At 69.1% G+C, this 56465-nt stretch carries 54 protein-coding genes (2 of these 54 only partly in view); 12 read left to right on the top strand and 42 right to left on the bottom strand.

The annotated features are described in order from the left end of the window. The 14 genes from V4U86_RS19790 to V4U86_RS19725 all read right to left on the bottom strand — a co-directional run. Positions 1–439, bottom strand: the 5' portion of a protein-coding gene (locus V4U86_RS19790; protein WP_395307635.1) for an SDR family oxidoreductase. It extends 425 nt beyond the left edge of the window; only the first 439 of its 864 coding nucleotides appear in the window; it begins with the start codon at positions 437–439; the stop codon falls past the left edge of the window. Positions 440–658: 219 nt separating this feature from the next. Further along, on the bottom strand, positions 659–898 hold the full coding sequence (locus V4U86_RS19785) for a CsbD family protein (RefSeq protein WP_395307634.1): 240 nt from the start codon (positions 896–898) through the stop codon (positions 659–661). A gap of 93 nt (positions 899–991) precedes the next feature. After that, a complete protein-coding gene (locus V4U86_RS19780; RefSeq protein WP_395307633.1) occupies positions 992–2920 on the bottom strand; it encodes a potassium transporter Kup in 1929 nt (642 codons plus the stop codon). 56 nt (positions 2921–2976) lie between these two features. After that, on the bottom strand, positions 2977–4068 hold the full coding sequence (locus tag V4U86_RS19775) for a sulfate/molybdate ABC transporter ATP-binding protein (protein ID WP_395307632.1): 1092 nt from the start codon (positions 4066–4068) through the stop codon (positions 2977–2979). Next, positions 4065–4877: an ABC transporter permease gene (locus V4U86_RS19770; RefSeq protein WP_395307631.1), complete on the bottom strand. Its 813-nt coding sequence runs from the start codon at positions 4875–4877 to the stop codon at positions 4065–4067. Before V4U86_RS19770 ends, V4U86_RS19775 begins: the two co-directional genes overlap by 4 nt. Next, a complete protein-coding gene (modA, locus tag V4U86_RS19765; protein ID WP_395307630.1) occupies positions 4874–5668 on the bottom strand; it encodes a molybdate ABC transporter substrate-binding protein in 795 nt (264 codons plus the stop codon). Before modA ends, V4U86_RS19770 begins: the two co-directional genes overlap by 4 nt. Continuing rightward, the gene (locus V4U86_RS19760; protein WP_395307629.1) at positions 5665–6069 is read right to left on the bottom strand and encodes a TOBE domain-containing protein; all 405 of its coding nucleotides are present in this window, start codon (positions 6067–6069) and stop codon (positions 5665–5667) included. The genes modA and V4U86_RS19760 overlap by 4 nt, the downstream gene beginning before the upstream one ends. 144 nt (positions 6070–6213) lie before the next feature. Continuing rightward, positions 6214–6951 (bottom strand): TetR/AcrR family transcriptional regulator, encoded by a 738-nt coding sequence (locus V4U86_RS19755; protein ID WP_395307628.1) that lies wholly within the window; start codon positions 6949–6951, stop codon positions 6214–6216. A 17-nt stretch (positions 6952–6968) separates the two neighbouring features. Then, positions 6969–8462: a sodium:solute symporter family transporter gene (locus tag V4U86_RS19750; RefSeq protein ID WP_395307627.1), complete on the bottom strand. Its 1494-nt coding sequence runs from the start codon at positions 8460–8462 to the stop codon at positions 6969–6971. A 79-nt stretch (positions 8463–8541) separates the two neighbouring features. Then, entirely contained in the window at positions 8542–9567 is a 1026-nt protein-coding gene (locus V4U86_RS19745) for an isopenicillin N synthase family dioxygenase (protein ID WP_395307626.1), read from the bottom strand. A gap of 2 nt (positions 9568–9569) precedes the next feature. Then, the gene (gene atzF, locus V4U86_RS19740) at positions 9570–12092 is read right to left on the bottom strand and encodes an allophanate hydrolase (RefSeq protein WP_395307625.1); all 2523 of its coding nucleotides are present in this window, start codon (positions 12090–12092) and stop codon (positions 9570–9572) included. Next, on the bottom strand, positions 12089–15706 hold the full coding sequence (gene uca, locus V4U86_RS19735) for an urea carboxylase (RefSeq protein ID WP_395307624.1): 3618 nt from the start codon (positions 15704–15706) through the stop codon (positions 12089–12091). Before uca ends, atzF begins: the two co-directional genes overlap by 4 nt. Beyond that, positions 15703–16353: an urea amidolyase associated protein UAAP2 gene (locus tag V4U86_RS19730; RefSeq protein WP_395307623.1), complete on the bottom strand. Its 651-nt coding sequence runs from the start codon at positions 16351–16353 to the stop codon at positions 15703–15705. The genes uca and V4U86_RS19730 overlap by 4 nt, the downstream gene beginning before the upstream one ends. Continuing rightward, positions 16350–17213, bottom strand: coding sequence for an urea amidolyase associated protein UAAP1 (locus tag V4U86_RS19725; RefSeq protein ID WP_395307622.1), 864 nt, complete (start codon positions 17211–17213; stop codon positions 16350–16352). The genes V4U86_RS19730 and V4U86_RS19725 overlap by 4 nt, the downstream gene beginning before the upstream one ends. A 213-nt stretch (positions 17214–17426) precedes the next feature. Between V4U86_RS19725 and V4U86_RS19720 the strand changes: the two genes are divergently transcribed. From V4U86_RS19720 to V4U86_RS19710, 3 genes are all read left to right on the top strand, one after another. Continuing rightward, a complete protein-coding gene (locus tag V4U86_RS19720; protein ID WP_395307621.1) occupies positions 17427–17990 on the top strand; it encodes a hypothetical protein in 564 nt (187 codons plus the stop codon). A 15-nt stretch (positions 17991–18005) separates the two neighbouring features. Next, positions 18006–18299: a hypothetical protein gene (locus V4U86_RS19715; protein WP_395307620.1), complete on the top strand. Its 294-nt coding sequence runs from the start codon at positions 18006–18008 to the stop codon at positions 18297–18299. A 67-nt stretch (positions 18300–18366) separates the two neighbouring features. Then, on the top strand, positions 18367–19017 hold the full coding sequence (locus V4U86_RS19710; RefSeq protein ID WP_395307619.1) for a hypothetical protein: 651 nt from the start codon (positions 18367–18369) through the stop codon (positions 19015–19017). Between the two features lie 3 nt (positions 19018–19020). Here V4U86_RS19710 and V4U86_RS19705 read toward each other — a convergent pair whose 3' ends face one another. After that, a complete protein-coding gene (locus V4U86_RS19705) occupies positions 19021–19476 on the bottom strand; it encodes a GreA/GreB family elongation factor (protein WP_395307618.1) in 456 nt (151 codons plus the stop codon). A gap of 153 nt (positions 19477–19629) precedes the next feature. Next, complete coding sequence (locus V4U86_RS19700) at positions 19630–21171, bottom strand: PucR family transcriptional regulator (RefSeq protein WP_395307617.1); 1542 nt, start codon at positions 21169–21171, stop codon at positions 19630–19632. 237 nt (positions 21172–21408) lie between these two features. On the opposite strand from V4U86_RS19700, the gene mbtM reads away from it, so the two are divergent. After that, positions 21409–22995, top strand: coding sequence for a long-chain-fatty acid--ACP ligase MbtM (gene mbtM / locus V4U86_RS19695; RefSeq protein WP_395307616.1), 1587 nt, complete (start codon positions 21409–21411; stop codon positions 22993–22995). Between the two features lie 347 nt (positions 22996–23342). Here the strand turns inward: mbtM and V4U86_RS19690 are convergent, their stop codons facing one another. Together V4U86_RS19690 and V4U86_RS19685 are read right to left on the bottom strand one after the other, a co-directional pair. Then, positions 23343–24557, bottom strand: a complete 1215-nt coding sequence (locus tag V4U86_RS19690) for an IS110 family transposase (protein ID WP_395307615.1) — start codon at positions 24555–24557, stop codon at positions 23343–23345. Between the two features lie 127 nt (positions 24558–24684). Then, positions 24685–25011, bottom strand: coding sequence for a DUF732 domain-containing protein (locus tag V4U86_RS19685; protein WP_395307614.1), 327 nt, complete (start codon positions 25009–25011; stop codon positions 24685–24687). A 92-nt stretch (positions 25012–25103) separates the two neighbouring features. Here V4U86_RS19685 and V4U86_RS19680 point away from each other — a divergent pair, with 92 nt between their 5' ends. Next, positions 25104–26711, top strand: a complete 1608-nt coding sequence (locus V4U86_RS19680) for a CocE/NonD family hydrolase (RefSeq protein WP_395307613.1) — start codon at positions 25104–25106, stop codon at positions 26709–26711. A 12-nt stretch (positions 26712–26723) separates the two neighbouring features. Here the strand turns inward: V4U86_RS19680 and V4U86_RS19675 are convergent, their stop codons facing one another. Then, positions 26724–27692 (bottom strand): NADPH:quinone oxidoreductase family protein, encoded by a 969-nt coding sequence (locus V4U86_RS19675; RefSeq protein WP_395307612.1) that lies wholly within the window; start codon positions 27690–27692, stop codon positions 26724–26726. Positions 27693–27718: 26 nt separating this feature from the next. On the opposite strand from V4U86_RS19675, the gene V4U86_RS19670 reads away from it, so the two are divergent. After that, positions 27719–28798 carry an NAD(P)-dependent alcohol dehydrogenase gene (locus V4U86_RS19670; RefSeq protein ID WP_395312122.1) on the top strand — a complete coding sequence of 360 codons (1080 nt, stop codon included), beginning with the start codon at positions 27719–27721 and terminating at the stop codon, positions 28796–28798. A 40-nt stretch (positions 28799–28838) separates the two neighbouring features. Beyond that, entirely contained in the window at positions 28839–29762 is a 924-nt protein-coding gene (locus V4U86_RS19665; RefSeq protein ID WP_395307611.1) for an alpha/beta fold hydrolase, read from the top strand. Here the strand turns inward: V4U86_RS19665 and V4U86_RS19660 are convergent. Further along, the gene (locus tag V4U86_RS19660) at positions 29752–31086 is read right to left on the bottom strand and encodes a flavin monoamine oxidase family protein (protein ID WP_395307610.1); all 1335 of its coding nucleotides are present in this window, start codon (positions 31084–31086) and stop codon (positions 29752–29754) included. The two genes, V4U86_RS19665 and V4U86_RS19660, sit on opposite strands and share 11 nt — an antisense overlap. A 93-nt stretch (positions 31087–31179) precedes the next feature. Between V4U86_RS19660 and V4U86_RS19655 the strand changes: the two genes are divergently transcribed. Further along, complete coding sequence (locus V4U86_RS19655) at positions 31180–32163, top strand: TIGR03617 family F420-dependent LLM class oxidoreductase (protein WP_395307609.1); 984 nt, start codon at positions 31180–31182, stop codon at positions 32161–32163. 47 nt (positions 32164–32210) lie between these two features. Next, positions 32211–33737, top strand: coding sequence for a flavin-containing monooxygenase (locus V4U86_RS19650; protein ID WP_395307608.1), 1527 nt, complete (start codon positions 32211–32213; stop codon positions 33735–33737). Positions 33738–33775: 38 nt separating this feature from the next. Here V4U86_RS19650 and V4U86_RS19645 read toward each other — a convergent pair whose 3' ends face one another. Continuing rightward, the gene (locus V4U86_RS19645; protein WP_395307607.1) at positions 33776–34531 is read right to left on the bottom strand and encodes a helix-turn-helix domain-containing protein; all 756 of its coding nucleotides are present in this window, start codon (positions 34529–34531) and stop codon (positions 33776–33778) included. On the opposite strand from V4U86_RS19645, the gene V4U86_RS19640 reads away from it, so the two are divergent. After that, positions 34530–34937 (top strand): DUF4345 domain-containing protein, encoded by a 408-nt coding sequence (locus tag V4U86_RS19640; protein ID WP_395307606.1) that lies wholly within the window; start codon positions 34530–34532, stop codon positions 34935–34937. The genes V4U86_RS19645 and V4U86_RS19640 overlap by 2 nt on opposite strands. Before the next feature lie 45 nt (positions 34938–34982). Here the strand turns inward: V4U86_RS19640 and V4U86_RS19635 are convergent, their stop codons facing one another. After that, positions 34983–36098 carry a hypothetical protein gene (locus V4U86_RS19635; RefSeq protein WP_395307605.1) on the bottom strand — a complete coding sequence of 372 codons (1116 nt, stop codon included), beginning with the start codon at positions 36096–36098 and terminating at the stop codon, positions 34983–34985. Next, a complete protein-coding gene (locus V4U86_RS19630) occupies positions 36098–37222 on the bottom strand; it encodes a phosphotransferase family protein (RefSeq protein ID WP_395307604.1) in 1125 nt (374 codons plus the stop codon). Before V4U86_RS19630 ends, V4U86_RS19635 begins: the two co-directional genes overlap by 1 nt. A 43-nt stretch (positions 37223–37265) precedes the next feature. Between V4U86_RS19630 and V4U86_RS19625 the strand changes: the two genes are divergently transcribed. Continuing rightward, on the top strand, positions 37266–37886 hold the full coding sequence (locus V4U86_RS19625) for a TetR/AcrR family transcriptional regulator (protein ID WP_395307603.1): 621 nt from the start codon (positions 37266–37268) through the stop codon (positions 37884–37886). 27 nt (positions 37887–37913) lie between these two features. Here the strand turns inward: V4U86_RS19625 and V4U86_RS19620 are convergent, their stop codons facing one another. The 18 genes from V4U86_RS19620 to V4U86_RS19535 form a co-directional block, all read right to left on the bottom strand. Further along, positions 37914–38690, bottom strand: a complete 777-nt coding sequence (locus V4U86_RS19620; RefSeq protein ID WP_395307602.1) for an enoyl-CoA hydratase — start codon at positions 38688–38690, stop codon at positions 37914–37916. 9 nt (positions 38691–38699) lie between these two features. Further along, positions 38700–40262 carry an NADH-quinone oxidoreductase subunit NuoN gene (gene nuoN, locus V4U86_RS19615; protein WP_395307601.1) on the bottom strand — a complete coding sequence of 521 codons (1563 nt, stop codon included), beginning with the start codon at positions 40260–40262 and terminating at the stop codon, positions 38700–38702. Beyond that, entirely contained in the window at positions 40259–41797 is a 1539-nt protein-coding gene (locus V4U86_RS19610) for an NADH-quinone oxidoreductase subunit M (protein WP_395312121.1), read from the bottom strand. Before V4U86_RS19610 ends, nuoN begins: the two co-directional genes overlap by 4 nt. A 38-nt stretch (positions 41798–41835) precedes the next feature. Further along, positions 41836–43749, bottom strand: a complete 1914-nt coding sequence (gene nuoL, locus V4U86_RS19605) for an NADH-quinone oxidoreductase subunit L (RefSeq protein ID WP_395307600.1) — start codon at positions 43747–43749, stop codon at positions 41836–41838. 31 nt (positions 43750–43780) lie between these two features. Beyond that, a complete protein-coding gene (gene nuoK / locus V4U86_RS19600; protein WP_395307599.1) occupies positions 43781–44080 on the bottom strand; it encodes an NADH-quinone oxidoreductase subunit NuoK in 300 nt (99 codons plus the stop codon). Continuing rightward, positions 44077–44838: an NADH-quinone oxidoreductase subunit J gene (locus V4U86_RS19595; protein WP_395307598.1), complete on the bottom strand. Its 762-nt coding sequence runs from the start codon at positions 44836–44838 to the stop codon at positions 44077–44079. The genes nuoK and V4U86_RS19595 overlap by 4 nt, the downstream gene beginning before the upstream one ends. Further along, complete coding sequence (nuoI, locus tag V4U86_RS19590) at positions 44835–45374, bottom strand: NADH-quinone oxidoreductase subunit NuoI (RefSeq protein ID WP_395307597.1); 540 nt, start codon at positions 45372–45374, stop codon at positions 44835–44837. The genes V4U86_RS19595 and nuoI overlap by 4 nt, the downstream gene beginning before the upstream one ends. Next, on the bottom strand, positions 45367–46629 hold the full coding sequence (nuoH, locus tag V4U86_RS19585) for an NADH-quinone oxidoreductase subunit NuoH (protein WP_395307596.1): 1263 nt from the start codon (positions 46627–46629) through the stop codon (positions 45367–45369). Before nuoH ends, nuoI begins: the two co-directional genes overlap by 8 nt. After that, positions 46626–48995, bottom strand: coding sequence for an NADH-quinone oxidoreductase subunit G (locus tag V4U86_RS19580; RefSeq protein ID WP_395307595.1), 2370 nt, complete (start codon positions 48993–48995; stop codon positions 46626–46628). The genes nuoH and V4U86_RS19580 overlap by 4 nt, the downstream gene beginning before the upstream one ends. Beyond that, the gene (gene nuoF, locus V4U86_RS19575) at positions 48992–50296 is read right to left on the bottom strand and encodes an NADH-quinone oxidoreductase subunit NuoF (protein ID WP_395307594.1); all 1305 of its coding nucleotides are present in this window, start codon (positions 50294–50296) and stop codon (positions 48992–48994) included. Before nuoF ends, V4U86_RS19580 begins: the two co-directional genes overlap by 4 nt. After that, on the bottom strand, positions 50293–50994 hold the full coding sequence (gene nuoE, locus V4U86_RS19570; RefSeq protein WP_395307593.1) for an NADH-quinone oxidoreductase subunit NuoE: 702 nt from the start codon (positions 50992–50994) through the stop codon (positions 50293–50295). Before nuoE ends, nuoF begins: the two co-directional genes overlap by 4 nt. Positions 50995–51001: 7 nt before the next feature. After that, complete coding sequence (nuoD, locus tag V4U86_RS19565; protein WP_395307592.1) at positions 51002–52303, bottom strand: NADH dehydrogenase (quinone) subunit D; 1302 nt, start codon at positions 52301–52303, stop codon at positions 51002–51004. Next, complete coding sequence (locus V4U86_RS19560; RefSeq protein ID WP_395307591.1) at positions 52303–52965, bottom strand: NADH-quinone oxidoreductase subunit C; 663 nt, start codon at positions 52963–52965, stop codon at positions 52303–52305. The genes nuoD and V4U86_RS19560 overlap by 1 nt, the downstream gene beginning before the upstream one ends. Before the next feature lie 22 nt (positions 52966–52987). Continuing rightward, on the bottom strand, positions 52988–53545 hold the full coding sequence (locus V4U86_RS19555) for a NuoB/complex I 20 kDa subunit family protein (RefSeq protein ID WP_087020801.1): 558 nt from the start codon (positions 53543–53545) through the stop codon (positions 52988–52990). Then, a complete protein-coding gene (locus V4U86_RS19550) occupies positions 53536–53910 on the bottom strand; it encodes an NADH-quinone oxidoreductase subunit A (RefSeq protein ID WP_395307590.1) in 375 nt (124 codons plus the stop codon). Before V4U86_RS19550 ends, V4U86_RS19555 begins: the two co-directional genes overlap by 10 nt. 183 nt (positions 53911–54093) lie before the next feature. After that, positions 54094–54492, bottom strand: a complete 399-nt coding sequence (locus V4U86_RS19545; RefSeq protein WP_395307589.1) for a hypothetical protein — start codon at positions 54490–54492, stop codon at positions 54094–54096. Between the two features lie 10 nt (positions 54493–54502). Further along, positions 54503–55015, bottom strand: coding sequence for a YceI family protein (locus V4U86_RS19540; RefSeq protein WP_395307588.1), 513 nt, complete (start codon positions 55013–55015; stop codon positions 54503–54505). Between the two features lie 12 nt (positions 55016–55027). After that, positions 55028–55399, bottom strand: a complete 372-nt coding sequence (locus V4U86_RS19535) for a nuclear transport factor 2 family protein (protein ID WP_395307587.1) — start codon at positions 55397–55399, stop codon at positions 55028–55030. A gap of 53 nt (positions 55400–55452) precedes the next feature. Between V4U86_RS19535 and V4U86_RS19530 the strand changes: the two genes are divergently transcribed. Continuing rightward, positions 55453–56082, top strand: coding sequence for a class I SAM-dependent methyltransferase (locus V4U86_RS19530; RefSeq protein ID WP_395307586.1), 630 nt, complete (start codon positions 55453–55455; stop codon positions 56080–56082). 52 nt (positions 56083–56134) lie between these two features. Here V4U86_RS19530 and V4U86_RS19525 read toward each other — a convergent pair whose 3' ends face one another. Beyond that, positions 56135–56465, bottom strand: partial view of a DUF6285 domain-containing protein gene (locus V4U86_RS19525; protein WP_395307585.1) — the 3' portion only. The gene runs 8 nt beyond the window's last position; only the last 331 of its 339 coding nucleotides appear in the window; its start codon lies beyond the right edge, outside the window — the gene reads right to left on this strand; it ends in the stop codon at positions 56135–56137.

Below are 56465 nucleotides of genomic sequence, written 5' to 3'. Positions count from 1 at the left end.
GGCGCCACTGTTCGGCGGTTAGGTCGGCGAAGTCATCGACCGGGGACTGGTAGGCCACGTTGTTGACCAGGATGTCGAGGCCGCCCAGCGCCTCGACGGTGTCGGCGACCACCTGCCGGCAATGACCCGGGTCGGCGAGATCGCCGGGCAGCGCGACGCCCCGGCGGTCCTCGGCCTCGATCAGCCCGACGGTGTGCGCGGCGTCATCGGTCTCGTCGAGGTAGGCGATCGCCACATCGGCGCCCTCCTTGGCGAAGGCCACCGCCACCGCCCGGCCGATGCCCGAGTCGCCGCCGGTGATCAGCGCACGTTTGCCGGCCAGCAGGTCGCGGCCGACGTAGTCGGACATCTCGTCGCGGGGGCGAGGGTCCATCTGGTCGGTGTGCCCCGGGTAGGGGATGGTGCCGTGCGGCGCGGGATCGGATGCAGTGCTGGCCATGTGCCGTCGCATACCCGCGCCGGGTCGGGGGCAATCGCACGGAAATATCGGAACGGCCCCGGGAGCACACACCGGGGCCGTTCCGTGGGGATGGAGCTTTCCCGCTCCGTAAGCTCTGGGAGATTCGCGTGCTGCGGGTGAGACGCGCTCGAACGAATCGGTGTCGCACTCGACTGTGGGTCCCGCCGGGCAGGCGGGACCCACAGTGCGGAGTTGGTGCTACTTGGCGTTTTCGGCGGACTCCTGGCGGGCCTCGGCGGCGTTGGCGGCCGCGCGGGCGGACTCGGCCTCGGCTTCCTTCTTTGCCACGTTGCGTTCGGCTTCGGCCTTGTCCTGCTGGGCCTTGCCCTCTTCCTTCAGGGAGTCGTTGTCGGTGACGATGCCGGCGACTTCCTTGACCTTGCCCTTGACGTCCTCGACCACACCGCTCACGGCATTCTCGGGTCCACTGTCAGCCATCATGGTTCCTCTCGGTCGATATTGATCGCTGGCAGGCAATTACCCACAAGATCAATCGGTCAGACTCGGAGTGACATAGATCACACTTGGTCGTCAGAGCTCCATTCGGGAGCCGACCAGGATCGTCCGGTCCTGCGGCAGGTTGAAGTATCCGGCGGCATCAGCGGTCAGGAAGGACGTCGCGACGAACAGCCTCTTCCGCCACGCCACCATCTCGGTGTGCTCGCCGGGCACGAGCTCCAGGTGAGACAGGAAAAACGATGCCCGGTCCAGGTCGATGCCGCCCTCGGTGACTTCGCCGGGCAGCATGCTCAGCGCCGCCGGGACGTCGGGCCGTTCCATATAACCGGCGTTGACGAGCACGTGCACGATCCCGTCGTCGCGGTAGCCGAGCGCGTCCACGCGGATGCGTTGTTCATCGGCGAGGCGGGGCACCGGCAGCGTCTCCACCGACACCACGATCACGTGTTCGTGCAACACATGGTTGTGCTCGACATTGGCGCGCAGGGCAAGCGGGGTGGTGTCATCGTGGCGGTTGAGGAAGATCGCGGTCCCCGGCACCCGGGTCGGTGCCGGCTGCCGGGTGGCCAGCTCGTGGACGAATGGCCGCAGCGGGCCCTCCAGCTCGCGCCGGGCGGCGGTCACCAGGTGGCGGCCCCGCTGCCAGGTGGTCATCACGGTGAACATGAAGACGGCGATCGCCAACGGCAGCCAGGCGCCATGCACCAGCTTGGTGAGGTTCGCGGCGAGGAACATCAGGTCGACCGCCAGCAGCACACCGCCACCGCCGAGAAGCAGCCACAGCGGCCACTTCCATTGCTGGCGTGCGTAATACATAAACAGCAGCGTGGTGATGGTGATCGTGCCGCTGACGGCCATGCCGAATGCGTACGCCAGCGCCGCGGACGTTTCGAAAGCGAAGACCAGCGTGAGCACCGCCACCATCAGGACCCAGTTGATCCACGGGACGTAAATCTGCCCGATGGCCCGGGCCGAGGTGTGGGTGATCCGCAGCCGCGGCAGGTAACCCAGTTGAACGGCCTGGGACACCACCGAGAACGCCCCGGTGATCACCGCCTGGGACGCGATCACCGTCGCCGCCGTGGCCAGCAACACCAGTGGCAGCCGGGCCCACTGCGGGGCGAGCAGGAAAAACGGTGCGGTGTAGGCATTGTCGTCGAGCAGGAGCAGGGCGCCCTGGCCCAGATAGCTGAGCGTGCAGGCCGGTAGTACCAGCCCCAGCCAACCGACCACGATGGCCCGGCGGCCGAAATGGCCCATATCGGCGTAGAGCGCTTCGGCGCCGGTGACCGCCAGCACGATGGCAGCCAGCGCGAAGAACGCGATGTGGAAGTGCCCGGCCATGAACGTGATCGCATGGGTGGGGGACAGCGCGGCGAGGATGCCCGGATTCGCGGCGATCCCGCCGACACCGCACGCACCGATCGCGACGAACCACACGATCATCACCGGCCCGAAGAACCGGCCGACGACCGCCGTGCCCTGACGCTGCACGCTGAACAGCGCCACGATGATCACGGCGGTGATCGGCACCACCCAGTCCTTGAGATCCGGCTCCAAGGTCTTGAGTCCCTCGACGGCCGACAGCACCGAGATCGCCGGGGTGATCATGGAATCGCCGAAGAACAGCGCCGCACCGAAGAGTCCGAGGAAGCCCAGCATGATGGCTGTCCGGTGGCCGCGGGTCGCGGCTCCGCGGCGCAGCAGGGTGATCAACGCCATGATGCCGCCCTCGCCGTGGTTGTCGGCGCGCATCACCAGGGTGACGTAGGTGAAGGTGACGATCAGCATCACCGACCAGAAGATCAGCGAGACGACGCCGTACAGGTTGGCCTCGGTGAGTGGCACCGGGTGCGGGTCGGCGGGGTTGAAGACCGTCTGCAGCGTGTAGATCGGGCTGGTGCCGATATCGCCGAACACCACGCCGAGGGCGCCGACGACGATCGCCAGGCGCAGCGGGCGAACGGGGTGCGGTGCCTCCACCGGTTTGTCTTCGAGCATGCCCACAATCATGGGGTGCCGCCGCCGGTCACCGGCGGTTTCGCGGAGATCGGTTGCTACACCGGGGTGCCCAGCGCCGGGTGCAGAGCCACCTCCTGGGTCTTCACCACGAAGAAGACGGTCTGGCCGATCTGCAAGTCGAGATCGGCCAGCGCCGCGGCGGTGATATCGGCGGCCAGGCCCGCCGAACCGTCGGGATGCTCGGCTCCGCGTACCCGGACCGTGCTGCCGTGCATGTCGATCTCGGCGATCCGCACGGCCAAGATATTTCGGGGGCTGGCGTGCGGGGGCGTGAGATGCACCGCGACCGCGGCGGGCCGGAACAACGCCACCGCCCCGTCGCCGGGTGCCGCCGCCGAGACGCCGGAAAGCTCAATGCCCCAGGATGTCCGGAGCCTGCCGGGCGCGCTGAGAACTCCCGGTACCAGATTGACCCCGGCGACCCGGGCGGCGAAGTCACTGCGAGGAGCAGTCAGCACCTCGCGCACCGGCCCGCTTTCCACCACCCGGCCGCCGTCGATGACCACCACCTGGTCGGCCACGGCCAGCGCGTCGAGCAGGTCGTGGGTGACGATGACCGCGGTGCGGCCCGCTTCGCGGAGAACCTCACGCATCAGGCGGCGCATCGCCGGGGCGGCGGTGACATCGAGGGCGGCCAGCGGCTCATCGAGCAGCAGCAGCCGCGGTTCGGCGGCCAGGGCCCGGGCCAGGGCGACCCGCTGCGCCTGCCCGCCGGAAAGCTGGGCGGGTTTGCGGTCGGCCAGATCGCCGGCGTCGACCGCGTCGAGCCAATGCCGCGCCGACTCCTGGGCCGCCCGCCGCGACATTCCCCGGCACCGCGGGGCGTATCCGACATTGGCAAGAACGGTCATGTGTGGGAACAGCATTGCCTGTTGTGAGAGCATCGACACCCCCCGCGCGTGGGTGGGTAGGAAGGTGCCGGTCGTGGTGTCGGTGAGCACGGTGCCACCCACGGCGATGCGGCCGGCGTCGGGCCGCAGCAGGCCCGCGATCAGCTGCAGCAGCGTGGACTTACCGGCGCCGTTGGGGCCCAGCACGGCGAGCACCTCCCCGTGCCCGAGCGTCACCTCCAGCTCGACACCGCGCTGCTCCAGCCGGGTCTGTACCGTGAGGCCCCCGGGGTTCACAGCGGGCCCGCCAAACGTCTTCCGGCCGAAGCGATCACGATGCACGCGGCGACCACGATCAGCAGCAGTGAGAGTGCGACCGCGGAGTCGGCGTCGGTTTCGCGTTGCAGGTAGATCTCCAGCGGCAGCGTCCTGGTGACACCCTGCAGGGACCCTGCGAAGGTCAGCGTCGCGCCGAACTCGCCGAGCGAGCGGGCGAACGCCAGGACCGCCCCGGAGATCAGGCCGGGCAGCACCAGCGGCAGCGTCACGGTGCGCAGCACGGTGCCGGGTTTCGCGCCGAGGGTGGCGGCGATGTGGTCATAGCCGGTACCCGCCGACCGCAGCGCGCCTTCGAGACTGACCACCAGGAATGGCAGCGAGACGAAGGACTGGGCGAGCACGACGGCCGTGGTGGAGAAGGCGATCCGGACACCGGACAGTTCCAGATACTGGCCGAGCAGTCCCTGCCGGCCGAACGTGTAGAGCAGCGCGATGCCACCGACCACCGGCGGTAGCACCAGCGGCAGCAGCACCAGCGCCCGTAGCGCGCGCAACCCGGGAAACCGGGCGCGAGCCAGCACGAGCGCCATCGGCACCCCGAGTGCCACGCACACCAGCGTGCTGGCGGTGGCGGTCTGCACACTCAACATCAGTGCCGCGCGCGATGATTCGGAGGTGATGAGCGGGATGAAGTTGGGCCAGTCGATCTTGAGGAGGATCGCGACCAGCGGCACGAACACGAAGAGTGCCCCGACCGCGGCAGGCAGATAGATCCAGACCGGCAAGCCGGGCCGGACCACCCCGCTGTCACGGCGTGCTGCCCTCACGGTGCGGCGAAACCTGCTGCGGTGAGGACGTCTCGGCCCGCTGGGCCCGTCACGAGCTCGACGAATGCCTGTCCCGCTTGCGGGTTGGCTGCTTCGGTGAGCGTGGCGATCGGATACGTGTTGACCGCGCCGGCGGCCTCCGGGAACGCAACCGCCGTGACCTTGTCCCCGGCTGCCGCCGCGTCGGTGACGTAGACCAGCCCGGCGTCGGCCTGCCCGGAGGTCACCTTTCCGAGCACATCGGTGACGGCGGATTCCTCGCTCACCGGCGAGAGTTCGATCCCGGTGGCCTGCTCGATCTTCTCGGTGGCCGACCCGCACGGCACCTGGGGGGCGCACACCACCAGCTGGGTACCGGGTTTGGCGAGATCGGCGAAAGAGCCGATGCCCTTGGGGTTTCCGGGTGGGGTGACGATGGTGAGGGTGTTGGTGGCGAAGTCGGCGGGGGAGCCTGCGACGACGCCGGCGTCCACGGCCTTGGTCATGTTGGTGGTGTCGGCGGAGGCGAACACGTCGGCCGGTGCGCCCTGGGTCAGCTGGGCGACCAGATCCGACGAACCGGCGAAGTTGAACGTGACCTTCGTTCCGGGATGGTCGGTCTCGAACCTGCTGCCCAGTTCGGTGAAGGTCTTCTTCAGCGAGGCGGCCGCGAACACGGTGACGTCCCCGGTGACGGCTGCGGACTCGGATGTCGCCGACGGGCTGCTCGACGGCTCCGGCGTCGGGGACGAGCATCCCGCGACCAGTGCTGCGAGGCCGAGGACGGCGGCCAGGCCGGTGATCGGTTTCATGACGTCCCTCCCGGGGTTTCGACGATGACGTTGGTGGCCTTGACCACCGCGACGGCCAGCGAACCCGGCTCCAGGCCGAGCTGGCGCACCGAGGCCGTGCTCATCAGGGACACGACCGTGAACGGGCCACACTGCATCTGGACCTCGCTCATCACCTGGTCCGAGGTCACCTGGGTGACCAGGCCGACGAGCCGGTTGCGCGCGGAACTGCCGACCCCCAGCGGATCCGCCGGCGGGACGGCCTGCTCGCGCGCGAACTCGGCGAGCATCTCGCCGGCGATGACCTTGCGGCCGGCCTCGTCCTTGTAGGACGCCAGCGTGCCGCCGTCGATCCACCGGCGCACGGTGTCATCGCTGACCCCGAGCAGCGCGGCCGCGTCCTTGATGCGGATGGCAGGCATCTGCGCCCTCCTGGTCTTCTTTAATCCGCAAATGCGGTTAATAGACCATATGCGGTCCGAGGCCGCGGTTCAAAACTCGTTGATCCTGCAGTGCGGGCGTGGTGTACCCGCACTTCTGCACCACCAGCGCAGAGTCAGCGAGAGTTAACCGGTCGCGCGGTCGCGTTCCACCTCGGCCGCGACGGCCCGCGACGCGGTGCGCAGCGCATCCCAGTCACCCCGCCAGCCCAGCAGGTGCAACGCCACATCGGCGGTGCGTGCCGGTTGATCGGGTGCGCCGAGGCCGTCCGCGCGCAGGTTCGGCAACGTCTCGACCGTCCGGAAGGCGGTGTCCTCGTCGGCTCCGACGGCCAAGGTGTCCGGGCCGATGGGCACCAGGTCGGCGAGCACGCGCTGTGACAACTCGCGATAGGCCAGCCGTAATGCGGTGCGCTGCTGGTGGAACTCGTCGAAGCGGGGGTCGCGCACCTCCGGAAGCAGATACAGAATGCCCAGATTCCACGGGTTGTCCCACAGCAGAACGCTGTCCAGATAACTCAGGGCGTGCAGCAGGACCACCGGCGGCTCCGGGCGATCGGCCAGCAGCTGAGCGGCCGTCAGGGAGGACACCACCGTGCCGCTCAGCAGCGCGGCGAGGATCTCGTTCTTGGTCCGGAAGTGGTGGTACAGCGACGCCTGCCGAATGCCGACGGCATCGGCGATCTGGCGGGTGGACGTGGCCGCGAAGCCGAGCGTGGTGAACAGTTCCGCGGCTGCGTCGAGCACCTCGTCGCGTGCGGTGTCGCCGGGTCGCTTGCGCCCCTCCAGGCGGGGCCGGCCGGTCGCGGTGGGGCGCACGTGTCGATCCTGCCAGGGCGGCAGGGTCGACACGTGCGCGGCCACGATCCGGTCCGTGCGGCTCAGGGTTGAGCCGATGTGAGGACCGCGGGGGCTGGTGCCACCTGCGGCGCCGGTTGGACGGCCGGCGCGGCCGGTCGCGTCGTGAACGCGGCGACGACCAGGTAAGCGGCCAGCGACACCGCACCGGCCAGCAGTGTGCTCCACCCGTCGGCCGCCGGGCCGACCCACTCGTTGGGGATGAAGAGCAGTGTGTTGTCCACCCCGTAGATGGTCGGGGTGAGCACGAAGAAGGTCAGCCGCACCGCGATGCCGGCCACGATCGCCGCCCAGGCCGCCGCGGCGTTGCCGCGCGACCAGTACAACCCGAGGATGAAGGGGACCACCAGGCTGGCCAGCAGCACGTCGAAGGCCAGGGTCAGCAGGATGCCGGTCTGCGGCACCCGCAGCGCCACCACCGCGGCCAGCACCGCCATCGGCAGCGTCGCCCATCGGGTGGCGGTGAGCACCCGCGGAGTCATGGTCACTGCGTCCGCGTCGATGCGGAGCACGTTGCGGATCAACACCGCCGCGGTCGAGAGCAGGATCCCGCTGATGGTCGTCAGGGTGGCCGCCAACAGTCCGGAGATGACGACGATCGCCAGCCACGCGGGCGCGTACTGACCCAGCAGGGTGTACAGGATCGGGCCATCAGCAGCCGCGTCACCGACGATGCTGACCGCCGCCAACGCCACGAACGACAAGGGGATGCACAGCATCAGGATGCCGGCGGCCGCGGCGAAGCACGCCTTCTGCGCGCCGCCGGGGGTGCGCGCGGAGAACACCCGTTGCATCAGGTCGATGGCGACGAGGTTGCCCAGGCCGAGCGCGATGATGGTGGCCCAGTTGATCACCGCGCCGGACTCGCTGGAGGTCAGCTGGCTCAGATCGCCGGCCCCCATCCCTTCAGGAGCGCTGAAGCCGTGCGTGCTCGCCACCCAGATCACCAGGGAGACAACCCCGACGATGTTGACGACCACGCAGGTGACCCCGGTGTAGACGGAGGCGAACATGCCTCCGGTGATGGTGTAGAGCAGCGCGAGCGGGACGGTGAGCAGGATGCCGAACGCATACGAGACGCCGAGGAAGCGCTCCAGCAGGAAGCCGACCGCGACCAGGTTACCGGCCAGCAGAATGATGAAACTGGCGATGGTCAGCACCGACGACGCGACCTCGGTGGAGCGACCGAACCGATTGCGGAAGTACTCCGGCAACGTCACCACATCGGCGGCGCGCATCCGCTTGGCGAAGAACAGACCCATCAGCAGCAGGCAGAGCGCCAGACCGATCGGCAGGGCGGCACCGGCCCAGAACCCGAAAGCGGCTGACAGATCGGCATTTCCGATGGTGGCGTTGGAGTCGACGGGCTGGGCGATCAGGACCGCGGTGACCAGCACGGCGGGTAGTGCACGCCCGGCGACCAGATAATTCGAACAGTCTCCGCGCACCCGGCGCGCGGAGACCACACCGCTGACGGTGAGGATGAGCAGGAAGATGGCTACGCCGGTGATGACCATGGCGGGACTCCATTGGGGGAGTAGGGGCGTTTCGGTTGCCCCGGCGCCGTTGCCGGAGGATTGCAGAGCGAAGGCAGAACTAGCGGTGCAGCAGTGCGTCTCGCCCGAAACTGTCCAGCGGGCGGGCGCCCTCGGGCATCGTCACCTCCCCTCGCGCGAGCCGGTCCTGGAGATAACGGAAACTCTGGGCGGTCTGGGCGAACAGGTGCTCGCCGGCGACCACCGTCGGTTTGGTGGCGCCGTTGCCGCGGAACGAGTCCAGCGGCGCGACCACGGTATCGGCGTCGACGTTGACGAACAGTGGGAAGGAGTAACGTTCCTGCGCGACCTTGCGGACCCGGTGGCTGGTCGCGACGAACTCGCCGTTGGTCCAGATCTCCAACAGGTCACCGATGTTGAGCACGAAGGCCCCGTCGATGAGCGGGACGTCGACCCAGTCCCCGGCCGCGTTGAGCACCTCGAGCCCGGGGGCTGTCGGCCGCAGCAGGGTGAAGCACTCATAGTCGGTGTGGGAGCCGATGCCGGGGCGGTCGGCGGCGGCCGGGTCGAACGGGTAGTGGATCAGCCGCAGCTGCGACGGCGGCGCGGTGACGTGCCGGTCGAACCGGTCGGCGGGTTCCCCGAGCGCGACCGCGAAGGCCCGCAGCAGGACTCGGGACAGCGCGAAGACCGCTTCGTACCAGGCGGTCACGGCCTCCCGGAAGCCAGCGAGATCCGGCCACTGGTTGGGTCCCAGCAGGGGGTGCCCGGCCAGGTGGCGGGGATCGTCGGCGGGCAGTTCGAAGGACAGGTCGAACGCTTCCTTGGTGTCGACGGTGCCCGCGGCAAAGACCTCCTCACCGGGCGGCACATAGCCGCGGTGGTTGGTGGAGTTGCCGATGTACACCTTCTGCTTCTCGGCATCCGGCAGTGCGAAAAATACCGTTGCCCGCTCCAGTAGCGCGTCGAACAGCGCCGGATCCACGCCGTGCCCGACGATCTGGGCGAAGCCGATCTCGCGGGCGGCCGTCCCCAGCGCCGCCACCGCCTTGCGGTAGCCGGGCCCGGACTCGTCGAGCAGCGCCGAGACGTCGAGTATTGGGATGGACGTGAAATCAGTGGTCATCGTCAGTCCTGAAGGGCCAGTTGGGGTTCGGAAAAGTCCCGAGCGACGGTCCATCGGCGGACGGCGCCGTCGCGGTCGGCGACGGTCACCGTGCCGTCCCCGAAGTCGGGTGCCAGGTCCGCGCCGACCCGGAACGGCAGGGTGGAGCGGGTGATCAGCCAGCGGCCGTCGGTCACGGTGCCCAGCGAGATCTCCAGATCCAGCAGGGTGCGCGCCGTCGCCAGGTCGGCGCCGGCCACCGCATCGCGCAGAGACGTGCCCGGCACCAAGGTCACAGCGGGGCTGCGTCCGCGCAGGTAGCCGAAATGGTCGCCGACGCGCAACAGCATGCCCGGTCGGCCGTCGTCACCGCTCAGCGACAGTTCCAGACTCTTCTGCGCCGCGGCCGTTTCCGACCAGTCCTCGACATAGTTCCGGCCGATACCGGTTTCGACCAGGATCCCGTCGGCCAGGTGCAGTCGTCCGCGGTCGGGTAGCGGATCGGCCGGGTGCAGATCCACCTCACGCCCCCATGTCCATTCCCCGGTGCCGTCTTCGAGAACGTGCTCTTCGAGCCGGCCGGCGAAGGCCTGCTGCTCGCACAGTGCGAGCAGATCCGCGCGGGTCAGTTCCTCCAACCCGCCGGCGCCGATCATCGGCATGTCCGCCGGTGTGCGCAGGTCCAGGTAGAGCTCACCGGCCTGCAACCAATCGACCTCGGTGCTGGTGTCGGCGGTGCTGCCGGGCGCGACCAGTGCCAGCCGGTGCCAGCGCCGATGCCGCAGATCGGCTCGGGTGACGGCGGTCCCGGCACCGACACGACGCAGGTAGGTGCGCCAGTCGCCGTGTCCGGTGATGTCCTGGCCGGACTCGAAAGCCTCTGCGGTGCAACCGAACCCGACGACCTCGGTGCCGTCGGCCAGGGTGACCCGGCCCAGCGACATCGGAGCGGGCAACGCAGCCAGGAAGTCGCCGAGCATCGCGGTGCCGATCAGCCACACCTCGCCGTAGATGGCGGCCCCGTCGCCGGGCGAGACGCGGGCCAGGCCGGGCTTGGGCGGCTCGGTGTCCAGACGGGCCAGCCGGTACTGCGGTGCGGTGTGCACTCCTCCGAGCCAACGGGCACCGCGGTCATCGAGTTGCCAGGCCAGTGGCTGACCGCGCAGGTGCGCGCCCACCACCAGCAGGGCGGTGGTGTCCAGCCCGGCCCGGGCCGGCCACGGCGTCCGGGGTGGCGGGGCGGACACCGCACCGGGCAGCGCGACGCCCTCGGTGGGCGACATCACGAGCCGGGCCAGGTCCAGTGCCAACGCATCCGCCCCGGCGCGGGCCACCACGGTGACGCCGAACTGGGTTCCCCGCGAATCGGTTCCGGATGGCACGGCGACCGCGCACAGGTCCATCAGATTGCAGAAGTTGGTGTAGGCCCCCATCCGGGAATTGACGCCGACCGGGTCGGCGTTCACCTCGGCGATGGTCGGATGGCCGGTGGTCGTGGGGATCAGCAGTGCCTCGCAGTCACCGAGTTCGGCCATCGCGGCGACGGTCAGCTCGGCCAACCGGACCCGGTCGGCCAGCAGGCGGGTCGCAGGCACTGCACCGGCCGCGGTGATGATGCCCGCCACCGTCGGATCGAGATGCGGTGCGCCGCGATGCGCATCGATGAATTCGCCGACCGCCTCGTGGCGTTCGGCAACGAGCCCGCCGTCGTAGAGCAACCGGGCCGCCTCCAGGAACGGGGCCAGGTCGATCTCGATGATCTCGGCGTCCTGGTCCCTCAACCGGTCTGCGGCGGCCCGGAACAACTGCTGCCACTCCGGGGACAACCCGGGCAGCTCGCGTGGCACCGCGATACGGGACCGCGGCGGCGCCGCCAGCGGTGCATCCGGCGGGAACGGCCGTGCGCCCCCGGCCAATACACCCATCGCGGTGTCGGCGGTGTCGACGTCGCGGGCGAACACCGTCACGACGTCGTAGGACCGGCAGGCCGGCACCACCCCGTCGGTCGGGACCACGCCCACGGTCGGCTTGATCCCGACGATGCCTTGCAGCGCCGCGGGTACCCGGCCCGAACCGGCGGTGTCGGTGCCCAGCGCGATATCGACCAGCCCGAGCGCGACCGCGACGGCCGAGCCCGAACTGGAGCCGCCCGAGATGCGGTCCGGGCGTCGTGCGTCGCGCACCGCTCCGTGGGGGCTGCGGGTGCCGACCAGACCGGTGGCGAACTGATCCAGATTGGTTGCCCCGATGATCACCGCCCCGGCCGCCCGCAACCGGGCGACCACGCCTGCGTCGCGGGGTGCGGGATCGGTGGCGTAACTCGGGCAGGCGGCGGTGGTGGCGATACCGGCGATGTCGATGTTGTTCTTCACCGCCGCGACCAGCCCGGCCAGCGGAGGCGGCGGATCCATCCGGTCGACCGTCTCGGCGTCGGCCAGTGCATCGGCCAGGGGCCGCAACATGATCCAGATCTCCGGGCGGTCCACCGCGTCGATGGCGGCGTAGGCGGCACGGACCCGGTCGGTGGCACTCAGCCGGGCGGTCATGGCTGCACCCCCGGACCGACGACGACCAGTGGGGTACCCGGATCGACCAGATGCCCGGCCGCGACCAGGACCTGGGTGATGACCCCGTCGGACGGGGCGCGCAGCACGGTCTCCATCTTCATCGCCTCCAGCGCCAGCAGCGGCTGCCCGGACACCACCGGATCGCCGACGGCCACGTCGACCTTCCACACGCTGGAGGAGAACGGCGCGTCCACCCGGTGATCGCCGTCGCCCAGGACGATCTCGGAGCTGGGCACCGCGGCATTGGAGGCGGCCCGCTCGGCACGGTCGAATTCGCCGGCGCGCTCCCACGCGTCGCGTTCGGCGGAGAAAGCCGTGGCCTGCCGGGCCCGGAATGCGGCGATGTCCTCGGCGTTCTCGGCCAGGAACCGGTCATGTTCGGCGAGTGCGAAGGTGCCCTCGGTGATGTCGACCGAGCCGCGCCCGGCGGCCATGTCGGCGCGCAGTTCCAGAAGTTCCTCCGCCGACACCGGATACCAGGAGATCCGGTCGAAGAACCGCAGCAGCCACGGGCTGCCGGGTTCGAACGGAGCGGTGTGCCGGTAGCGGCTCCACACCTGGGTGGTGCGCCCCACGAACTGGTAACCGCCCGGCCCCTCCATGCCGTAGATGCACAGGTAGGCGCCGCCGATGCCCACCGAGTTCTCCGCGGTCCAGGTGCGCGCCGGGTTGTATTTCGTGGTGACGAGGCGGTGGCGGGGATCCAGCGGGGTCGCGACCGGTGCGCCCAGGTAGACGTCGCCGAGTCCCAGGGTGAGGTACTCCGCGGCGAACACCGTGTCGTAGACGTCGGCCTGGCTGTCCAAACCGTTGATGCGCCGGATGAATTCGATGTTCGACGGGCACCACGGTGCATCATCGCGCACCCCGGAGGTATAGCGGGCGATGGCTTCGCGGGTGGCCGGGTCATCCCAGCTCAGCGGAAGCCGGACCCGGCGGCTGGGCACCACCAGATCCGAGGAGGCGGGCAGGTCGTCCTCGATTTCGGACAGCAGTCCGAGCAGCCGGGGGACCGGCAGCACGTCCGGGTCGACGTGCACCTGCAGCGACCGGATACCGGGGGTCAGGTCCAGGATGCCGGTGACTCCGGTGTCGTCGAGCCGGGTGTGTAGCGCATGCACCCGGGCCCGCAGCGCGAGATCCAGGACGATGTCCCCGTATTCGACGAGCACATTGTCATCGCCGCTGCGCCGGTAGGTGACCGCGGGCGCACCGTCGGTCCCGGCGCGGCGGCGCAGCACGCCGTCGTCACCATCGCCGCCGGAGCGGATCAGGCTGGGCGCCGCGGCACCCCGGCCGGCGCCGAGGTCGGCACGGGAGCCGGCCTCGGCGGCGCGAACCGGGACGAACCTGACGGTGTCACCGGGACGCAGCTGACCTAACTTCCAGCGCTGCGCGGACACCACGGTGACCGGGCAGACGAACCCGCCCAGGCTCGGCCCGTCGGGTCCGAGCAGGATCGGGGTGTCCCCGGTGAAGTCCAGTGCGCCCACCGAGTACGCGTTGTCGTGGATGTTGGACGGGTGCAGTCCGGCTTCGCCGCCGTCGGGCCGGGCCCACTGCGGTTGCGGGCCTTCGAGGCGGACCCCGGTACGGGCTGAGTTGAAGTGCACCCGGTAGGAGGCGCTGAACAGGGTGTCGATGTCTTTGCGGGTGAAGAACTCCGGTGCGCCGTGCGGTCCCTCGGTGACGCCGAGTTCCCATTCGGTGCCGAACGCGGGACGTAGCTCATCGGCGATCGCCCCCGTCTCCGCGGTCTCGTCGACGGGCTTGGTGCGCAACACATCACCGAGTTGCAGTTCGCGTCCGCCGTGCCCACCGAACCGGCCGAGGGTGAAGGTGGATGCGCTGCCCAGGTAGTCGGGTACGTCCAGCCCACCGGCCAACAGCACATAGGTGCGCAGGCCCAACGTTTCGGCGGCACCGACGTCGAGCACCCCGCCGGCCGGGATCCGCACCGGCTCCCACATCGGGGCCGGGAGACCGTCGACGGTCACCAGGCATTCGGCTCCGGTGACGCACACCGTGGCGGGATGGCTGAACCGCAGCGCCGGACCCGATGCGGTGCATTCCAGGCCGGCCGCGTTCTCGGGGTTACCCAGGGCCTGGTTGCCGAGCCGGAAGGACAGGTCGTCCATCGGCCCGCTCGGCGGGACGCCGACCTGCCACAGGCCCACCCGGCCGGGTACGTCCTGGACGGTGGTCAGCAGGCCGGGGCGGTCGACGGTGATGCGCGGCCGCGGGTCGGTGACCTCCGACAGCGTCGCGGTGCTGTGCCCCGCCGCCCGCACCGCGTCGTGTTCGATTGCGGCGCGCAGCATTCCGGTGTTGACCTCGATACCGTGCAGCACGGTGTCGGCCAGCGCCGCGTCGAGGCGGTCCAGGGCGCTGTCCCGGTCACCGGCGTGGGTGATGACCTTGGCCAGCAGCGGATCGTACGAGGCGGTGATCTCGGTGCCGTCCTGCACCCAGCCGTCCACCCGGACGTTCTCCGGGAAGCTGACCGCGGTGATGGTGCCGATGCTGGGCCGGTAATCCCGCACCGGGTCCTCGGCGTAGATCCGGGCCTCCACCGCATGTCCGGTCAACGGCACAGTGGCGCAGGGGAATTCGTCGAACATGGCGGTGTCGCCGATGGCCAGCCGCAGCATCCAGGCGGCCAGGTCGACGCCGGTGACGGCCTCGGTGACCGGGTGTTCGACCTGCAGGCGGGCGTTGACCTCGAGGAAGGAGGCTTCCTGGCGGGCGGCGTCATAGACGAACTCCACGGTGCCCGCCGAGCGGTAGCGCACGGACGCGGCCAGTGCGCGGGAGGTGGCGTGCAGCTGCTCGCGGACCGCGTCGGGCAGGGCGGGGGCGGGGGCCTCCTCGATGACCTTCTGGTGACGTCGCTGCAACGAGCAGTCCCGATCACCCAGCGACAGTACGCGTCCGGCGCCGTCACCGAAGATCTGCACCTCGACGTGGCGGGCGTTCTCGACGTACCGCTCGACGAACACCCCGGTGGAGCCGAAGCTGCGTTCGGCCTGGGAGACCACCCGCTGATAGGCCGAGCGCAGTTCGTCGGCGTCGCGGCACACCTGCATGCCGATGCCTCCGCCACCGCCGGTGGCCTTGAGCATCACCGGGTAGCCGATGTTCTCGGACGCGGCGACGGCGTCGTTCACGTCGTCGAGCAGATCGGAGCCGGCGAAGATCGGGACGCCGGCCGCCCGGGCCGCGGCGCGGGCGGTGTGCTTGGTGCCGAACTCGCGCAGCTGGGCCGGGGTGGGGCCGGCGAAGGCGATCCCGGCGGCCTGCACCGCGTCGGCGAAATCGGCGTCCTCGGAAAGGAATCCGTATCCGGGGTGCAGGATGGTCGTCCGGGTCGCGGTGGCCGCGGCCAGGATCGCGTCGGTGCGCAGGTAGCTGTCCCGGGGTGCGGCGGGCCCGACGCGCACCGCTTCGTCGGCCAGTGTGACGTGCGGGGCGCCACGGTCGGCGTCGGAGAACACCGCGACGGTGGGCATGCCCAGCGCACGGGCGGCGCGGACCAGGCGGACCGCGATCTCGCCTCGGTTGGCGATCAGGACCTTGTGGTTGCTCATGCTCATGCGCTCGTCCCGTCCGGGGCGGTGACGATCATCCGGACCGGGGTCGGGTCGAATGCGTTGCAGGGGTTGTTGATCTGCGGGCAGTTCGACACCAGCACCAGGGTGTCGATCTCGGCGCGCAGGGCGACCCGCTTACCGGGCGCGGATAGCCCGTCCACGATGCCCAGCGCCCCGTCGGGGTCGACCGGGACGTTCATGAACCAGTTGATGTTGCTGGCCATGTCCCGGGCGCCGAGGCCGTGCCGGGAACCCTCCAGCAGGAAGTTCTCCAGACAGCCGTGCTGGGCGCGGGTGTGCTGCCCGTAGCGCAGGGTGTTGGACTCCTTCGAGCAGGCCCCGCCGAGGGTGTCGTGCACGCCCACCTCGTCGGCGACCACGGTCATCAGGGCATCCCCGGTGTCCGCGCGCAGCACCGAGCCGGTGGTCAGCGTGATGCGGCCCTGGCGGCGGATGGTTTCGGGCGCGGAGTAGCGCACCCCGGTGTCGGCGGCCGAGTACAGCAGGCAGTCGACGGCCTGGTTGCCGGCGAGGTCGACGATCGTCAGTACGTCACCGGCCGCCACCACGGCCGACCAGGCGGCGCGCGCCGGGACGTACTCGTCCAGGACGACGGCCCCGGGGATCAGCGGTGTGATGGTGGCGGTCACAGGGTCCCCCTGGCGGTGAGGTCGGCGTCGGTGTTGGCGATGGCCTGGATGTGCTCGGGACCCAACGGCCCCAACAGGTCTCCGGAGGCGAGCCGGTCCAGCTCGGCGCGGGCCGGCCAGGCGTGGATCAGCAGCGGGGAGCTGGTGAACTCCGGCCGCGGATCCAGCGGGTGGGCGGTGTTGGCCACCAGCACGATGCAGTCGACGTGCAGCAGCAGGTCCACGGTGGTACCCGGCCCAGCCGAGCCGAGCCAGGCGAATGCGCCATCGGGCTGCACCCGCACACCCTGGAAGAACGACACCGACGGCGGCAGATCGCGGTGGTCCAGGCCGTGCTTGAGCGCGGCCAGGGTGAACAGCTCGCGTCCGGCGGGCGCCGCCGATTCCGGGGCGGCCGCGCCGTAGCGCTCCAGATTGCCTGCCCGCGTGGATGTTCCGGTAAGCGCATCATGGTGTCCGGAGCTGTCGGCCACGACGGTGGCCAGCGCCCGCCCGAACCCGCTGAGCAGGGGATGCCCATTGCCCAGGTAGGCCTGCCAGGGCACCTTCACGGTGTCGGCGACGTTGAGCCGCTCGTGGGGTGCGTCGGCGCGGTGCAGCAGCAGGTGCGCGCATGCATCGCCGATCCTGTCGGTGAACCGCAGCCGGGTTCCGCGAGCCAGCACTGCGCTCGAATAGCCGCCCGGGGCAACGGTTTCGGACCACACCAGCTGGTCTGCCGGGATACCGGTGGGAGGGTTCGGGCAGGACGATGCCGGGATATGGCGCATGAACTCCGCGCTGCGGCCGTGCTGGGCCCGTGCATGGGCCCTGGCCCCCGCCGTGGTGGCAGTGTCTGAGGTTGTGTCGGTGCTGCTCACTGATCACTCTCGCGTCGTGCGGAACCCGCCGGTTCGGCAAGGCTTTCTGTCGAGTGACAGTTTTCGCGGCGGGCGGGCGGCGGTGGTTGCCGTGAGGTAACCGATGGTTCGGGTGCTGTTAACAACGTGCTGCGAATGTTTCTGTCAAATGACAGGTATCGCGGGTGCGGGCGGCGATAGGCTCGCGTTCTCAACGATTCGCGGGGGGCGACGGTGTTCGATCGGGCCAGGTTCATGTTCGGATTCGCCGGCGTGTACCGGCGCTCGCGCCGAAGTGGGGCCGGACACGGTGCGGCTTTACAGGAGGCCGCCGACGGGATGCTCGGACGGCAGCGCAAGGCTTCGGTACCGGACTCCGCCGCAGAACTGTGGTGTGATCCCGCCGCGGAGTGCGCACTGGACGACGGTGACTGGTTCGGCGACGGAACGGTGCAGATCACCGAACGGCACCTGATGTTGCTGCGGCAGGCTCGACTCGGCTGGGAGGGCGCCGAGCGCGGAGCGCCGATGATCGACCCGCAGCGGCCCTACGGGCGGCGGGATCTGCTGGAGCAGTTGGGGGAGGTGTTCGGTCCCGGCGACGCCCGGATCCTGGCCCGCCGTCACGTGGAGATGTACTTCGTCATGGCCCGGGCCTTGCAGCACGGCCGCCTGGCGCCGGGTCGGTACCCGATGGGAAACATCGCGGCGGCTCAGGTGCGTGCGGTCATGCACGGCTACCACGCGTCCGACGAGGACCTTGGTCTGGATGCCGACGGCCTGGTGACCCTCACCTAGGAGCACCTGAAGCTGTTGCGCGGCATCGAGATCCGTTGGCCTTCGGAGTACGACTGTGAGGACCGGCTCGCCGCCGGCGAATATCCCGCAGCGGCAGCAGATTCGAAACGGCCTTACGGCGAGTACACCTTCATCGAGGTGGACATGGCCCGCATCCTCGGCGAGTTACCGCCCGGCGACGGGGCGGCGATTTTCGAACCGGGTCCCGATCTCACCCGCCGTCTGCAGCGCCTGCACTGGCAGACGCTGGTGGCGATGCAGGTCTTCCTGGAGCGAATGACCTTGGCGCCCGGCCGCTACGGCCGGTAACGCGGAGCTGGGCAAACAGCGCCGCGGAACGGCCACCCGCTGACACCTCGTTGCTAGGATTGCCGGCGTGCCCGACGAAACGAAGCCCGAGGACACCGCTCGGGAGGACGAGGCCCGCGAGGACAATGCCGGAGAGCGGAACGGCAGGCACGCAGCGCCTGCCGAGGAGGGCGGGGACACTGCCGCCCCCGAGGCCGAGGCACCGCGGGAGGGGTCGGGACGCAGCCCGGTGGTGATCGCCGTGAGCGCCATGCTGCTGGCCATCGCCACCCTGGGCGCGTCCGCCTATATGTGGCGTAACCCCATCACTCCCATCGACGCCCCGACGGCGCCGACGGCGGCGGCCGAGCCGACCTTCACCGACGCGCAGCGCGAGGAAGCGAAGGCCAAGGTGTGCGACGCGTTCCTGGTCGTCAGCTCCGGGGTGGCCAACAGCAGCGAGCTGCAGGCCGAGGAGGGTGACGCGGTGGGCGCGGTGGCCATCGCCTCCAATGCGCGGCTGGCTCTCCTGGGCGGTGGGCAGTACATGCTCGACCGGGTCGACCCGGCCACCGACCCCGCGCTCGCCGAGGCGGCGCGGGCCTTCGGCAACGCGCTGATGGATGTCGGGGCCGCCGCCATCGCCCAGATTCCGAACGACGACCCCGCACATCAGGAACGCCTCAAAGATGCCGACGAGCAGAACGCCAAACTGCAGGGGATGTGCGTCCCGGCGTAGCCGTCAGCCGGCCGCGGGATCGGCTTCCCGGACTCCGTAGGGCGCCGCGTCCAGCAACGTCACCGACACCCGTGCCCCGCTGGGCACCTGATAGCTGCGTTGTTCCCCGGGCCGCGCGCCCGAGATCGCACTGCCCAGCGGCGATTGCGCGGAGCACACCTCGAGGTCCCCGAGCTCGGCGATCGGGGTCCCCAACAGGAAGGTCTCCGTCTCGCCGGTGCCGTCGAAACGCACCGTGAGGATCATGCCCGGCTCGGCGACGCCGTCATCCGGCGGCACCTCGTCGATGGCGGCGTTCATCAACAGATCCTGGATCTGCCAGATCCGCGCTTTACGAGCCTGATGCTGATCCCAGTCGGTGGAGTCGTCCTCGGCGCTGACCGCCAGCAACTCGACCAGCTCGGCTTCCATCCGGTCCCGGGCCTGCCTGCTGATCCACACCTGATGATTCGGGCGCATGAGGTCTCCTTAAAGATCGCAAAAATCGATCGACCTGCGCGGGGGCGGTGGTCGATCGATCCGTCCCCACGATGGTGGCCCGGATCCCGCGTCAGCGGTTGGTGCCAGCAGGACAACCAACGGCCCGGTTTTTGTCGAGATCCGACATTCCGACTAGGGCGACCCGTCCGGGATCGCCGCGAGTTCGACGATCATCGCCAACCGCTTGTACGGATCGTCGAGGTCGAGCGCGGTGACCTCGACCATCTTGCGGAGCCGGTAGCGCACCGTGTTCTCGTGCACGCCCAGCTGCTCTCCGGCGCGGGCCAGGTCACCCTGGGCGGTCAGCCACGCCCGCAGCGTGGCGACGTACTGGGTGGAGTGCGTCTCGTCGTGGCGGCGCAGTTCGGTCACCGGACCGCGGGCCGGCACCCGGGTGGACCGGGCCGCGGTGCGCAGTCGCTGCAGCAGGATGGCATGCCAGGACTCGTCGTAGGCCGGGACGCTGTCCGGTGTGGACGGGCTCTCGTGCAGGGCCAGGCACTCGTCGGCCTCCTGCCGGGCCGCCGCCAGTTCCGCGATCTCGGCGGGCGCGCTGATACCGGCGTGGATCGCCGTCTCGGGCGGCAGGGCCACCCGCATCCACTCGACCCACTGCCGGGCCGCGCCCGCGTCCTCGCCGGGCAGCACCGTATAGAGAGTGTTGCCGGCCAGGCTGCTGCGGCCGGGCCGGGACCAGCCGAACCCGGAGGTGGCGTACTCGAAGGCCAGCAGCAGCGCGGCGTGCGGTTCACCGGAGATGCTGGCGTGCACGGCGATCACCCGCAGACCGGTCTGACGCAGGCCCAGCCTGCTGGCGGTGGTCGCCGCGTCGGCGGACCCGTCCAGCAGGCGGGTGACCAGATCGGATTCCACCTGGCGTTCCAGATCGGCGCTGGCCCGCGACCGCAGCACATGCATGGCCACGGTGCGCGCACCGTCGGACAGCACCCGGCTGCGGGTGGCGTCCAGGGGCTCGGGGCTGGTCACCCAGACCGAGCCCAGCAGTTCGCGGCCCGCCCGCACCGCCACCACCGTGCGGCCGGTCAACCCGCGGGCGGGCTCGGCCTCGACGAACATCGGTTCGTCGGAATGCGCGAGGTGCGTGAAAACTCCACGGGCACGCAAGGATTCGCGGATGTCCTCGGGAACCTGCCGGTGCAGGATGGTGGCGGCCCGGGCCGGATCTGCGTGCGCCTGCAGGCGCGAATAGCCGAGCAGTCGCGACTGGCCGTCCTCGATGATGACCGCGGCGCCGATCGAGTCGGCGACGCTGTCGGCCAGCGCGAACAGGTCGGTGGGGCCCCGGCCCGCGGCGGTCTCGCGCCCCTCCAGCACCAGGCCGTAGACCACCACGGCCAGCTCACTCCAGGACACCGCCGGGTCCACCGCCAGCACCGCGACGTCGTCGGCGGTCTCCGGGCCGACGGCGGCGTCCTCATCGCGCACCAGCACGGCGACGGATTGACTGGATCGTGCCCACTGCAGGGCCTCGGGAACCGTCGCGGCGCCCATAGCCAACAACAGGTCACCGATCACCGGACGGCCGTCGGGCAATTGGGCTGCCGGTTCGTGCAGCACCACGCTGCGCAGCACTGCGGCGCGGGAGACCTCCGCGGTGCACAGTCGTACGCCGTAGCTGCCCAGCACATTCACCAGGCGGTCCAGGGTGACCATGAGCCGCTCCTATGTCGTGCCGAATGCCCAGCCTAAAACCCGCGCCGGCCGATCCGACCCGCGGCCATGGACCGCATCGGTCGATCGGTTGCTGAGGGACTCCTCAGCGACCGGCGCCGAGGTCGGTCCTTGTCGCGACCGGTCACGGAATGGCGCACAACCACCGTTCCGAAGTCAAATTGTCACCGACGTTAACCTGCGGAACCACAACGAGCAAAGGTCCTATAGTTTCCACTCATGGTGAATCCTCTGGCGTCCGCGCTGGCCGAGTCATTGACCGCCAGCGGCAACGACCTGGTGTTGCTGGCCGACGGACAATGGACGCGGTATCCGTGGCCGGAGATCTACACCCGCGCCGAGAACGTCGCCGACCATCTGCTCAACGAGAACGTCCGCTGCCTGGGCCTGGTCGGGGAGCCGACCGCCGAGCTCATCTCCGCGGTCATCGGCGCGTTCCTGGCCGGGACGGCGGTGTCGATCCTGCCGGGGCCGATCCGCGGCGCGGACACCGCACAGTGGGCGCAGGCCACCGTGGCCCGATTCCGCGGCATCGCGGCCGGACGGATCGGCAGCCAGGGCGCCTACCTGGAGAAACTGTCCCTGGCCGAGTGCGGCCCGACGGTCGTCGACCTCGTCACGGTGGCTCATCCGCGCCGCGCCAACAGCCTGCGACTGCCCTGCCTGCCGGCGCCGGTGGCCATCCTGCAAGGCACCGCCGGCTCCACCGGGTCACCGAAGACCGTGCAACTTCCGCCGGCCTCGGTGCTGGCCAACATCAGCGGCCTCAACGAGCGGATCGGAATCCGCCCCGGCGATGTCGGGTGCTCCTGGCTGCCGCTGTACCACGACATGGGGCTGAGCTTCCTGCTCGCCGGCGCGCTGGCCGGCACCGATGTCTGGCAGGCACCCACCTCGGCGTTCCAGGCGTCCCCGTTCCGCTGGCTGAACTGGCTGAGCGAGAGCCGCTCCTCGGTCACCGCCGCACCCAACATGGCCTACGGCATGATCGGCAAGTACTCCCGCCGGGTCACCGATGTCGACCTGTCCGCGCTGCGGTTCGCCCTCAACGGCGGCGAGCCGGTCGACTGCGAACTCACCGAGCGGTTCGCCACCGAGATGGCCCGCTTCGGGTTCTCCGCCGGGGCGCTGTCCCCGTCCTACGGCATGGCCGAATCCACCTGTGCGGTAACGGTTCCGGTGCCCGGGGTCGGCATGCAGGTGGACGAGACGGTGTTCACCACCGAGGACGGCAGCGCGCCGCGCCGGCACGCCGTCCTGGGGGAGGCGATCCCCGGCATGGAGGTCCGCATCGAACCGATGGAGCGCACCGACGGCGTCGCCGAGGTCGCCGGGCGCGAACTCGGCGAGGTCGCCATCCGGGGCACCTCCATGATGTCGGGGTACCTCGGCCACACCCCGCTGGGCGCCGACGAGTGGTTCCGCACAGGGGATCTCGGCTACTTCGTCGACGGTGGCCTGGTGGTCTGCGGGCGCGCCAAGGAGATCATCACCGTGGCCGGTCGCAACATCTTCCCGGCCGAGGTCGAGCGCATCGCGGCCCAGGTGCCGGGTGTGCGGGAGGGCGCGGTGGTCGCGGTCGGCGTCGGGGAGGGGTCCATCCGCCCCGGCCTCGTCGTCACCGCCGAGTTCCGCGGGCCCGACGAGTCCGGTGCCCGCGCCGCGCTGATGCAGCAGGTGGCATCGGGATGCGGTGTGGTCCCCGCCGACGTGGTGTTCGTCAAACCCGGTTCACTGCCGCGGACCTCCTCGGGCAAACTGCGCCGCCTGGAGGTCAAGCGCGGCCTGGAAGTCGGGGCGAGCTAACTGGCTGTAGGTCGTGTCAAGGCTTTGGATGGGCATGATGGAGCGGCATCCAGTTCGGGATGCGTTGAAGTGGCTGCTGTGATGTCGACGGTGTCTGGAGTAGGTCGGGTCCTGGCGCCCACGTTGACTTATACGACCTCTGAGCGGGTCATCTGGCGTCGTTCGGGCTCTCCGTGGAGGCGAAGGGCCGGGTGCCAAGTTAGCGGCGGCGTAACCCTTAAGGGGGCCCGCCATAACCGATGCGGCATCTGATCCGGCCCTTCGTCCCGCCTGTTCAGCGTGGCACTACCGACGAGGATTGTGAAGGGTGCAGGACAACGTTCCTTTCTCAGCAGGAGCGTGGATTGTCAGATCCAGCGGGTGGGGTCGTAGACAGCGTGGTCGCGGACCAGGGCGTGAGCGATGCGGTTGGCGCGATGTGCCAGCGCGCAGGCGATGACGCCACCGCGCTTGCCGCGGTTCTTAAGCCCGTCGGCGTAGGACTTGGCCGCGGGTTCGGTGAGCCACAATCCCATGCCGAGATCGATCAATGCTCGACGCAGCGCCACGCTGCCTTCGCGGCTGATTGAACCGTCTCGTCGCTTGTTCGCGGACTCGTACTGCATCGGAGATAGTCCCGACGCGCGATAGACCTGCTTGGACCCCGGCCATCGGGCCGGATTACCGAGGGCTGCTGCGTAATTGGAGGCGCGGACCACTCCCCAGCCCGGCACTGAGGTCAGCGTGCTGAATGGGCTCAGCGGCAAAAGCCGTGCCAGTTCAGTCTCGGCATCGTTGATCCGGGCATCCAAGTCGGCCAACAAAGCCACGTCAGTGGCCAGCACGCGCCGAGCCACCGCTGCGTCGCGAGTGGGCAACGCATCCTTGGCTGCAGTGACCAGACGCTCGGCGACAGGACGGCGTAACTGGACATCGCGGACCGCAGCGAAGCGGATTAACCGATTCACACCCAACGCCGTCAACCGGGCTGGATCGGTGAACTCAGCGACGACCAGTCGTCCGATCTTGGTGCCCAGCACATCCGGCAATGCCAACGTCAGCCCAGGAAACGCCCGATCAAGCTGACTGAGTAGCTGATTTTTGGTGGCCGAGCGGGTAGCGACCCGCCGTGACCGGTGCTGCGCCCACGCCGCCATCTCGCCGATGAGCATCTCGCGCTCGCCGATCACCTGGCCGCGACCGGCCAGCACCAACTCGGTGATCGCCTCCACGTCGATCTTGTCGGTCTTGAGTCGACGCCGGCCCATCACACGGCGCTGCTCGGCCACATGGGCGGGGTTGAGCTCCATAACTTTCCACGCCGGTGGCCACCGATAATCAGCCACCGGCCGGTGGTAGTGGCCCGCAGCCTCCACACCTACCGTGACCTGTGGGCGCGACGGCGCCAGCGCCAGCACGCGGTCGGTCACTGCCACCAGACCTGAGCGAGTCATCGCGAATTCAACCGGACCCATCAACTGATGACGGCCCTCGTCGGTGGCCGAAACCATCAACGAGGTCTTGCCGACATCGATAGCAACAACGATTGTGGACATCGTGGCTGGAGCACTTTGGACAGACACAACAACACCTCCGGGGCGTGTCAGGAGGAACCAGAGCGCGCCAACGCTCAGGCCCCTCGAAAGGAATCTTTGACAATCCCTTCCTGGCACCTCCGGAGGCGTTTGTGAAGGACTAACTCAATTCATATCAACCGTTCATCGAGTGCTCGGGGCAGAACGCGACCGTCGCGGTACCCACGACGAACGACGCCACATCCTCGGGCACCGAATCGGCGGCCATCACCGTGTCGACCACCGACAACTGGTCCACCCCGGTGTCCATGGTGCGGCACAGGTTGGTGGCGCTCGCCAGTGCGGTGGCCTCGGTGTAGAACTTCGGGATCAGTCCGGCGACGGTCAGCGCATTCAGGTAGGCCCGCTCGCTGTTCGGCTCGGCTCCCGCCGGCGCGGCCCCCAGCAGAGCGGCTGAGGACACGGCGAGGGCGGTCAGGCCGCCGAACAGAGAACTGCGCATGACACGAAGGTAGGCCACCGGTCCCGGGCCGCGCCGCCGATCCCGGCTTTCGTGCCCCTACCGCAACAATGTCTCGGCCACAATGGACGGCGATGCCGACCATCCATGAGACCAGACCCGGGCCGATCGTCCGGCTGGCCACCCGCGTCCTGGGCCGTCGCCTGCGGCTGTCGCCGCGCAGGACCGACTACCGGGTGACCCGCGATCTCGCGGTGCCGATGCGCGACGGCGCCCGGCTGCGCACCGACCTGCACCTGCCGGTGGCCGGCGTGGTCGGTACGGTGCTGATCCGCACCCCCTACGGGCGGGCCAATCTGCCCTCGGCGGTGATCGCGGGCGTCTACGCCGAGCGCGGCTATCGCGTCGTGATACAAAGCGTCCGAGGGACTTTCGGTTCCGAAGGGGACTTCGATCCGGGACGTTCCGAAGCCGAGGACGCCGCGGACACGGTGGCCTGGATGCGTACCCAGCCATGGTTCGACGGGCAGTTCGCGACCGTCGGATCGTCCTACCTGGGGTTCACCCAGTGGGCGCTGCTGGCCGACCCGCCGCCGGAGCTGAGCACCTCGGTGATCGCGATGGCACCGCACGATCTGGCGCAATCCGGTTGGAGCACCGGCGCCTTCGTCCTCGCCGACCACCTGTCCTGGAGTTTCCAGCTGGCCCGGCAGGAGGACGGCGGGTCGCTGCGCGCCCTGGTGCGGATGGCGGGCATGCCGCGGCGGCTGGCCCGGCCGTTGCGGATGGTGCCGCTGAGCGCGGCAGGCGCCCACATGTTCGCCGACCGCGCACCCTGGCACGAGCCGTGGCTGCGCACCCCCGACATCGCCGACCCCTACTGGCGACCGGTCCGGCTCGGGCATGCGCTGGCGCGGGTCGACGTTCCGGTGCTGCTGATGACCGGCTGGCAGGACGTCTTCCTGACCCAGACCTTGGACCAGTACCGGCAACTGGCCGACCGCGGCCGCGGGCCCGCGCTGGTGGTCGGACCGTGGACCCACGCCGACGGCGGCGGGCAGGTGCTGCGCGAGACGTTGCGCTGGCTCGACGGGGACCGGCGGCCCGGGGTCCGGGTGTGTGTGACCGGCGCAGGAGGCTGGCGGGAGCTGCCCGCCTGGCCGCCCCCGGCGACCGAGCGGGTGCTGTACCTGAGGCCCCGGGCCGGACTCGGCGACGAACCCGTCACCGGCGACGAGCCACTGGCCCGGTTCGTGTTCGACCCCGAGCACCCGACCCCGACGCTGGGCGGACGGTTGCTGTTCGCGCCGTCGGGCTACCGCGACGACACCGCGCTGGCCGCCCGCGACGACGTCGTCACCTTCACCGGGCCGGCGCTGCCCGACGATCTCGAGGTGATCGGCGTGCCGCGAATCGAATTGGCGCACAGCGCCGATACCGGCTGGGCCGATGTGTGGGTGCGGATCAGCGAGGTGCGACCGGACGGGCGGTCCCGCAACGTCTGCGACGGTTACATCGGCCGCGCGCCGGGGGACGCGCAGCCGTTGACGCTGGACCTCGACCCGATCGCCCACCGGTTCGCCGCCGGCGCGCGGATCCGGGTGGCGATCGCCGGGGGCTGTCACCCGCGGTTCGCGCGCAACCCCGGCACCGGGGAACCGGTCTGGTCGGCGGACCGGCTGCTGCCCTCCACCCACACCATCGGTGCGGGCTCGCGGCTGATCCTGCCCATCCCTGGGTGATTCTGCGGGGTGTCAGCGGACCTTGAGTACGACCTTGCCCTTGGCGGTCCGGTTCTCCAGCGATGCGATGGCTGCGCCGGCCTGCTCCAGCAGATACACGATCGGCTCGGGGGCGCTCACCGCGCCGGAGGCCAGCAATGGGGCCAGCTCGGCCCACTGCTGCGCCAGATACCCCGGATGCGTGCCCGACCAGGCGCCCCAGCCGACGCCGATCGCGTCGACGTTGTTGAGCAGCAACCGGTTCACCTTCACCGTCGGGATCTCCCCGCCGGTGAAGCCGACCACCAGCAGCCGCCCGCCCGGGGCCAGGGAACGCAACGAATCGGTGAACCGGTCACCACCGACCGGGTCCAGCACGATGTCCACGCCACGGCCACCGGTGAGCTCGGAGACCGCGTCCCGGAACCCGTCGGCGAGCACCACATCCGAAGCCCCGGCCGCCCGCGCGATCTCGCCCTTCTCCTCGGTGCTCACCACGGCGATGACCCGGCTCGCCCCGAACGCCGGGGCCAGCCGCAGCGTCGAGCTGCCGATACCGCCGGCCGCGCCGTGCACCAGCACCGTCTCACCCTCGGCCAGCCGGCCGCGGGTGCGCAGCGCGCAATGCACCGTCAGATCGTTGAACAGCACTCCGGCGCCGGCCTGGAAGGACACGTTGTCCGGCAGCGCGAACACCCGCTCCGGGGGCAGCGCCACCACCTCGGCCATCCCGCCGACCAGCATGCACAGCCCGGCCACCCGGTCCCCGGCCGAGAACCCGGAATCGGCCGGAGCGCTGCGCACCACCCCGGCGACCTCGGCGCCCGGGACATACGGCAGCGGGGCCTTGTACTGGTAGAGCCCACGGGTCTGCAGGGCATCGGGGAAGGCCACCCCGGCCGCGTGCACATCGATCACCACACCGTCGGCGGCGGGTTCGTCGATGTTCACCAGCTCCGCGGCGTCGGGACCGTCCAACCGGGGTATCTGAATGGCGCGCATGACACACCATTTAACATCCGTCGATGATCAAGGCACGTGCCGCGGTGCTCCGCGAGGCCGGACAAGACCCCCAGCTCACCGATGTGGAACTGCGCGATCCGGTGGCCGACGAGGTGCTGGTCCGCATCGACGCCGTCGGGATATGCCACACCGACATCAGCGTCGCGGCCCGGTTCGCCAAGGTCCCGATGGTGTTCGGGCACGAGGGCGCGGGCACCGTGGTGGCCGTCGGACCGCAGGCCGACAGGCGGATCGGCGAGCCGGTGGTCCTGACCTTCGCCAGCTGCGGGACCTGCGGATACTGCGCCACCGACCGGCCCGCGTACTGCGATCAGTCGACGAACCTGAACATGCGCGGCAGCCGCCGCGACGAGAGCAGCGCGCTGCGTCTGGACGGCGCGCCGATCACCGGCGGATTCTTCGGGCAGTCCAGCTTCGCGACCTACGCGATCGCCGGGAGCCGCAACGCGGTGCCGCTGCCGGACGGGATGGATCCGGCGCTGGCCGCGCCGCTGGGCTGCAGCGTGCAGACCGGGGTCGGCGCGGTGCTCAACGTGCTCGGCGCGCCGGACAGCGTGGTGGTGTTCGGTGCCGGCGCGGTCGGCCTGTCGGCGGTGATGGGCGCCCGCATCGCCGGGGCGAGAACCATCATCGCCGTCGACCCGATCGCCGAACGTCGCTCGCTGGCAACCGAATTGGGCGCCACGACCACCATCGACCCGGTCGGTACCGACGCCGCGGCCGCGGTCGGAGAACTGACCGGGGGCGTCGCCGCCGCAGTGGACACCACCGCGCGCCCGGACGTCATCGCCGCCGCGGTGGGAGTGCTGGCCTCCGGCGGCACCCTGGCCCTGCTCGGGCTGGGTGCGCTGACCGCCGAGCTACCGGTGGTGCTCATCATGGCAAAGGGCCTGACGGTGCGCGGCGTGGTCGAGGGCGACAGCGACCCGCACGTGTTCATCCCGCAGCTGGTCCAACTCCACGAGCGCGGGGACCTGCCGTTGCAGAAGCTGGTGAGCACCTACGCATTCGACGACTTCGACCGCGCCTGGACGGACGCCAAGAACGGCACGGCAATCAAGCCCGTTCTGGTCACCGGGCGTTAAGCTCGGCACAAGGCAACGAAGCCGAGGATTGGAGCAAACAATGGCGCGGCCACCGCTACCCTCGGGCCGGGACGTCGAGGTCCGATCTGCTGACGGCACCCGGCTGCACGCCCGGGTCTTCGGACCCGAGAACGGTTATCCGATCGTGCTGGCACACGGCATCACCTGTGCCATCGAAGTCTGGGCCCACCAGATCGCCGACCTGGCCGGCGACTACCGCGTCATCGCCTACGACCACCGGGGGCACGGCCGCAGCGAGGCGCCGCGCGGACGCAACCGCTACAGCCTCAACCATCTGGCCGCCGATCTGGACGCCGTCCTGGAGACCACGCTGGCCCCGGGGGAGAAGGCCCTGATCGGCGGGCATTCGATGGGCGGTATCGCCATCACGTCCTGGTCGCAGCGCTATCCGCACCGGGTCAACCGGCGCGCGGATGCGGTCGCCCTGATCAACACCACCACCGGCGATCTGCTGCGCAACATCAAGGTGCTCCCGGTGCCTCAGCCGTTGTCCTCGACGCGGGTACGCGCGGCCGGCACCGCGATCCGGACCTTCGGCGGCCTCCCGGTGCCCACGGCGGCCGGGGTGGCCAACAAGCGGTTCGTCAAGTACGTGGCTGTGGGTCGGGATGCCGATCCATCTGTGTCGGAGTTCGTCTACCAGCTGTTCAGCTCGACGCCCCGGAGCGGGCGCGGCGGCTGGGCCCGGGTGCTGGTGAACAGCCTTGACCGCCAGCACATCTCGTTGGTCAACCTGACCGTGCCGACGCTGGTGATCGGCAGCAGCAAGGACCGGCTGCTGCCCATCAACTCGGCGCGCTACATCGCGGAGCACGCGCCGAATCTCGTCGAGTTCGCCGAGCTGGCCGGCGGTCACTGCGCGATCCTGGAATGCCCGGACCAGGTGAACCGGAAGCTGCGGGCGCTGGCCGAATCGATTGCGCCGCAGCGGCTCAGCTCCTGAGGTAGTCGGCTACCTCGGTTGCCACCCGGTGCCCGGACCGTACCGCGCCGTCCAGGAACCCGGTCCACTCGTCCGCTGTTTCGGTGCCGGCCCAGAAGATTCCGTCCACCGGCACCCGTAACTGCCGGCCGTGCGCGACCCACGCGCCCGGCGGGACGGCCGCGGTGGGACCGCCCGGCGCGAACGATTCGGTGCCCCAGCAGTGATCGAGGTAGTCGATCGGGTGCGCGGCCTTGTCACCGAACAGCGTGACGAAACCGGCCAGCGCCCGCTCACGACGTTCCTGCGGTTCCAGGGCGTCGAAGTCGCGGGCGTCCACGAACCCCAGCAGGATTCCGGGCCCGTTGTCGTCGGGGCTGACGTCGAAGGTGATGAAGACCGGGCCCTCGTCCGACAGGGCCTCGCCCGAGCACCCGTTGGCCCGCCAGAACGGGGTCTCGTAGGCGGCGTAGGCCTTGCTGAGATTGCCCTGCGGCCAGTGCGCGGCCAGGTCCCGGTAGCCGGCGGGCAGGGGCGGGTCGAACGTGATGGCGGCACGGTGCGCGGGGGCCACCGCCAGCACGACGGCCGCGGCCGTGTGCCGGCCCTGCTCCGAGTCCACGGTGTAGCCGGACCCGTCCCGGGTGATCCGGCGCACCGGGGCGTCGGTGATCACCCGGTCACCGAGGTCGGCGGCCATCCGCTGGGCGATCTGCTGGGTGCCCGCCGGGAACCGGTCCTGCTGCGCGCCGCCCTCGACATCGAGCATCCGGCCCAGCCCGCCGGCGGCCTTCACGTAGCGCACCGCGTGCAGCATGGACAGATCGGCCGGCTCGCACCCCCAGGTCACCCGCGCCATGATCGCCATCAGGTTGCGGGTCGAGGCGCTTGCGCGGGCGTCCCGCAGCCAGTCCTCCAGACTGGTCTGGTCCAGCCGGTGCGCGGCCGGCGCCGTCCACGGCTCGGTCACCGGGATTTGGCGGGACAGCCGGTCGAACCGCCACTGGATGCGTGACACGTCGAGCAGTTCGATGAGTGACAGCTTGGGGATGGTGCTGCGGTAGGACCGGACCCGGCCGTGCCAGCGGATCAGGTTCTTGCCGCGGCTGTAGGTCGGTACTGTCTCGCAGCCCAGTTCCGCGGCCAGCGCGTTGACGGCGTCCTGGGTGGGACCGACGAATGTCGCCCCGAGATCGACGGGCACGCCGGCCACCGTCGCGGTGTAGGAGCGGCCCCCGACCCGGTCCCGGCCCTCCAGAACCACCACCTGGTGGCCGCGTTTGGTCAATTCCCGCGCCGCGGACAGACCCGCGAATCCCGCCCCCACCACGATCACATCGGTCACAACTCGCAGTCTCTCGCGATTTGTGGAGTTCTAACCGCAATTAGTCCGGTTTTCGCGCCACAAGTCGCGTTAGTGTGTGGCGCTGTGAAGGTGATGACCGCATTGTTCGGACCTGTCGGAGCCGTCGAGCGGGCCACCGCCCTGCGCGAGGCGGGTGCGACCGGGGTGTTCACCTTCGAAGGCCCACACGACGTGTTCACCCCGCTGACCCTGGCATCGACCGTCGGTGGTCTGGATCTGCTGACCAACGTCGCAATCGCATTCCCGCGCAACCCGATTCATCTGGCCCACCAGGCGATCGACCACCAGATCCTGAGTCGGGGCCGGTTCACCTTGGGCCTGGGCACCCAGATCCGTACCCAGATCGAGAAACGCTTCGGCGCCGAATTCGACCGGCCGGTGGGCCGCATGGTGGAACTGGTCGCCGCATTGCGTGCCATTTTCCAGGCCTGGTCGACCGGCGAGCGGCTGGACTTCCGGGGCGAGTTCTACCGGCACACGCTGATGACCCCGACGTTCACCCCGCGCGACAACCCGTACGGCCCGCCGCCGATCTACGTCGGGGCGCTCGGGCCGCAGCTGACCCGGGCCACCGCCAGGCACGCCGATGGGTTGCTGGTGATGCCGTTCGGGACGAAACGTTTCCTGCACGAGGTCACGATGGCCGCCGTCGACGACGGATTGGCCGCCGGCGGGCGGACCCGCGCGGACCTTGCGGTGGTGCCGGAGATCATCGTCTCGGTCAGCTCGGAGACCAACGCCGACCATGCCGCCACCCGGCAGCTGCTGGCGTTCTACGGGTCGACACCGCCCTACCGGCCGGTCCTGGAGATCCACGGCTGGGGAGACCTGCAGCCCGAGCTCAATGCGCTTTCCAAGCAGGGCCGGTGGGCCGAGATGGGCGCACTCATCGACGACGACGTGCTGCACACCATCGCCGCGTGCGGCAGTCCGGCCGAAGTGGCCGCACACATCCGCGACCGGGTCGGCGGGATCTCCGACCAGATCTGCATCTACCAGCCCGGACCGATCGAAGTGGATCTGCTCGCCCAGATCGTTGACGCGCTGCGCACCTGACGACCTAAGGTGGTTGGTACGGGGCAGGACCACAAGGAGGTTGTCCGATGACCTACCCGCACGACGCTGCCGAGACCGAGCGCAGCGCTGAACCCGAATACAGCGATGTCCTCATCATCGGGGCCGGCATCTCGGGGATCAACGCCGCCTACCGCATCCATCAGCGCAACCCGGGAATGAGCTACACCATCCTGGAACGCCGGCAACGCATCGGGGGCACCTGGGATCTGTTCCGCTATCCCGGTATTCGCTCCGACAGCGACATCTTCACCCTCAGCTACCCGTACCAGGAGTGGACCCGCAGGGAGTTCGTCGCCGACGGTGGGGACATCCGCGACTACCTCACCGCGACCGCCCGCAGGCACGGCATCGACCGCCACATCCGCTTCGACACCAAGGTGTCCTCGGTGGACTGGGACTCCGCAACCGACACCTGGACGGTGCACGCCGAATCCGGCGGGGTGGCCAGCACCCACCGCTGCCGGTTCGTGTTCTTCGGCACCGGCTACTACAACTACGACGAGGCCTACACCCCGGAGTTCCCCGGCATCGAATCCTTCACCGGCACCGTCGTGCACCCGCAGTTCTGGCCGGAGGATCTCGACTACACCGGCAAACGGGTCGCGGTGATCGGCAGCGGCGCGACCGCGATCAGCCTGGTCCCGGCCCTGGCCGAAGGTGGTGCCACGGTCACCATGCTGCAGCGCTCGCCGACCTACATGATGTCGATGCCCGCCGTCCCGCCGGTGATGCACGCGATCCGAAAGAGTCTGCCGCGCAAACTCGCTCATCCGGTCGTCCGGTTGCGCAACGCCTGGATGCACTACCTGTACTACATGTTCTTCCGCGCCGCACCGAAGATCGGACGCAAGATGATCCGGGCGGCGAACAAGAAGGAACTTCCCGCCGGCTACCCGGTCGACGTCCACTTCAAGCCGCGCTACAACCCGTGGGACCAACGCATGTGTCTGGTCCTCGACGGTGATCTGTTCGAGCACATCAGCGCCGGCCGCGTCGAGGTGGTGACCGACCACATCGACCGCATCGACGCCGAGGGCATCGTGCTGCAATCGGGCGAGCGGATCGACGCCGACATCATCGTCACCGCCACCGGGCTGCAACTGCAGGCACTGGGCGGCATCGAGTTGCACGTCGACGGTGAGCGCGTCGACCCGACCGACCGCTACGTCTACAAGGAATATCTGCTGCAGGACGTGCCGAACATGGCGTGGTGCATCGGCTACACCAACGCCTCATGGACCCTGCGGGCCGACATGACCGCCAAGGCCGTGGCAAAGCTGCTGGCCTACATGGATTCCCACGGCTACACCCACGCGTACCCGCACCTCGGTTCGACGGTGATCGCGGAGAAGCCGGCCTGGGACATCAAGGCCAACTACGTCAAACGGGCCCTGCACGCGCTGCCCAAGTCCGGTACCAAGCGGCCGTGGAACGTGCGGCACAACTGGGCGCTCGACGCGGTGGACCACCGCTTCGACCGGATCGAGGAGTCCATGGTGTTCGGGCGGGTACAGGCCCCTGCATCCCAACTCCCCGCGAGCGTGCGGGTCTGAGGCCGACACGCCGCGCTCCAATCGAAGTTCACGCACGCTTACGGCATCCGGATGGTCAGACCGGTGGCGAGTAGCTGGGTGGCCGACAACCCGAAGGTGGTCTTGACGCGGTCGGCAAGATGCGACGGGCTGGAGAACCCGGCCTCGGCGGCGGCGGTGGTCAGGTTCGCGCCGGCCGCGATCTGTGTGCCGGCCCGGATGAGTCGGCTCCACAACCGGTAACGGCGCAGACTGGACCCGATCTCGTGGCGGAACAGGTGCAGGAACCGGGATTCGGACAAGCCCACCGCGGCGGCCAGCTCGGCGGCCGACACCGCGGTCATCGGGTCGTCGCGGATCTGCTTGGCGGCCAGCTCGATTCGCGGGTCGATCGGCCGGACATCCGAGGGAGCGGCGGCATCGAGCCAGCGCAGCGCGCTCATATCGTCGCGCGGCGGGACGACCAGCGCGGATTCGGCCGCATGGCCCACCCCGATGCCGGCGTGGAAGTCCGGGAACTGCTCGCGGCAGGCGGCCGAGCGTTGCGAGGCCGGGTCCAGATAGCAGGACACCAGCGGGCCGGTCATGGTCAGGTGATGGGTCAGCCGCGGCGGGATCAGCGCCGTACGTGCCGCGATCCGGTGTTCACCGACCTGCACCGTCAACGGGGCCTGCACCCCGACCACCAGGCACCACACCGATCCGGAGTGGGGTTGCAGTCCGAGGGCCGGTCCGGAGTACAGCACCTGACCCGGCCAGAGCCACACCGCGGGATAGCAGGTTTGTGGAAGCGCGGCGGCGGTGCCATCCGACATGCTCGACTCCTCGTCAACTGATCAGGAGATTACCGTGGTGCAGGCCGTGATCGTCGTCGTCGCAGTGTTCTTCCTCGGGATGGGGATCTACGCGCTGGCCGCGCCGGCGACGATGCTGCGCCCGTTCGACTATGACCTCAAGACCGCGGCGTCGCGCGCCGAAGTGCGGGGCGTCTACGGCGGATTCGGCCTGGCCGTCGCCGCGGTGCTGACCTATGCGGCGCTCACACCGGGCCAGGTGCGCACCGGGATCCTGCTGACCGTCGGTGCGGCGCTGGCCGGGATGGCGTTGGGGCGCGCGATCTCCGCGCTGTTCGACGAGCGGACGTCGTTCTACCCGAACTGGTTCTATTGCCTGGTCGAGGTCGCGGGAGCGGCCGCCCTGTTTGCGATTTGCGCACCCTGACCGGCGCTGACCGCCGGTGGATGTGCGCAAATCGCGCGGGAAAGGTCAGGGGGCGACGGTGAGCCAGTCGGCGAAGCCCGACGGGTCGTGCCGGCCCAGCGCGCCGTGCTCGAACAGGCCCCAACCCTGCACCGGGGCGGCATCACCCTCGGTGCACACCGCCCGCCCGACGTGGTCGATGACGCCGAACCCGGCGCGCCCGATGATCGCCGGATCGGTCATGTCATAGCTGAGACGTTCGGTGAACTTCTCACCCTTCCACACGCCGTGGATCCAGTCGGCGTCCCCGCCGTACCCGCCGCCGACGTGAATCGGCACCGCCAGTTTGGATTCCACATCGAACCGCAATTCGGTACCCGTGGCAGTGCTCGCCAGGATGGTGGCGCCCGTGGGGATGCGGGTCCCGGACCGGTAGTGGATCTTCACCCGGGGCCAGCCGAGCTGCTCGACGCGGCCGTCGGAGAAGATCCGGGTGCAGTCGTTGAGGGAGCGGAACCCGTCGGGCGCCTCCTGGATGATCAGCACGATGGAGTAGTCGTCGAACGCCATCGGCACATATAGCCACCACATGCCCTCGAACGGCGGATCGGCGGGCCGTCCCGGCGGCTCGGCCTCACCGATGGGGCGGATACCCCAGGACCGATCCCGCGACCCGATCCAGGTCGACGGATCGACGGGAATGCGCTCCCCGTCGATCTCCAGATGCCCGCTCCAGGAACCCAACTGGGCGAAACGCTGCGCGTCCAGGGTGACCCGGTTGCCCTGGCGCATCAGATGGCGCTGCTCCTGTACCACGTCGAACAGGCCGGTCCAGGTGAGATCGGCGGCGATGCCGTCGGTCTCCTCAAGGGTGATCCGCAACCGGTGCAGTGGATCCTGTACCTCTACCCGGTATCCGTTGACGTGCTGGTTCAGCCGGTCCTGGTCGATGGCGTCGGACAGGTGCACCGCGGTCTGCACATTGTTGCGGGATACCAGGAAGAAGGCGTCCTTCACCCCGAGATTAGGGTAGTACCCGATGCCGGTGATGACGAAGATGTCCCCGGTCCGGTCGTGGGCGTTGAAGTAACTGCGGTCGTAGAAGTTGCGGTCCGAGGATCCGGGCCACGCGATCGGTTGCGGAACCTGGTGTACCGGAAACTCATCCATCGGTCCGAGCATCAGTTCTCCTCAAGTAGACGCCGCAGCAGCGATGCGTGGTAGAACGTCGACTCCACATCCTCGGGGGCCTCCATCTCCCCGAAGTGCACCCGCCGCGCCGTGGTCCGCATGAACACGCAGCACCAGATCACCCCGGAGTAGATGTAGAACCAGTGCAGGTCGCCCAGTGTCGCGCCGGTGAGCCGTTCATATGTCGCGCGGACGTCCTCCTCCCGCAGCACCGCGGGCAGGCCGTCCAGGCCGGCCAGGCCCGCGAGTTCCTGGAACACCATGTGGGCGAAGATGATCCACGACACGTCGAGCTCGCGCGGACCGACCGTGGCCATCTCCCAGTCCAGCACCGCGACCGGGCGGAAGTCCTCGTAGAGCACATTACCGATGCGCGAGTCGCCCCAGGCCAGCACCGGGGTGGCCGCTGCGGCGTCGGTGGGGAAGTGGTCCTCCAACCAGCCCAGCGCCTGCTCCACCAGCGGTGAGCGGCCGATGTCGGGCACCGCGAACTCGTACCACTGTTTGAGCCAGCCGAAGTGCCTCCGCAACGGTGTCTCGCCGGGCGGATCCACCTCGGAGAGGAAGGAGAAGCGCTGCGCAGCATCGGGAATCGAATGCAGCTTGGCCAGTACCTCCACGGTGGCATCCTGGAGGTGGCGTTGCTCTTCGGGTGCGGAGTCGGCAAACCAATTGCCGCCGAACGTGTATGGCATGACATCCGGGGGGACGACCCCGTCGACGCGGTCCATCAGGAAGAACGGGGTGCCCAGCACGGCACCGGCGGCGTCGATCCAGCGCACCCGCGGGACCGGGACATCGGTGAGCTCGCCGACCAGGCGCATCAGTTCGAACTGGTGGTCGAGCCGATAGGACGGGAAGACGGGAACATCGGTGGCGGTGGGCGCCACCCGGGCCACCAGGCGCTGCTCGTCGGCGCCCCAGCGCGCGGTCAGCAGGATGGTCTCCGAGGACATGCCGTTGGCGTCGACCCCGCTCTCGATGCTGACCACCGGGGGTTGCCGCTCGGGTAACTGCGCCGCGAGCCACCCGGAGAGCAGCTCCGGTAGGGCGTCGGTATCTCGGCTGGAATGCTGGAGTCGGCTGACGTCCTCGACCGCCGGTTGCTTCGCCACGATTGTTCCTTCCGGCCCCAATTACGATACGGTGGGTAGCGTTATGAAAGCAGAGTTGCCACCCGTTGACAAGGGTGCCGGGCGTCCCCGCGACCCGCGTATCGATGCTGCCATCCTGGCCGCGACGGCGGAACTGCTTGTCCAGATCGGCTATTCGAATCTGACGATGGCCGCGGTCGCCGAGCGGGCGGGCACCACCAAGACCGCCCTGTACCGGCGCTGGTCGAGTAAGGCCGAACTGGTGCACGAGGCCGCGTTCCCGACCGCGCCGACCGGGCTGGCGCTGCCCGAGGGCGATATCGCCGGCGACGTGCGGGAGATGATCGCCGCGGCCGGCGCCGTGTTCACCAGCCCGGTGGTGCGGGCCGCCCTGCCCGGGGTGATCGCGGACATGGCCGCCGACCCGGACCTCAACGACCGGGTGATGAGCCGCTTCAGCGGACTGTTCGAAGTGGTGCGGCTGCGGCTGGAGCATGCGGTGCAGCGCGGCGAGGTCCACGCCGGCGTCGACCCGCAACGCCTGATCGAACTGATCGGCGGCGCCACCCTGCTGCGGATGCTGCTCACCCCCGGCCAGGACCTCGACGACAGCTGGGTCGACCAGACCACCGCAATCGTGGTCCACGGCGTCCTATCTCCGGCCCAAACGAACGAACGGGCATAGAAAAACCAGGTCGACCCGGCCAGTTCGTCAGTCTCGGCGCGCACCGATCTGGCTCTTGTTGTGCTCGGTCACCGCCCGGAACCGGTCGCCCAGCCCGCCGAAGTCGCGTTGCTGGGCGTAGGCGATGCGTTGCTCGGCGGCCAGCGCCGGATCGATCACCGCCGCCGCGCCCTCGGTGTAGATCTGCTTGAGGCCGGCCATCGTCGGCCCCGGCACCTCGGCGATCTGCCCGGCCAGTTCCAGCGCCCGCTCCAGCAGCCGGTCGTGCGCGACGACCTCGGTCACCAGCCCGATCCGCTCCGCGCGGGCGGCGTCGATCACCTCCCCGGTCATCGACATCCGCCGCGCCATCGCCAACCCGACCACCTGCGGCAGCCGAGCGGTCATCCCGCCGCCGGGCAGGATGCCCACCCGCGCATGCGTGTCCGCGAAGACCGCTCGCTCCGATGCGATCAGGAAGTCGCAGCCCAGCGCGATCTCCAGGCCACCGGTGAACGTCGCGCCGTTGACGGCCCCGACGATCGGGGTGCGCATTTCCCGGACCGCGGTGATGCAACTGCGGGTCCGGAACTCCTCGAAGTACGTCATGCCGTCGCGGGCCGCGGCCTTGAGGTCGACGCCGGCGCAGAACGCCGGATCCGAGCCGGTGAGCACCACGGTGCGCACGGCGTCGTCGGCGTCCGCGGTCTGCAGCGCCGCGTACAGGGCGCGCATCAGGTCCGGGCCGAGCGCATTGCGGGCCTCGGGGCGGTTCATCGTGATCACCCGCACGGTGCCGTGATCGGCGGTGAGTACTTCGCTCATCATCCGAACCTAACGGACGAATCCCTGTGCCTGATCGACCAGATCCAACAGCGGCTGCGGCAGCGCACCGAGGGCGAACGTGACGGCCGCGGTGACGGTGACGGCCCCGGTCGTCAACACACTGGGCACCACCACGGCCGGGGCGTCCTCGGGCGGGTCGGTGAAGAACATCAGCACGATGACCCGCACGTAGAAGTACGCGGCCACCGCGCTGGCGATCACCCCGATCACCACCAGCGCCGCCGCACCGCCCTCGGCCGCGGCCTTGAACACCGCGAACTTGCTGACGAACCCACTGGTCAACGGGATACCCGCGAACGCCAGCAGGTACAGCGAAAACACCACGCCCACCACCGGATAACGCCGCCCCAGACCCGCCCACCGGGCCAGGGTGGTCTCCTCCTCGCCGTCGGCGCGGCGCACCAGACCGGCCAGCGCGAACGCGCCCAGGGTGCTGAACCCGTACGCGAACAGATAGAACAGCGTGGCAGCAACCCCGGCCCCGTTCAGCGCCATGACGCCGGTCAGGATGAACCCGGTGTGCGCCACCGATGAGTAGGCCAGCATCCGTTTGACGTCGCTCTGGGATATCGCGGTGACGGTGCCGACCACCATGGTGAGGATCGCGATGACCCACAGCATCGGCTGCCAGTCGTCGGCCAGTCCGGGCAGCGCGACATAGAAGATGCGCAGCATCGCCCCGAACGCGGCGATCTTGGTGGCCGCTGCCATGAACGCGGTGACCGGGGTGGGGGCACCCTGGTAGACGTCCGGAATCCAGGAATGAAACGGCACCGCACCGACTTTGAACAGGATCCCGACGGCGACCAGACCGGCGCCGACCAGCGCCAGGGCGGTGTTCCCGCGGTCGGTGGCGACCGCCTCGGCGATGTCGTCCAGACCGAGGCCGCCGGAATACCCGTACAGCAGCGCGATCCCGTACAGGAAGAACGCCGAGGAGAACGCCCCGAGCAGGAAGTACTTGAGCGCCGCCTCCTGCGACACCAGGCGCCGTCGACGGGCCAGCCCGCACATCAGATACAGCGGCAGGGAAAGCACCTCGAGGGCGACGAACATGGTCAGCAGATCGTCGGCCGCCGGGAAGAGCAGCATCCCGCCGAGCGCGAACATCGTCAGCGGGAAAATCTCGGTCTGCGCCACAACGGCTTTCGCAGCAACCTTTTCGGCGACGCTGCCCGGCACGGCGGAGGCCTGCGGAGTGAACGCGTCCAGCCCGGACTCATCCCCGGCTCCGATCCGGCGCTCGGCGATCAGCAGCACACCGAGGATGCCGACGAGCAGCAGCAGCCCCTGCAGGAACAGGGCGGGCCGGTCCACCACCAGCGAGCCCACCGCGGCGGGATTACCGGGGGAGTCGCCGAGCGCGGTGTGCACCCAGACCACCGCCGCGAGCGCCGCGAGCTGCCCGCCCAACGCGAGTGCCAGCTGCGCGCCGTACCGGGCGCGCCGAGGCAGGAACGCCTCCACCAGGACGCCGAGCACCGCGACGCCCAGGACGATGAGAAACGGTGAGAGCTGGCCGTATTCGATGACGGGCGCCGGAATGTTCATCGCGTCGGCCCTTCCGCCGTGGCCGGCACCGGATCCTGCACGTCGATGGTGGTCAGCGTGTGTGTCACCGCCGGGTTGATTACATCCAGGGCCGGCTTCGGGTACACGCCGAGCACCAGCAGCAGAGCGATCAGCGGCGCCACCACCGCCAGTTCCCGGGGGATCAGATCGCGCACCGATTCGTTGCCGGAGGTGACCGGCCCGGTCATCATCCGCTGGTAGGCCCACAGGATGTAGATCGCCGACAGCACCAGGGCGCTCGCCGCGATCACCGCCAGTACCGGGAACCGGGTGAACGTCCCGATGAGGACCAGGAACTCGCTGATGAAGGGGGCCAGCCCGGGCAGCGACAAGGTCGCCAGGCCGGCGACGAGAAAGGTACCGGCCAGCACCGGCGCCACCCGCTGGACCCCACCGAAATCGGAGATGAGCCGGGTTCCCCTGCGCGACACCAGGAACCCGGCGATCAGGAACAGTGCGGCGGTCGAGATGCCGTGATTGACCATGTACAGGGTGGATCCGGCCTGGCCCTGGCTGGTCATCGCGAAGATGCCCAGGATGATGAAGCCGAAGTGCGAGATCGAGGTGTAGGCGACCAACCGCATCACATCGGTCTGGCCGATGGCGACGACCGCACCATAGACGATGCCGATGACGGCGAGCGTGATGATCAACGGCTGGAAGGTCTTCGACGCGTCCGGGAACAACTGCAGGCAGTAGCGCAGCATCGCGAAGGTGCCGACCTTGTCGACGACGGCCATCATCAGCACCGCGGTCGCCGGGGTGGACTCGACGGCCGCGTCGGGCAGCCAGCGATGGAACGGCCACAACGGCGCCTTCACCGCGAAGGCGAACATGAAGCCGAGGAACAACGCGTTGAGCAACGCCGGGTCGACGTTCAGGTCGCCGTTGGCCACAGCGGCCGCGATGGCCCGGAAGTCGAAGGTGCCTCCTAGGTCGCTGCCCGCGGTCACCACATACAGTCCGATGACGGCGGCCAGCATGATCAGCCCGCCGAACAGGTTGTACAGCAGGAACTTCACCGCGGCTTGCGGAGCCGCTCCGGCGGCGACATCAGATCCGGTACGCCCGGCGCCACCGAACCCTCCGATCAGGAAGTACATCGGGATCAGCATCGCCTCGAAGAACACGTAGAACAGCAGCACATCGAGTGCCAGCAGCGAGATCAACACCATGCCCTCGACGGCCAGCGTCAATGCCAGATAGCTCTGGGTGGATCGGGTACCGAAATGCTCGCCGTCACCGTCGTGCCAGCCCGCCACGATCAGCAGTGGCACCAGCACCGCGGTCAGGACCACCAGGGCCAGCGCGATGCCGTCCAGGCCCAGGATGTAGCCGGTCCCGAACGTCGGTATCCACGGATAGTCCTCGACGAACTGGAACTGCGGCCCGGCCGGATCGAACTGCACGGCCAGGGCCGCGGCCAGCCCCAGCACGGCCACCGACACCGCCAGTGCGGTGTACTTCGCGGCCGCCTTGCTCGGCAGCAGGATCACCACGACGGCACCGAGCATCGGTACCGCCCACAGCACAGTCAGCCAGCCGATGCCGTTCACCAGACCCTCACCGCCAGAATCGCGCCGACCACCAGGACGGTGCCGCCCAGCATGGACAGCGCATAGGAGCGGGCAAACCCGTTCTGCCAGAGCCGTATCCGTTGCGATGTCGCCGCGATACCGGCGGCCAGCCCGCGGGTCACGCCGTCCACCGCGTCGTCGTCGATCTCGACCAGACCGGCGGTGAACTGTGCGCCGGGCCGCATGAACACCCGTTCGTTGAACGCGTCGCCGTACAGGTCATGGCGGGCGGCCATGGTCAGCGCGGACCCGGCCGGTGCGACCTCGGGCACGGCACGGGTGGCGTACATGCGGTAGGCGACACCGATGCCGACGGCCACCACCGCCAGCGTGATCGCGGTCATCACCCACACCGGCACCGCGTGGTGGGCCTCGTGCGTGCCCACCACCGGTTCCAACCAGTGCGCGAGCGTGCCGCCGATCGCGAGCAGGCCGCCGGCGCCGACGGATCCGAGGGCGAGGACCACCATCGGCGCGGTCATCACGGCGGGGGACTCGTGCGGGTGCGCGCTGTGTTGATTCCCCGTCGCTTCGCTCGCCCCCGATCCGGCCCAGCGCCGGTCGCCGAAGAACGTCATCAGCATGACCCGGGTCATGTAGAACGCGGTGATCCCGGCACCCAGCAGCGCCGCGCCGCCCAGCAGCAGCCCCTTCGCTCCGCCTGCCGCGAAAGCGGTTTCGATGATGGCGTCCTTGGAGAAGAACCCGGACAGCGGCGGTACCCCGATGATCGCCAGATAGCCGAGCCCGAAGGTCACGAACGTGATCGGCATGACGGTGCGCAGCCCGCCGTACCGGCGCATATCGGTTTCGTCGTCCATGCCGTGCATCACCGACCCGGCACCCAGGAACAACCCGGCCTTGAAGAAGCCGTGGGTGAGCAGGTGCATGATGGCGATCGCGTAACCGGCCGGCCCCAGCCCGGCGGCCAGCACCATGTAGCCGATCTGGCTCATCGTCGACGCCGCGAGCGCCTTCTTGATGTCGTCCTTCGCGCAGCCGATGATCGCCCCGAACAACAGGGTGACCGCGCCGACGACGGTGACCGCGGTCTGCGCCTCCGGTGCCAGGTTGAACACCGGGCCGGACCGCACGATCAGGTACACGCCCGCGGTCACCATGGTGGCGGCGTGGATGAGCGCGGACACCGGGGTCGGGCCCTCCATCGCGTCGCCCAGCCAGGACTGCAGCGGCACCTGCGCGGACTTACCGCACGCGGCCAGCAGCAGCAGCAGTCCGATGGCGTTCAGCGTCCCGGCCGACATCTGCGGTGCGGCGGCGAAAACTCCCTCGTAGGAGACGGTTCCGGTGGCGGCGAACATCACCATCAGCGCCACGGCCAGCCCGACGTCGCCGACGCGGTTGACGACGAACGCCTTCTTGGCCGCGGTCGCCGCGCTCGGCTTGTGCGACCAGAACCCGATGAGCAGGTAGGACGCCAGGCCGACGCCCTCCCAGCCCACATACAGGCCCAGGTAGTTGTCGGCCAGCACCAGCAGCAGCATGGCGGCCAGGAACAGGTTCAGGTAGCCGAAAAACCTTCTGCGGTCCGGGTCATGGCTCATGTAACCGACCGAGTAGAGGTGGATCAGCGACCCGACCCCGGTGATCAGCAGCACGAAGCAGATGGACAGCTGGTCCAGCTGTAACCCGAAGTCGACCCGCAACTCACCGACCGGAACCCAGGAGAACAGGTTCTGGTGCACCGTGCGGTCCCGGGCGTCGCGGCCCAGCAGGTCGGCGAACAGCACCAGACCGACGACGAACGATGCTGCCGCGGCGGCCAATCCGAGCAGATGCCCCCACGCATCGGTGGCCCGACCGCCGAGCAGCAGGACAGCGGCGCCGGTCAGCGGGAGGGCGATCAGCAGCCAGGTCAGGTTGTCCATCAGTGCTGTCTCATCTTCGCGCAGGCGCTCATCAGTGCCTCAGCAGACTGGCCGCATCGACCGAGGCCGACTGCCGGGCCCGGAAGATCGCCATGATGATGGCCAGTCCGACCACCACCTCACAGGCGGCGACGACCATGGTGAAGAAGGCGACCACTTGCCCGTCGAGGTGTCCGTGCATCCGGGAGAAGGTGACGAATGCCAGGTTCGCGGCGTTCAGCATCAGCTCGATGCACATGAACATGATGATGGCGTTGCGGCGCAGCAGGACTCCAGCGGCGCCGATGGTGAACAACAGGGCGGATAGGAACAGATAGTTCGCCGGGTTCATTCGCCCTCCTGCGGGGTGTGGCCGCGGGGGACCAGTGCGGAGCTGACCGAGGTGCGTGCGGCGGTGCCGTCGGGCAGCCGGGCCGGCACATCGACGGCGTTGTGCCGGGCGTACACGCCGGGATTGGGCATCGGGGTCGGGTGGCCGCCCGGGGCGAAGCGTTCGGCGGCCAGTTCCCGCTGGGTTTTGCGGCGGTCGAACCGCTCCCGGTGCGCCAGCACCATCGCGCCCAGCGTCGCGGTGATCAGCAGGGCGCTGGTCAACTCGAACGCCCACACATACCGCGTGAAGATCAGCACCGCCAGCCCCTCGACGTTGCCGGCGCTGTTGGCCTGCTGCAGTCCGGAGAACCCACCGACCGAGGCGTTGCCGATGGCGCCGACGAGCAGGATCCCGAACCCGACACCGACGAGAATCGCCGAGATGCGCTGTCCCCGGATGGTTTCCACCAGCGATTCGGAGGAGTCGACGCCGATCAGCATCAGCACGAACAGGAACAGCATCATCACCGCGCCGGTGTACACCACCACCTGCACGACACCGAGGAACACCGCGTCCTGCGCGATGTAGAGCACCGCGAGGTTGACCATGGTGATGGCCAAGAAGATCGCCGCGTACACCGCCTTCGGCGCCGCGACGACCCCGATCGCGCTGCCGAGGATCACCGCGCCCAAGATCCAGAACAGCACCGCCTCACCGGTCGAGGTCCGCGTCAACGGTTCCCCGTCGATCGCGACCGCCAGCAGGGTCGACGTCATGGCGCCGTCTCCGGGTGCCGGGCCAGTCCGTCTGCGGTGATGTTGCCGCGGTAGTAGTCCTCGTCGGTGCTGCCGGCGGCCATGGCGTGCGGCGGCGGGGTCATCCCGTCGGTCAGCGGGGCCAGCAGCTTGTCCTTGCCGTAGATGAGGTCGGACCGGTTGTCGTCGGCCATCTCGTAGTCGTTGGTCATGGTCAGTGCGCGGGTCGGGCAGGCCTCGATGCACAGCCCGCAGCCGATGCAGCGCAGATAGTTGATCTGGTACACCTGCCCGTACCGTTCACCGGGCGAGAACCGTTGCTGCTCGGTGTTGTCCGCGCCCTCGACATAGATGGCGTCGGCGGGGCAGGCCCACGCGCACAGTTCGCAGCCGATGCATTTCTCCAGCCCGTCGGCGTACCGGTTGAGTTGGTGGCGGCCGTGGTAGCGCGCCGCGACGGGGCCGGGCTCCTCCGGATACTGCTCGGTGATCGGCTTCTTGAACATCGTCTTGAACGTGACACCGAACCCGGCCAGGGCATCGCGGATCCTAGACATCGGAATGCTCCCTCGGTGTGGGCGCCGGGGCGGGCCGGCGCGGTGGGCTCGGGATGGGCGGGACGGGATACACGCTGACCGCGCCCGGATCGGCGGGCAGGGTGAACTCCGGGATCGCGTTGCGCCGCACGGTCCGCCGGGCCAGCAGTACCAGCACGACGGTCACCACGGCGCCGAGACTGATCAGCGCGCTCACCCAGCCCGGGGACTCTGCACCGCGGATCGTGCGGCCGACGGCGACGACGACGATCCAGCCCAGCGACACCGGGATGAGCAGTTTCCAGCCCAATGCCATGAACTGGTCGTAGCGCAACCGCGGCAGCGTGGCGCGCAGCCACATGTAGAGGAACATGAACGTCCACACCTTGGCGACGAACCACAACAGCGGCCACCAGCCGGAGTTCGCGCCGGCGATCAGGTTGAACGGGAACGGGGCCTGCCAGCCACCCAGAAACATTGTGGTGGCCAGTGCCGACACGGTCGTCATGTTGACGTACTCGGCGAGCATGAACATGGCGAATTTCAGCGACGAGTACTCGGTGTGGAAACCGCCGACGAGCTCGCCCTCGGCTTCGGGCAGATCGAACGGGGCCCGGTTGGTCTCGCCAACCATGGAGATCACATACACCAGGAACGACGGCAGCAGCAGGAACACGAACCAGGTGCCGTGCTGGGCGGCGACGATGCCCGAGGTGGACATGGTGCCGGCGTAGAGGAACACCGCGACGAACGACAGCGCCATCGCGATTTCGTAGGAGATCACCTGTGCGCTGGAACGCAGCCCGCCGAGCAGGGGATAGGTGGATCCGGAAGCCCAGCCGGCCAACACGATTCCGTACACCCCGACTGAGGTGACCGCCAGGACGTAGAGCACCGCCACCGGCAGATCGGTGAGCTGCAGCGCGGTGGTGTGCCCGAACACCGACACCAGAGGGCCCATCGGGATGACCGCGAACGCCATGATCGCGGGGATCACCGCGATGACCGGCGCCAGCAGGTAGATGGGTTTGTCCACACCGGCCGGGATGAGCCCCTCCTTGAGCGCCAGTTTGACGCCGTCGGCCAGGCTCTGCAGCAACCCGAACGGCCCGACCCGGTTCGGCCCGTACCGCATCTGCATGCGGCCCAGGACTTTCCGCTCGACCAGGATGGCCACCAGCACGCTCAGGAGTAGGAAGACGAAGACAGCCAGGCATTTGGCGAGCATCAGCCACCACGGGTCGTGGCCGAAGGAACTCAGATCCGGCATGTTCATGGCGTGATCCCGACGACCGCTCCCGGGGTGGCGCCCAGCACCCGGTGCACCGGGCCGGCGGAGTTCAGCGGCACCCACACCACCCGGTCCGGCATCTCGGTCACCGCCACCGGCAGCCGCAGCGCACCGCGCTCGGTCCAGATGCGCACCGGATCACCGTCAGAGCAACCGATCTCGTCGGCCGTCGCGGCGGACAGCCGGGCCACCGCCGGGCGCGCCGTGCCGGCCAGGTACGGTTCGCCGTCCTGCATCCGACCGCCGTCGAGCAACATCCGCCAGCCGGTCAGTACCGCCTCGCCCGGGCCGGGCCGCGCCATGACGGCGGCCGGGACGGCCGGGGCACCGGCCCGCGGCCCCTGCCAGGTGCCCAATCGGTCCAGGTCGGCCCGGACCGCGGCGGCGTCGGTGAGACCCAGATCCACCCCGACCTCGTCGGCCAGCGCGGCGAGCACCCGCATATCGGCGGTGGCCGAGGGGGGCAGCGCGGCACCGAAGGATCGGTAGCGACCCTCCCAGTTCACGAAGGTGCCGGCCTTCTCGGCGACCGGCGCCACCGGGAACACCACATCGGCACGGTCGGTGACCGCACTGTGCCGCAATTCCAGGCTGACCACGAACGCCACACTGTCCAACGCCGCCAGCGCCGCCTCCGGGTCGGGTAGATCGTCGACCTCGACGCCGCCGATGAGCAGCGCGGCCAGCTCACCGGATGCCGCGGCGGTGAGGATGGCCGCGGTGTCGCGGCCCGGCTCGGACGGCAGGTGTTCGACATGCCAGGCCGCCGCGACCTCGCCACGGGCGGTGTCGTCGGTGACCGGGCGGCCGCCGGGCAGCAGATGCGGGACGGCCCCGGCCTCCAGCGCACCGCGATCCCCGGCCCGCCGCGGCACCCAGCCCAGGCGGGCGCCAGTGGTCGCCGCCAGCCGCACCGCCGCCGAGTAGGCGCCCGGGGTGCCGGCCAACCGTTCGCCGACGAGAATCAAGGTGCCGGAAGGCAATTCGTCGCGCAGGCCGTCCAGTGCCGCGGCCTCACCACCCGGTGCGGCCATGACGAGCCGGCCACCGAGCTTGTGCAGCCCGCGACTGGTGAAGGGGCCGACCGACAGCACCGGCAGCCGGTGCTTGCGGACGGCCTTGCGCAGCCGCAGGAAGACGATCGGGGATTCCTCCTCGGGTTCGAGCCCGACCAGCAGCACCGCCGGCGCCGATTCGATATCGGCATAGCTGACGGCCTGCGGGAGGCCGGCGACGGCATGGGCGAGGAAATCGGCTTCCTCCGCCGAATGCATCCGGGCGCGGAAGTCGATGTCGTTGGTGTCCAGGATGATCCGGGCGAACTTGGCGTAACCGTAGGCGTCCTCGACGGTGGCCCGCCCGCCGACCAGGACACCCGCCCGGCCGGCCGCGGCGGTCAGCCCGCGCACCGCGACCGCCACCGCCTCCGACCACGAGGCCGGCCGCTGAGTGCCGTCCGGGTCACGGATCAGGGGAGTGTTGATGCGGTCGGCCTGGCGGGCATAGGTGAAGGCCCAGCGTCCCTTGTCGCAGTTCCATTCCTCGTTGACCTCCGGGTCGTCGCCGGCCAGTCGCCGCAACACCTTTCCGCGCCGGTGATCGGTGCGTTGCGCGCAGCCGGAGGCGCAGTGCTCGCAGACGCTCGGGGTGGACACCAGGTCGAATGGGCGGGCCCGGAACCGGTAGGCGGTGCCGGTGAGCGCGCCGACCGGGCAGATCTGCACGGTGTTGCCGGAGAAGTAGGAGTCGAAGGCCTCACCTTCGGCGATACCGACCTGTTGCAGCGCACCGCGTTCCAGCAGTTCGATGAACGGGTCACCGGCGATCTGGTCGGAGAACCGGGTGCACCGCGCACACAGCACACAGCGTTCCCGGTCCAGCAGCACCTGTGCGGACAGGCTGATCGGCTTCGGGTAGGTGCGTTTGACGTCGGTGAACCGGGAGTCGCTGCGGCCGTTGGACATCGCCTGGTTCTGCAGCGGGCATTCACCGCCCTTGTCGCAGACCGGGCAGTCCAGCGGATGATTGATCAGCAGCAGCTCCATCACACCGTGTTGCGCCTTGTCAGCGATCTCGGAGGTCAGCTGGGTGCGTACCACCATGTCCGGGGTGACCACCGCGGTGCACGAGGCCAGCGGTTTGCGTTGGCCCTCCACCTCGACCAGACACTGCCGGCAGGCGCCCACCGGGTCGAGCAGCGGGTGATCGCAGAACCGCGGGATCTGAATGCCCATCAGTTCGGCGGCCCGGATCAGCAACGTGCCCTTGGGCACGCTGACCTGGTGCCCGTCGATGGTCAGCGACACCATCTCGACCGGGGTGGTCTCCCGGGCCGGCCCTGCGAGCGTCATGCCTCCGCCCCTTCCACCGCGAACAGCGTCGACGCATACGGGTCGAACGGACACCCACCGCTCAGGTGCGCCAGGTACTCATCGCGGAAGTACTTGATGGAGGAGATGATCGGGCTGGCCGCACCGTCACCGAGCGCGCAGAACGACTTGCCCAGGATCGCGTCGGCGATGTCGAGCAGCTTGTCGATGTCGGACTGGTCGGCCGCACCCTCTTCCAGCCGCTGGTAGATCTGCGCCAGCCAGTAGGTGCCCTCCCGGCACGGTGTGCACTTGCCGCAGGATTCGTGGGCGTAGAACTGGGTCCAGCGCCGCACCGCCCGCACCACACACGTGGTCTCGTCGAAGATCTGCAGGGCCTTGGTGCCCAGCATCGACCCTGCGCCGGCCACCCCCTCGTAATCCAGTGGTATATCCAGATGTTCGCCGGTCAGCAGCGGTGTCGACGATCCGCCCGGCGTCCAGAACTTCAGCTGGTGGCCGGTCCGTACGCCACCGGCGTGATGGAGCAGTTCGCGCAGGGTGATGCCAAGCGGCGCCTCGTACTGGCCGGGACGGGTGACGTGGCCGGACAGCGAGTACAGCGTGAATCCGGGGGACTTCTCCGAGCCCATCGACTTGAACCAGTCCACCCCGCGGGACACGATGGCGGGCACGCTGGCGATCGATTCGACGTTGTTGACCACCGTGGGGCAGGCATAGAGGCCGGCGACCGCCGGGAACGGTGGACGCAACCGCGGCTGGCCGCGCCGGCCCTCCAGCGAGTCCAGCAGCGCGGTCTCCTCACCGCAGATGTAGGCCCCGGCCCCGGCGTGCACGACCAGGTCCAGATCGAACCCCGTGCCCCGGATGTCGCGGCCCAGGTAACCGGCCTCATAGGCTTCGACGACGGCGGCGCGCAGCCTGCGCAACACCGGCACCACCTCACCGCGGACGTAAATGAACGCGTGCCGGGCGCCGATCGCGTACGCGGCGATGACGGCGCCCTCGACCAGCACGTGCGGGGTGGCCATCATCAACGGAATGTCCTTGCACGTACCGGGTTCGGACTCGTCGGCGTTGACCACCAGATAGTGCGGTTTCGGGTCTTGCGGGTTGATGAACGACCACTTCTGCCCGGTCGGGAACCCCGCCCCGCCGCGCCCGCGCAGACCCGACTCCTTCACCAGGTCGATCACCGCGGCCGGGTCCATCCCCAGTGCGGTGTCCAAAGCCTGATAACCGTCGTGACGGAGATAGGTTTCCAGAGTCCAGGACTGGGGATCGTCCCAGTAGCGGCTGAGCACCGGTGCCAGTGACGTCATGGTTCACCTCGGCTCACCCGTAGACCGGCCAGCGTCGCCGCACCGGCCGGGGAGGTGTCGAGGGCGCCCGGATCGACACCGGCCAGGATGCGCGCGGTCCGGCGGAAGGTGCACAGCGTGGCCCCGCGGGTCGGCGTGACGGGCTGTCCCGCGCGCAGGTCGTCGACGAGATCCCGTGCCGTGGAGGGCGTCTGGTTGTCGAAGAACTCCCAGTTCACCATCAGCACCGGCGCGTAGTCACAGGCGGCATTGCACTCGATGTGCTCCAGCGTGATCGACCCGTCCGCGGTGCTCTGCCCGGCGCGGATACCGAGATGCTCCTGCAGCACATCCAGGATGGCGTCCCCACCCATCACGGCGCACAACGTGTTGGTGCACACGCCGATCAGGTAGTCCCCGGTCGGGGTGCGCCGGTACATCGAGTAGAAGGTGGCGACGGCCGTCACCTCGGCCGGTGTCAAGCCGAGTCGGTCTGCGCAGAAGGCGATCCCGGCGGGGGTGAGGTAGCCATCCTCGGCCTGCACCAGGTGCAGCAGGGGCAGCAGCGCCGACCGGGGCACCGGATAACGGGCGATGATCTGCTCGGCGTCGGCGGCCAGCTGGGCCGACACCTCATCCGAATACGTCTGCGGCCCAGCGCTGATCGGTGGCCCGGCCTCGTCGGGACGCTGACCGAGTTGCAGGTCGACGGCGGTCATCGGACTATCACCTGTCTACCCCTCCCATCACGGGATCGATGGAGGCCACCGCCGAGATCGCGTCGGCCACCATGCCGCCCTCACACATCGCCGCCACTGCCTGCAGATTGGTGAAGGACGGATCCCGGTAGTGCACCCGGTACGGGCGGGTGCCGCCGTCGCTGACCATGTGCACCCCGAGTTCCCCGCGGGGCGACTCGACCGCGACGTACACCTGTCCGGCCGGAACCCGGATACCCTCGGTGACCAACTTGAAGTGGTGGATCAGCGCCTCCATCGAGGACCCCATGATCTTGGCGATATGCTCACCGGAGTTGCCCAGCCCGTCCGGTCCGACCTTCAGATCCGCCGGCCAGGCCAGCTTCTTGTCGGTCAGCATGACCGGTCCGGGCTTCAATCGGGCGACACACTGCTCGACGATCTTCAGGGATTCCTTCATCTCGTCCACGCGAATCACATAGCGGCCGTAGGCATCGCAGGCGTCGTCGGTGCAGACCTCGAAGTCGTAGGACGCATAGCCGCAGTAGGGCTGCGCCCGACGCAGATCGTGCGGCAGCCCGGTGGACCGCAGCACCGGCCCGGTGATGCCCAGGGCCATACACCCGGTGAGGTCGAGATAACCGATGCCCTGGGTGCGGGCCTTCCAGATGTAGTTCTCCCGGAGCAGCTTCTCCAGGTCCCGCAGTCGCTCCGGGAGGATGTCGATGAGTTCCCGCAGTTGCGGCATCGCCTCGTCGGGCAGGTCCGCGGCCAGGCCGCCGGGCCGGATGTAGGCGTGGTTCATCCGCAGGCCGGTGATGGTCTCGAACATGCTCAGGATCAGCTCGCGTTCCCGGAACCCGAAGAACATCGCCGACATCGCCCCCAACTCCATCCCGCCGGTGGCCAGCGCGACCAGATGACTGGAGATGCGGTTGAGTTCCATCAGCAGGACCCGGATGACGCTGGCGCGTTCGGGGATGTCGTCGGTGACCCCGAGCAGCTTCTCCACGCCCAGGCAGTAGGCCGTCTCGTTGAAAAACGGTGACAGATAGTCCATCCGGGTCACGAACGTCACGCCCTGCGTCCAGTTGCGGTATTCCAGGTTCTTCTCGATACCGGTGTGCAGGTAGCCGATGCCGCAGCGGGCCTCGATGATCGTCTCGCCCTCGATCTCCAGAATCAGGCGCAGCACACCGTGGGTCGAGGGGTGCTGCGGACCCATGTTCACCACGATGCGCTCACCGGCGTGTTCCCGGGCGGCCGCCACCACGGCATCCCAGTCCTGGCCGCCGACCATCACGACGGGCGGGTCGGTCTCGGTTGACATCAGTTGTAGGACCTCCGCTCATCGGGCGGCGGGATCTGCGCCCCGTGATACTCCACGGGTATGCCGCCCAACGGGTAGTCCTTGCGTTGCGGGTGCCCGACCCAGTCGTCGGGCATCTCGATGCGGGTCAGCGACGGGTGGCCGTCGAAGATGATGCCGAAGAAGTCGTAGGTCTCCCGTTCATGCCAGTCGGTGGTCGGATACACCGAAAACAGGGACGGCATATGCGGGTCGCTGTCCGGGGCGGCGCACTCCAGTTGGATGCGACGGTTGTGGGTGATCGACATCAGCGGGTAGACCGCGTGCAGTTCACGGTCCGCCTCGCCCGGGTAGTGCACCCCGGAGACACCCAGGCACAGTTCGAATCTCAGCGCGGGATCGTCGCGCAGGGCCTGCGCCACCGGTACCAGGTGCTCTCGGCTGATGTCCATCGTGAGCTGATCGCGGAACACCACGACGCGCTGGACCGCGGCGGCGTACCGGTCCGGGCCGAGCGCGGCGGACAGCGCGTCGACCACCTCGTCGAAATAGCCGCCGTAGGGCCGTGGGGTGCCGCCGGGCAGGGCGACCTCGCGGACCAGCCGCCCGTAGCCGGAGGTGTCCCCGGTACCGGTCACCCCGAACATCCCGCGACGGACGCCGATGATCTCCCGGTCGGTCATGAGATTCCCTCGCACGCTTCGGTCATGACCGCAGCAACCCGGTCAACTCGATGGTGGGCCGCGATGCGAGCGCGGCCTGTTCGGCGGCGGCGATCGCCTCGGCCCGGTTCACCCCGAGCGGCATCTCGGCAATCTTGGCGTGCAGCTTGAGGATTGCGTTGAGCAGCATTTCCGGGCGGGGTGGACAGCCGGGCAGGTAGATGTCCACCGGCACCACATGGTCGACACCCTGAACCACCGCGTAGTTGTTGAACATCCCGCCCGAGGAGGCGCACACCCCCATGGCCAGTACCCATTTCGGCTCGGCCATCTGGTCGTAGACCTGACGCAGCACCGGTGCCATCTTCTGGCTGACCCGTCCGGCCACGATCATCAGGTCGGCCTGCCGGGGTGTCGCCGAGAACCGCTCCATGCCGAACCGGGAGATGTCGAAGCGGGGGCCGGCGGTCGCCATCATCTCGATGGCACAGCACGCCAGTCCGAAGGTGGCCGGCCACAGCGAGCCCTTGCGGACGTAGCCGGCGACCTTCTCCACGGTGGACAGCAGGATGCCGCCGGGTAGTTGTTCCTCTAGTCCCATGACAGCCCTCCTCGGCGCCAGACGTAGGTGTAGGCCACGAAGACGGTGAGCATGAACAGCAGCATCTCCACCACCGCGAACAGCCCCAGTGAGTCGAAGGCCACCGCCCACGGGTAGAGGAACACGATCTCGATATCGAAGATGATGAACAGCATCGCCGTCAGGTAGTACTTGATCGGGAACCGCTGGCCGGTCGCGAGCTTGGCGTCGGCGGCGGGCAGCAGCGGCTCGATTCCGCATTCGTAGGCTTCGAGTTTGGCGCGGTTATAGCGGCGCGGCCCGATGACGGTGGCGATGCCCACCGAGACGATGGCGAATGCGGCCGCAATCGCCCCCAGCACCAGTATGGGTGTGTAGACAGTCATGTCTGTGTCAACCTCTGTGCCGCTCTCTCGGTGGGCTTTCGATGTGAGCTAGAACACAGCTTAGTCGCGTTAACGGTCGAGGCGCCGCATTTTGGTTAGGATCGGAACCAACAGCTGGGTCGACCCACCCTCATCGGCGAGAGTGGTGAAGATACAACGGCCGCAGCGTGTTTCGTGCTGTGATCAAGAGCGTGAGCGCAGCAGATCTGCTACGGCCTCACCGAGTCGGATCGGGTCGATCGGGTGCGGCACCGCCGCTTCGGCGCGCGACCAGGACGCCAGCCAGGCATCGTCGGGACGGCCGGTGAGCACCAGGATCGGCGGACACACCGCGATCTCGTCCTTGAGCTGCTTGGCCAGCCCCATCCCACCCGTCGGCGTGGCCTCGCCGTCCAAGATCAACAGATCGAATCCGCCGTCGGCGACCTGGGAGACCACCACCGGCGCGGTGGCCACGTCGAGATAGGTCAGCTCGGGAAGGTCGGGATGAATGCGCCGGCCCAGCGCCGTGCGCACCTGTTCTCGGGTGCGGTTGTTGGAGCTGTAGACCAGGATCCGTAGCTGCGCATCGGTGTCGGCCACACCGGCGATGCTACGGCTGCTTGACGAAAACCGCGGCGGCTTCGATGGTGACCGCGTCACCCATCATCCCGAACAGGTTGCCGTTGACCCCGAAGGTCTGACGGTTCAGCGTCGTCGTGGTCTCCAGCCGTACGTCGCCGCCCGGCAGGCCGCGCACATGCGTCGGCAACTCCAGATCGTGCTGGATGCCCTTCACCGTCAACTGGACGCTCAGCGTCACCCAGGACGGCCCGGTGGCCTCGGCGGCCTCCACTGCCACCTCGATCAGCGGGTATCGGCGGACGTCGAAGAAATCATCGGAGCGCAGGTGATTGTCGCGGCGGCCGATACCGGTGCGTACCGATGCGGCGGCGATGCCGAGCCGACCCGTGACATTGCCTTCCGCTACCGCCTCCGCGCTGCCTTCCACCTCGGTGAATACACCGTTGACATGTGCCAGCCCCCAGAAGGTGGGGCTGTGGAACGCCACTTCGGTGCGGCCGGGATCGAGCCGCCAGGTGCCCAGCCAGTCCTGCAGATCCATCCCCGGTCCTCCTCAGTTCGCGAGTAGGGGAGCCATATCGGCCGGGTCGAAGTATTCGTCGATTCGGGTGATCCGGCCGTCGGCACCCACCTTGATCACGATGCATACCCGCAATTGGATGCACGCACCACCGGTGGCTTCGGCGTGCAGGACATGCTGCTGTACGAAGCCGCCGTCGAAGAACTGCCGGTCGAGGATCTCGTAGCGACGGGAGGAGGTGATCCGGATGAACCACCGGATCACCTTGAGCGCCGGCCCCAGGTCGTTGTCGGCAGGATCCCCGCTGTGCCAGACCTTGACATCGTCGGCCCACATGGCGGCGACGGTGTCGTACTCCCCGCGTTCGATGGCGGTGAACAACCGGTTCGCCACGTCAACGGTCATGATGCCTCCTGGGGGTTGACCTCAACAATGGTTCAGGTCCGACGCTTGTGGACATGAGAGAACAATTCGACAGGGCTTATGAAGCACATACGGCGCCATGGGTGATCGGCGAACCGCAGCCCGCGGTGGTCGCCCTGGCGAACAGTGGCGCGCTGCGCGGTCGGATTCTGGACATCGGATGCGGGCTGGGGGAGCACACCATCCTGCTGGCCGGGCTCGGCCATCCGGTGCTGGGCGTCGACTACGCGCCGCAGGCCATCGCCCAGGCTCGCGCGAATGCGGCCGCGCGCGGGGTCGACGTCCGGTTCGAGGTGGGGGACGCACTGCAGATGGAGGCGGTTCTGGGCGGCGGCGCGCCGTTCGACACGATTCTGGACAGCGCGGTGTTCCACATTTTCGACGACGCCGCCGAACGCGCCCGATACGTCGCCGGCCTGCACCGGGGCTGCCGGGCCGGCGGCCATGTGCACCTGCTGGCGCTCTCTGAGTCCGGCCGCGGGTGCGGCCCGCAGGTCAGCGAGGCGGTGATCCGCTCGGCATTCGCCGACGGCTGGGACCTGGAGGCACTCGATGCCACCACCTACCGCGGCGTGATCGGGGAGGTGCACGCCCCGCTGCTGGGCCTGCCGGTGGGCACGGTCGTCGACGAACCGGCCTGGCTGGCCCGGGTGCGCAGGCTGTGACATCAACCGAGATGACCGCGGGTGCGGCACCGCCACCGGCGACCCGGCCGACTCACTCCCGGTCATAGCCCGGGTGGGCGACGTCGAGCCGGTGGCGTACCAGGGCCCGCAGCGCGGGCAGCAGCTCGGCACCGCGGTCATCGAAATCCCCGGCGCGGATGGCGGCGGCCAGCGCCGCCTCCTCGTTGAACCCGAGCGCCGCCAACTCGGCGCGCGGTTCCTCTTCGCCGGTGGCGAGCAGTTCGCGCTCCACGATGCGCAGCACATTGGCCGCGACCCGAGCGTGGAAGTTCACCGCGCCGGTGGTCTCGGTGCGGACCTCACCCTCCAGGAACTCGGCCACCGCGGCGACCAGCTCGGCGGCGGTCGGCTTGTAGTGCAGG

It is taken from the genome of Mycobacterium sp. AMU20-3851, assembly GCF_043974665.1.
Classification (GTDB): Bacteria; Actinomycetota; Actinomycetes; order Mycobacteriales; family Mycobacteriaceae; genus Mycobacterium.
Note: the sequence above shows the minus strand (reverse complement) of the source record. Positions and strands in the feature narration are given on the sequence as shown.

What these genes read in the sequence shown, in the direction of transcription:
- V4U86_RS19705 (WP_395307618.1), bottom strand. Translation starts at nt 19,476, where the DNA reads ATGCGCCCGAATCATCAGGTGTGGATCAGCAGGCAGGCCCGGGACCGG.
- atzF (WP_395307625.1), bottom strand. Translation starts at nt 12,092, where the DNA reads ATGACCGCCCGGCTGAGTGCCACCGACCGGGTCCGTGCCGCCTACGCC.
- nuoN (WP_395307601.1), bottom strand. Translation starts at nt 40,262, where the DNA reads ATGAACATTCCGGCGCCCGTCATCGAATACGGCCAGCTCTCACCGTTT.
- nuoH (WP_395307596.1), bottom strand. Translation starts at nt 46,629, where the DNA reads ATGAACATGCCGGATCTGAGTTCCTTCGGCCACGACCCGTGGTGGCTG.
- nuoE (WP_395307593.1), bottom strand. Translation starts at nt 50,994, where the DNA reads ATGACCGCCGTCGACCTGCAACTCGGTCAGCGTCCCGACGAGGCCGGG.
- V4U86_RS19550 (WP_395307590.1), bottom strand. Translation starts at nt 53,910, where the DNA reads ATGACTGTCTACACACCCATACTGGTGCTGGGGGCGATTGCGGCCGCA.
- V4U86_RS19750 (WP_395307627.1), bottom strand. Translation starts at nt 8,462, where the DNA reads ATGGTCATCACCGGCGTAGCCATCTTCCTGCTCATCCTCACCGTCAGC.
- nuoL (WP_395307600.1), bottom strand. Translation starts at nt 43,749, where the DNA reads ATGGACAACCTGACCTGGCTGCTGATCGCCCTCCCGCTGACCGGCGCC.
- V4U86_RS19680 (WP_395307613.1), top strand. Translation starts at nt 25,104, where the DNA reads ATGCCGACCATCCATGAGACCAGACCCGGGCCGATCGTCCGGCTGGCC.
- V4U86_RS19780 (WP_395307633.1), bottom strand. Translation starts at nt 2,920, where the DNA reads ATGCTCGAAGACAAACCGGTGGAGGCACCGCACCCCGTTCGCCCGCTG.
- V4U86_RS19595 (WP_395307598.1), bottom strand. Translation starts at nt 44,838, where the DNA reads ATGACGTCGACCCTGCTGGCGGTCGCGATCGACGGGGAACCGTTGACG.
- V4U86_RS19620 (WP_395307602.1), bottom strand. Translation starts at nt 38,690, where the DNA reads ATGAGCGAAGTACTCACCGCCGATCACGGCACCGTGCGGGTGATCACG.
- V4U86_RS19580 (WP_395307595.1), bottom strand. Translation starts at nt 48,995, where the DNA reads ATGACGCTCGCAGGGCCGGCCCGGGAGACCACCCCGGTCGAGATGGTG.
- V4U86_RS19530 (WP_395307586.1), top strand. Translation starts at nt 55,453, where the DNA reads ATGAGAGAACAATTCGACAGGGCTTATGAAGCACATACGGCGCCATGG.
- V4U86_RS19535 (WP_395307587.1), bottom strand. Translation starts at nt 55,399, where the DNA reads ATGACCGTTGACGTGGCGAACCGGTTGTTCACCGCCATCGAACGCGGG.
- V4U86_RS19760 (WP_395307629.1), bottom strand. Translation starts at nt 6,069, where the DNA reads ATGCCTGCCATCCGCATCAAGGACGCGGCCGCGCTGCTCGGGGTCAGC.
- V4U86_RS19560 (WP_395307591.1), bottom strand. Translation starts at nt 52,965, where the DNA reads ATGACCGACCGGGAGATCATCGGCGTCCGTCGCGGGATGTTCGGGGTG.
- V4U86_RS19785 (WP_395307634.1), bottom strand. Translation starts at nt 898, where the DNA reads ATGGCTGACAGTGGACCCGAGAATGCCGTGAGCGGTGTGGTCGAGGAC.
- nuoF (WP_395307594.1), bottom strand. Translation starts at nt 50,296, where the DNA reads ATGACGTCACTGGCACCGGTGCTCAGCCGCTACTGGGACGATCCCCAG.
- V4U86_RS19650 (WP_395307608.1), top strand. Translation starts at nt 32,211, where the DNA reads ATGACCTACCCGCACGACGCTGCCGAGACCGAGCGCAGCGCTGAACCC.
- mbtM (WP_395307616.1), top strand. Translation starts at nt 21,409, where the DNA reads ATGGTGAATCCTCTGGCGTCCGCGCTGGCCGAGTCATTGACCGCCAGC.
- uca (WP_395307624.1), bottom strand. Translation starts at nt 15,706, where the DNA reads ATGAGCATGAGCAACCACAAGGTCCTGATCGCCAACCGAGGCGAGATC.
- nuoK (WP_395307599.1), bottom strand. Translation starts at nt 44,080, where the DNA reads ATGAACCCGGCGAACTATCTGTTCCTATCCGCCCTGTTGTTCACCATC.
- V4U86_RS19700 (WP_395307617.1), bottom strand. Translation starts at nt 21,171, where the DNA reads ATGGTCACCCTGGACCGCCTGGTGAATGTGCTGGGCAGCTACGGCGTA.
- V4U86_RS19745 (WP_395307626.1), bottom strand. Translation starts at nt 9,567, where the DNA reads ATGACCACTGATTTCACGTCCATCCCAATACTCGACGTCTCGGCGCTG.
- nuoI (WP_395307597.1), bottom strand. Translation starts at nt 45,374, where the DNA reads ATGTCTAGGATCCGCGATGCCCTGGCCGGGTTCGGTGTCACGTTCAAG.
- modA (WP_395307630.1), bottom strand. Translation starts at nt 5,668, where the DNA reads ATGAAACCGATCACCGGCCTGGCCGCCGTCCTCGGCCTCGCAGCACTG.
- V4U86_RS19625 (WP_395307603.1), top strand. Translation starts at nt 37,266, where the DNA reads ATGAAAGCAGAGTTGCCACCCGTTGACAAGGGTGCCGGGCGTCCCCGC.
- nuoD (WP_395307592.1), bottom strand. Translation starts at nt 52,303, where the DNA reads ATGTCAACCGAGACCGACCCGCCCGTCGTGATGGTCGGCGGCCAGGAC.
- V4U86_RS19640 (WP_395307606.1), top strand. Translation starts at nt 34,530, where the DNA reads ATGCTCGACTCCTCGTCAACTGATCAGGAGATTACCGTGGTGCAGGCC.
- V4U86_RS19540 (WP_395307588.1), bottom strand. Translation starts at nt 55,015, where the DNA reads ATGGATCTGCAGGACTGGCTGGGCACCTGGCGGCTCGATCCCGGCCGC.
- V4U86_RS19635 (WP_395307605.1), bottom strand. Translation starts at nt 36,098, where the DNA reads ATGCTCGGACCGATGGATGAGTTTCCGGTACACCAGGTTCCGCAACCG.
- V4U86_RS19655 (WP_395307609.1), top strand. Translation starts at nt 31,180, where the DNA reads ATGACCGCATTGTTCGGACCTGTCGGAGCCGTCGAGCGGGCCACCGCC.
- V4U86_RS19665 (WP_395307611.1), top strand. Translation starts at nt 28,839, where the DNA reads ATGGCGCGGCCACCGCTACCCTCGGGCCGGGACGTCGAGGTCCGATCT.
- V4U86_RS19555 (WP_087020801.1), bottom strand. Translation starts at nt 53,545, where the DNA reads ATGGGACTAGAGGAACAACTACCCGGCGGCATCCTGCTGTCCACCGTG.
- V4U86_RS19610 (WP_395312121.1), bottom strand. Translation starts at nt 41,797, where the DNA reads ATGCTCGGTGCCGTCGTGGTGATCCTGCTGCCGAGCAAGGCGGCCGCG.
- V4U86_RS19675 (WP_395307612.1), bottom strand. Translation starts at nt 27,692, where the DNA reads ATGCGCGCCATTCAGATACCCCGGTTGGACGGTCCCGACGCCGCGGAG.
- V4U86_RS19685 (WP_395307614.1), bottom strand. Translation starts at nt 25,011, where the DNA reads ATGCGCAGTTCTCTGTTCGGCGGCCTGACCGCCCTCGCCGTGTCCTCA.
- V4U86_RS19645 (WP_395307607.1), bottom strand. Translation starts at nt 34,531, where the DNA reads ATGTCGGATGGCACCGCCGCCGCGCTTCCACAAACCTGCTATCCCGCG.